Annotated in this window: 48 protein-coding genes and 3 pseudogenes; 25 read left to right on the top strand and 26 right to left on the bottom strand. The window is 70.7% G+C overall.

Translation table 11 applies throughout. The annotated features are described in order from the left end of the window. Positions 1–110: 110 nt before the first annotated feature. On the bottom strand, positions 111–263 hold the full coding sequence (locus AC5P1B_RS27285; RefSeq protein WP_493890441.1) for a hypothetical protein: 153 nt from the start codon (positions 261–263) through the stop codon (positions 111–113). Between the two features lie 352 nt (positions 264–615). On the opposite strand from AC5P1B_RS27285, the pseudogene AC5P1B_RS27280 reads away from it, so the two are divergent. Beyond that, positions 616–1,023: pseudogene (locus AC5P1B_RS27280) on the top strand (class I SAM-dependent methyltransferase); the annotation flags it as partial. Positions 1,024–1,154: 131 nt separating this feature from the next. On the opposite strand, the gene AC5P1B_RS27275 reads toward AC5P1B_RS27280, so the two are convergent. Genes AC5P1B_RS27275 through AC5P1B_RS27265 form a run of 3 tightly spaced genes read right to left on the bottom strand, consistent with a single transcriptional unit; the run spans position 1,155 to position 2,944 of the window. After that, positions 1,155–2,198, bottom strand: a complete 1,044-nt coding sequence (locus AC5P1B_RS27275; RefSeq protein ID WP_493890439.1) for an SDR family NAD(P)-dependent oxidoreductase — start codon at positions 2,196–2,198, stop codon at positions 1,155–1,157. Continuing rightward, positions 2,195–2,488 (bottom strand): hypothetical protein, encoded by a 294-nt coding sequence (locus AC5P1B_RS27270; protein ID WP_493890438.1) that lies wholly within the window; start codon positions 2,486–2,488, stop codon positions 2,195–2,197. Before AC5P1B_RS27270 ends, AC5P1B_RS27275 begins: the two co-directional genes overlap by 4 nt. 48 nt (positions 2,489–2,536) lie before the next feature. Further along, positions 2,537–2,944: a cytochrome P450 gene (locus AC5P1B_RS27265; RefSeq protein ID WP_493890437.1), complete on the bottom strand. Its 408-nt coding sequence runs from the start codon at positions 2,942–2,944 to the stop codon at positions 2,537–2,539. Positions 2,945–3,379: 435 nt separating this feature from the next. On the opposite strand from AC5P1B_RS27265, the gene AC5P1B_RS27260 reads away from it, so the two are divergent. Continuing rightward, positions 3,380–3,580 carry a hypothetical protein gene (locus AC5P1B_RS27260; protein WP_493890435.1) on the top strand — a complete coding sequence of 67 codons (201 nt, stop codon included), beginning with the start codon at positions 3,380–3,382 and terminating at the stop codon, positions 3,578–3,580. A 244-nt stretch (positions 3,581–3,824) separates the two neighbouring features. On the opposite strand, the gene AC5P1B_RS27255 is transcribed toward AC5P1B_RS27260, so the two are convergent. Continuing rightward, the gene (locus tag AC5P1B_RS27255; protein WP_493890434.1) at positions 3,825–5,153 is read right to left on the bottom strand and encodes a hypothetical protein; all 1,329 of its coding nucleotides are present in this window, start codon (positions 5,151–5,153) and stop codon (positions 3,825–3,827) included. A 338-nt stretch (positions 5,154–5,491) separates the two neighbouring features. Here AC5P1B_RS27255 and AC5P1B_RS27250 point away from each other — a divergent pair, with 338 nt between their 5' ends. Continuing rightward, complete coding sequence (locus AC5P1B_RS27250; RefSeq protein ID WP_493890433.1) at positions 5,492–7,294, top strand: hydroxysqualene dehydroxylase; 1,803 nt, start codon at positions 5,492–5,494, stop codon at positions 7,292–7,294. A 99-nt stretch (positions 7,295–7,393) separates the two neighbouring features. Next, positions 7,394–7,531 (top strand): annotated as a pseudogene (locus tag AC5P1B_RS27245) (DUF6086 family protein); the annotation flags it as partial. Between the two features lie 104 nt (positions 7,532–7,635). Here AC5P1B_RS27245 and AC5P1B_RS27240 read toward each other — a convergent pair. Beyond that, positions 7,636–8,364, bottom strand: coding sequence for an MgtC/SapB family protein (locus AC5P1B_RS27240; protein WP_493890431.1), 729 nt, complete (start codon positions 8,362–8,364; stop codon positions 7,636–7,638). An 822-nt stretch (positions 8,365–9,186) separates the two neighbouring features. Between AC5P1B_RS27240 and AC5P1B_RS27235 the strand changes: the two genes are divergently transcribed. Further along, a complete protein-coding gene (locus AC5P1B_RS27235) occupies positions 9,187–10,704 on the top strand; it encodes an FAD-dependent oxidoreductase (RefSeq protein WP_493890430.1) in 1,518 nt (505 codons plus the stop codon). 692 nt (positions 10,705–11,396) lie between these two features. After that, complete coding sequence (locus AC5P1B_RS27230; protein WP_493890428.1) at positions 11,397–11,759, top strand: peptidase inhibitor family I36 protein; 363 nt, start codon at positions 11,397–11,399, stop codon at positions 11,757–11,759. Between the two features lie 334 nt (positions 11,760–12,093). Here the strand turns inward: AC5P1B_RS27230 and AC5P1B_RS27225 are convergent, their stop codons facing one another. From AC5P1B_RS27225 to AC5P1B_RS27205, 5 genes are all read right to left on the bottom strand, one after another. Further along, positions 12,094–13,302, bottom strand: coding sequence for a phosphatidylserine decarboxylase (locus AC5P1B_RS27225; protein WP_493890427.1), 1,209 nt, complete (start codon positions 13,300–13,302; stop codon positions 12,094–12,096). A gap of 308 nt (positions 13,303–13,610) precedes the next feature. Further along, complete coding sequence (locus AC5P1B_RS27220; protein ID WP_493890425.1) at positions 13,611–15,137, bottom strand: MFS transporter; 1,527 nt, start codon at positions 15,135–15,137, stop codon at positions 13,611–13,613. A gap of 1,109 nt (positions 15,138–16,246) precedes the next feature. Next, complete coding sequence (locus AC5P1B_RS27215) at positions 16,247–16,711, bottom strand: maleylpyruvate isomerase N-terminal domain-containing protein (RefSeq protein WP_493890424.1); 465 nt, start codon at positions 16,709–16,711, stop codon at positions 16,247–16,249. Between the two features lie 61 nt (positions 16,712–16,772). Further along, a complete protein-coding gene (locus AC5P1B_RS27210; protein ID WP_493890422.1) occupies positions 16,773–17,057 on the bottom strand; it encodes a hypothetical protein in 285 nt (94 codons plus the stop codon). Next, on the bottom strand, positions 17,054–18,076 hold the full coding sequence (locus tag AC5P1B_RS27205; RefSeq protein ID WP_493890421.1) for a helix-turn-helix transcriptional regulator: 1,023 nt from the start codon (positions 18,074–18,076) through the stop codon (positions 17,054–17,056). Before AC5P1B_RS27205 ends, AC5P1B_RS27210 begins: the two co-directional genes overlap by 4 nt. A 62-nt stretch (positions 18,077–18,138) precedes the next feature. On the opposite strand from AC5P1B_RS27205, the gene AC5P1B_RS27200 reads away from it, so the two are divergent. Next, positions 18,139–18,726, top strand: coding sequence for a DinB family protein (locus AC5P1B_RS27200; protein ID WP_493890419.1), 588 nt, complete (start codon positions 18,139–18,141; stop codon positions 18,724–18,726). Continuing rightward, positions 18,723–19,223: a VOC family protein gene (locus AC5P1B_RS27195; RefSeq protein ID WP_493890418.1), complete on the top strand. Its 501-nt coding sequence runs from the start codon at positions 18,723–18,725 to the stop codon at positions 19,221–19,223. The genes AC5P1B_RS27200 and AC5P1B_RS27195 overlap by 4 nt, the downstream gene beginning before the upstream one ends. Positions 19,224–19,463: 240 nt before the next feature. On the opposite strand, the gene AC5P1B_RS27190 is transcribed toward AC5P1B_RS27195, so the two are convergent. Continuing rightward, positions 19,464–20,231, bottom strand: coding sequence for an IclR family transcriptional regulator (locus AC5P1B_RS27190; protein WP_493890417.1), 768 nt, complete (start codon positions 20,229–20,231; stop codon positions 19,464–19,466). 450 nt (positions 20,232–20,681) lie between these two features. Between AC5P1B_RS27190 and AC5P1B_RS27185 the strand changes: the two genes are divergently transcribed. The 6 genes from AC5P1B_RS27185 to AC5P1B_RS27160 are packed head-to-tail and all read left to right on the top strand — an operon-like array spanning position 20,682 to position 27,013. Further along, complete coding sequence (locus tag AC5P1B_RS27185) at positions 20,682–21,473, top strand: 2-keto-4-pentenoate hydratase (RefSeq protein ID WP_493890416.1); 792 nt, start codon at positions 20,682–20,684, stop codon at positions 21,471–21,473. Next, positions 21,470–22,951 (top strand): aldehyde dehydrogenase, encoded by a 1,482-nt coding sequence (locus AC5P1B_RS27180; RefSeq protein ID WP_493890414.1) that lies wholly within the window; start codon positions 21,470–21,472, stop codon positions 22,949–22,951. The genes AC5P1B_RS27185 and AC5P1B_RS27180 overlap by 4 nt, the downstream gene beginning before the upstream one ends. Beyond that, positions 22,948–23,256, top strand: a complete 309-nt coding sequence (locus tag AC5P1B_RS27175) for a hypothetical protein (protein ID WP_493890413.1) — start codon at positions 22,948–22,950, stop codon at positions 23,254–23,256. Before AC5P1B_RS27180 ends, AC5P1B_RS27175 begins: the two co-directional genes overlap by 4 nt. Then, complete coding sequence (locus tag AC5P1B_RS27170) at positions 23,241–24,083, top strand: DODA-type extradiol aromatic ring-opening family dioxygenase (protein WP_493890412.1); 843 nt, start codon at positions 23,241–23,243, stop codon at positions 24,081–24,083. The genes AC5P1B_RS27175 and AC5P1B_RS27170 overlap by 16 nt, the downstream gene beginning before the upstream one ends. Further along, positions 24,080–26,143: an amidohydrolase family protein gene (locus AC5P1B_RS27165; RefSeq protein WP_493890411.1), complete on the top strand. Its 2,064-nt coding sequence runs from the start codon at positions 24,080–24,082 to the stop codon at positions 26,141–26,143. The genes AC5P1B_RS27170 and AC5P1B_RS27165 overlap by 4 nt, the downstream gene beginning before the upstream one ends. Before the next feature lie 6 nt (positions 26,144–26,149). Then, a complete protein-coding gene (locus AC5P1B_RS27160) occupies positions 26,150–27,013 on the top strand; it encodes a sugar phosphate isomerase/epimerase family protein (RefSeq protein WP_493890410.1) in 864 nt (287 codons plus the stop codon). A 75-nt stretch (positions 27,014–27,088) separates the two neighbouring features. Here AC5P1B_RS27160 and AC5P1B_RS27155 read toward each other — a convergent pair whose 3' ends face one another. From AC5P1B_RS27155 to leuD, 3 genes are all read right to left on the bottom strand, one after another. Further along, the gene (locus tag AC5P1B_RS27155) at positions 27,089–27,646 is read right to left on the bottom strand and encodes an Lrp/AsnC family transcriptional regulator (RefSeq protein WP_493890409.1); all 558 of its coding nucleotides are present in this window, start codon (positions 27,644–27,646) and stop codon (positions 27,089–27,091) included. A gap of 45 nt (positions 27,647–27,691) precedes the next feature. Next, the gene (locus tag AC5P1B_RS27150) at positions 27,692–28,732 is read right to left on the bottom strand and encodes a DMT family transporter (protein ID WP_493890407.1); all 1,041 of its coding nucleotides are present in this window, start codon (positions 28,730–28,732) and stop codon (positions 27,692–27,694) included. 226 nt (positions 28,733–28,958) lie between these two features. After that, a complete protein-coding gene (gene leuD, locus AC5P1B_RS27145; protein WP_493890406.1) occupies positions 28,959–29,546 on the bottom strand; it encodes a 3-isopropylmalate dehydratase small subunit in 588 nt (195 codons plus the stop codon). A gap of 197 nt (positions 29,547–29,743) precedes the next feature. Here leuD and AC5P1B_RS27140 point away from each other — a divergent pair, with 197 nt between their 5' ends. The 4 genes from AC5P1B_RS27140 (at position 29,744) to AC5P1B_RS27125 (ending at position 34,210) form a co-directional block, all read left to right on the top strand. Beyond that, complete coding sequence (locus AC5P1B_RS27140) at positions 29,744–29,998, top strand: tautomerase family protein (protein ID WP_493890405.1); 255 nt, start codon at positions 29,744–29,746, stop codon at positions 29,996–29,998. Next, positions 29,995–31,578, top strand: a complete 1,584-nt coding sequence (gene leuA / locus AC5P1B_RS27135; RefSeq protein ID WP_493890403.1) for a 2-isopropylmalate synthase — start codon at positions 29,995–29,997, stop codon at positions 31,576–31,578. Before AC5P1B_RS27140 ends, leuA begins: the two co-directional genes overlap by 4 nt. Before the next feature lie 281 nt (positions 31,579–31,859). Then, positions 31,860–32,897 carry a HesA/MoeB/ThiF family protein gene (locus AC5P1B_RS27130; protein WP_493890402.1) on the top strand — a complete coding sequence of 346 codons (1,038 nt, stop codon included), beginning with the start codon at positions 31,860–31,862 and terminating at the stop codon, positions 32,895–32,897. Continuing rightward, entirely contained in the window at positions 32,894–34,210 is a 1,317-nt protein-coding gene (locus AC5P1B_RS27125) for a hypothetical protein (protein WP_493890401.1), read from the top strand. Before AC5P1B_RS27130 ends, AC5P1B_RS27125 begins: the two co-directional genes overlap by 4 nt. An 86-nt stretch (positions 34,211–34,296) precedes the next feature. Here the strand turns inward: AC5P1B_RS27125 and AC5P1B_RS27120 are convergent. The 6 genes and pseudogenes from AC5P1B_RS27120 to AC5P1B_RS27095 all read right to left on the bottom strand — a co-directional run. Continuing rightward, a pseudogene (locus AC5P1B_RS27120) lies at positions 34,297–35,262 on the bottom strand (aldehyde dehydrogenase family protein); the annotation flags it as partial. 49 nt (positions 35,263–35,311) lie between these two features. Continuing rightward, positions 35,312–36,313 carry a proline racemase family protein gene (locus AC5P1B_RS27115; protein ID WP_493890400.1) on the bottom strand — a complete coding sequence of 334 codons (1,002 nt, stop codon included), beginning with the start codon at positions 36,311–36,313 and terminating at the stop codon, positions 35,312–35,314. 19 nt (positions 36,314–36,332) lie between these two features. Then, positions 36,333–37,241: a dihydrodipicolinate synthase family protein gene (locus AC5P1B_RS27110; protein ID WP_493890399.1), complete on the bottom strand. Its 909-nt coding sequence runs from the start codon at positions 37,239–37,241 to the stop codon at positions 36,333–36,335. Positions 37,242–37,328: 87 nt separating this feature from the next. After that, on the bottom strand, positions 37,329–38,792 hold the full coding sequence (locus AC5P1B_RS27105) for an FAD-dependent oxidoreductase (protein WP_493890398.1): 1,464 nt from the start codon (positions 38,790–38,792) through the stop codon (positions 37,329–37,331). Then, positions 38,773–39,087 carry a (2Fe-2S)-binding protein gene (locus tag AC5P1B_RS27100; RefSeq protein WP_493890397.1) on the bottom strand — a complete coding sequence of 105 codons (315 nt, stop codon included), beginning with the start codon at positions 39,085–39,087 and terminating at the stop codon, positions 38,773–38,775. The genes AC5P1B_RS27105 and AC5P1B_RS27100 overlap by 20 nt, the downstream gene beginning before the upstream one ends. A gap of 42 nt (positions 39,088–39,129) precedes the next feature. Beyond that, positions 39,130–40,284, bottom strand: coding sequence for an NAD(P)/FAD-dependent oxidoreductase (locus AC5P1B_RS27095; RefSeq protein ID WP_493890396.1), 1,155 nt, complete (start codon positions 40,282–40,284; stop codon positions 39,130–39,132). A gap of 527 nt (positions 40,285–40,811) precedes the next feature. Between AC5P1B_RS27095 and AC5P1B_RS27090 the strand changes: the two genes are divergently transcribed. From AC5P1B_RS27090 to AC5P1B_RS27075, 4 genes are read left to right on the top strand one after another with little or no spacing between them, the layout of a single operon-like run. Next, a complete protein-coding gene (locus AC5P1B_RS27090) occupies positions 40,812–46,496 on the top strand; it encodes a non-ribosomal peptide synthetase (RefSeq protein ID WP_493890394.1) in 5,685 nt (1,894 codons plus the stop codon). Further along, positions 46,493–47,665: an FAD-dependent monooxygenase gene (locus AC5P1B_RS27085; RefSeq protein WP_493890392.1), complete on the top strand. Its 1,173-nt coding sequence runs from the start codon at positions 46,493–46,495 to the stop codon at positions 47,663–47,665. The genes AC5P1B_RS27090 and AC5P1B_RS27085 overlap by 4 nt, the downstream gene beginning before the upstream one ends. 27 nt (positions 47,666–47,692) lie before the next feature. Continuing rightward, positions 47,693–49,489: an amino acid adenylation domain-containing protein gene (locus AC5P1B_RS27080; RefSeq protein WP_493890391.1), complete on the top strand. Its 1,797-nt coding sequence runs from the start codon at positions 47,693–47,695 to the stop codon at positions 49,487–49,489. Between the two features lie 56 nt (positions 49,490–49,545). Then, positions 49,546–50,253, top strand: coding sequence for a thioesterase II family protein (locus AC5P1B_RS27075; protein WP_493890389.1), 708 nt, complete (start codon positions 49,546–49,548; stop codon positions 50,251–50,253). Positions 50,254–50,365: 112 nt separating this feature from the next. On the opposite strand, the gene AC5P1B_RS27070 is transcribed toward AC5P1B_RS27075, so the two are convergent. Together AC5P1B_RS27070 and AC5P1B_RS27065 are read right to left on the bottom strand one after the other, a co-directional pair. After that, positions 50,366–51,478 carry a hypothetical protein gene (locus AC5P1B_RS27070; protein WP_493890388.1) on the bottom strand — a complete coding sequence of 371 codons (1,113 nt, stop codon included), beginning with the start codon at positions 51,476–51,478 and terminating at the stop codon, positions 50,366–50,368. Between the two features lie 2 nt (positions 51,479–51,480). Beyond that, positions 51,481–52,536, bottom strand: coding sequence for a hypothetical protein (locus tag AC5P1B_RS27065; protein ID WP_493890387.1), 1,056 nt, complete (start codon positions 52,534–52,536; stop codon positions 51,481–51,483). Between the two features lie 156 nt (positions 52,537–52,692). On the opposite strand from AC5P1B_RS27065, the gene AC5P1B_RS27060 reads away from it, so the two are divergent. Further along, positions 52,693–53,085 carry a VOC family protein gene (locus AC5P1B_RS27060; RefSeq protein ID WP_493890385.1) on the top strand — a complete coding sequence of 131 codons (393 nt, stop codon included), beginning with the start codon at positions 52,693–52,695 and terminating at the stop codon, positions 53,083–53,085. Positions 53,086–53,240: 155 nt separating this feature from the next. Here the strand turns inward: AC5P1B_RS27060 and AC5P1B_RS27055 are convergent, their stop codons facing one another. The 3 genes from AC5P1B_RS27055 to AC5P1B_RS27045 all read right to left on the bottom strand — a co-directional run bounded on the left by AC5P1B_RS27055 (position 53,241) and on the right by AC5P1B_RS27045 (position 55,485). Further along, the gene (locus AC5P1B_RS27055) at positions 53,241–53,768 is read right to left on the bottom strand and encodes a hypothetical protein (protein WP_493890384.1); all 528 of its coding nucleotides are present in this window, start codon (positions 53,766–53,768) and stop codon (positions 53,241–53,243) included. A gap of 267 nt (positions 53,769–54,035) precedes the next feature. Beyond that, positions 54,036–54,632 carry a dihydrofolate reductase family protein gene (locus tag AC5P1B_RS27050; RefSeq protein ID WP_493890383.1) on the bottom strand — a complete coding sequence of 199 codons (597 nt, stop codon included), beginning with the start codon at positions 54,630–54,632 and terminating at the stop codon, positions 54,036–54,038. A 79-nt stretch (positions 54,633–54,711) separates the two neighbouring features. Further along, positions 54,712–55,485 (bottom strand): alpha/beta fold hydrolase, encoded by a 774-nt coding sequence (locus tag AC5P1B_RS27045; protein WP_493890381.1) that lies wholly within the window; start codon positions 55,483–55,485, stop codon positions 54,712–54,714. 161 nt (positions 55,486–55,646) lie between these two features. Here AC5P1B_RS27045 and AC5P1B_RS27040 point away from each other — a divergent pair, with 161 nt between their 5' ends. Then, positions 55,647–56,288 (top strand): TetR/AcrR family transcriptional regulator, encoded by a 642-nt coding sequence (locus tag AC5P1B_RS27040; RefSeq protein ID WP_493890380.1) that lies wholly within the window; start codon positions 55,647–55,649, stop codon positions 56,286–56,288. Positions 56,289–56,430: 142 nt separating this feature from the next. Next, on the top strand, positions 56,431–57,258 hold the full coding sequence (locus tag AC5P1B_RS27035; protein WP_493890378.1) for a PhzF family phenazine biosynthesis protein: 828 nt from the start codon (positions 56,431–56,433) through the stop codon (positions 57,256–57,258). The last annotated feature ends 71 nt before the right edge of the window (positions 57,259–57,329 follow it).

Here is a 57,329-nt window from a genome sequence, read left to right as displayed (position 1 = left end):
ACCCGCGGCAGTCTGCGGACTTACCCGCGGAGGCAGAAGTCCGTTCGCGCTGCCGCTCCTTCTTCTCGTTCTTCGCGCCCGTCGCCGGACGGCAGAATTGCGGACAGCCCTTAGTCGGCGACGTCGTAGATGTCCTCCGCATAGATGTACGCGTAGGCGTGGTAAGCGCCACCGACTTTCAGCTCGCTGGAATCGATCACTTCCAGTTCGTCGAGTTCGGCGAATTCCTCCTCGACGCGCCCTTCGGGATACACAGCGGTCATGGTCCCTCCCTTGATCGGAAATGGCAGATTGCGGAGAAGAGATCGGTGTCGCACCGATCCGCGTCGCGCCGCCGCAGTGGGGGGCCTCACACGCTAGATGCGTGCTGCCAGGCGCCACAACGGCGGAGGTATCGCGAATTTGAGACATTGTTCGAGATCAGCTCGCCAGCCGGGCTATGAAGATTTGTTTCGCCAGGGTGCGAGGTGGCGGCTGTGGCCTGGCAGCGAGCGGTTCGTGATTCCCTTTTGCGCGCGGTAGGCACCGGCTGGTTCCCCGGTCTGCACAGCGCGGACTTCACCGGATAGCTTCTGACGGGAAGGGAAGGCGGACGACGGAGGAGGGCCACGTTGCATGAAGCCCATGACGGCGCGAGAATGGGATCTGACCTACCTTTTCGGTGATCCGGTCTGGGACGAGCCGCCCACCGGTCACCTCGCCGGCCTGTTCGCCCGGCACGCACCACCGCCCGTTGAAATACTGGACGTGGGATGTGGTCTTGGCGCCACCTCACGCTGGCTCGCCGAGCACGCCTACCAGGTCACCGGATGCGATTTCTCGCCGCGGGCGATCGAATCGGCACGCGCCAGGACACCGGATTCGCTGAACGCCCGGTTCACGGTGGCCGATATCACCGAGGTGCCGCCACCACTTCCGCCTTTTCCGGTGGTTCTGGAGCGCGGGGTGTTGCACGCCCTACCAGATGCGGCAGACCGGCGTTCCCTCGTCGGGGCTCTCGCGCGTGTCTGCCTCCCGGAGGGACTCTGGTTCCATGTGGGGGCCAGCGCGGCCACCCTGGACAAGGAAGTCCGCACGGTGCGAGGTCCTTCCCGCATGGCGGAGGAGACGTTTTTGACCCTGGTCGACCCTCTCTTCACCGTCCTGGAGATGGGTTATGCCCCGATCGGCAATCGTTCCGCCAGGTGGCAGGCCCGGCATGCCGTGCTGCGTCGCCGTGAGACGCGAGACGAAGACGCGCTGCCATGCCGGTCAGCCGAGGCCCGCCCAGAGGCGAACGGCCGTGAGGCGAGCGGGGCGCCCCGGTCAGGACCGTCCTCGTCGAGACGGGTGAGACGGCGGTCGCCAGCCCAGCATGGGGGCAGGAACCCGCAGCCGTCGTATGAGCGGGAGCACTCGTACGGGATGCGCCTGCCGGGGCCCCGTTGTTTCGCCAGATAGCCCCCGTCGACGACGTGGTCGCTGCCGGTGAGGCACGAGGCTTCGTCGGAGGCAAGGAAGGCGATCAGGTCGGCGACCTCGGCCGGTCGTGCCGTTCGCCGCAACGGGACGGAGGCCAGCAGTGCGTCGGTCGCACCGGGTGGCAAGGCCGCGACCATCAGGGGGTCCACGACGCCTGGCGAGACGGAGAGCGCCCGGATGCCGGAGTCCGCGTACTCCCGGGCGGCTGTGCGGGTCAGCGCCAGCACCCCCTGTTTGGCCGCGGCACAGGCGGCGTGGCCGCGGAAGCCCGAGTGGGCCGCCACGGAGGAGATGTTGACGACGACTCCGCCGCCCGCGGCGGCCATGGCGGGGAGCTGGCGCCGCATCGAGTGGAAGACGCCGTACAGATTCACCCGCGTCACGGCGTCGAACTCGTCGAGCGGGAACTCCCCCAGCGGCAGCAGGGCACCGTTGACGCCCGCGCTGTTGACGGCGATCCGCAGCCCGTCCCCGAGGCCGGACGCCTCGTGCACCGCCCGTTCGACCGAGGCCGCGTCGGTGACGGTCCACCCGCCGGGCCAGGGCCCGGCCGCCCGCGGCAGTGATCTGTCCGGCGATCCGGTCGGCGCCGCCCTCGTCGAGTTCGGCGACCAGGACCACGGCGCCCTCGGCGGCCAGCCGGCGCGCACAGGCCGCCCCGAGGACGCGCTGACGGTCCTGGTACCGGCCAGGAAGAGGGTGATCAGCTCGTCGACGACCTCCTCGTCGTCGCTCATCGCGCCGTCCGGCCCCTCCGCGAGCAGAGCATCGACAGCAGGTCGCCGCGGTCCCTTCCGTCGGACCGGTACTCGTCGATGATCCGGCGCTGGACCGCGAGCAACCGATCCAGCGGGCCTGCGTCCGGTGGCCGCCATTCCGGCAGCGCGGGGACACGCTCCGCCCACGCCTGGAGGGGGGACAGGGCCAGGCGCGTCGAGCGGTACTTGACGCCGAGCCAGCCCTTGACGGCGGCGCGCAGCTCCGGGCCCGGGTCGTCCGCGAAGAGCGTCCGCAGGAGGATGTCCATGGTGAGCCGGTTGATCTCCGGTACCAGGTCGAAGGCGGTGGCGGGCTTTCAGGAGGCCGCCCGTGCCACGGACCGCTCGGACATGATGTCCGTGTAACGGGCGATGCGCTCGGCGTGGAAGCCCGGCTGCATGAGCCGGCGCTGGCGGCGGTGGAAGTCGCCGGAGGCGGTGATCAGCCCGTTGCCCAGCGGTCGGCGCAGGGCGTCGACCATCGCTCCCTTGTCGAATCCCCGGGCCTGGACTGCCAGCACCTCCCTGATCATCTCCGGGGAGTTCACCACGTACACCGGTCGCGGACCGATGAAGATCTTCACCACGGGCCCGTACCGCCGAAGCCCTCGAACGAAGTCCAGGGCGTCGCGGTCGAGCCGCAGGGCGTGGCCGACCAGCGGCAGCCGGCCCCGAGCGGTGGGCGCCGCGGGCGCCTCACGTGCTGCCCTCGCGGCAACCTCCATGAGCGGCTACGCCCGGCGCGCACCGCCCGCAGCGTGTGGCGGCCCGCGCCCTGGCCTGGGCGGGCGTCCCCCGGAGGGGCCCGGCCCGGGCGGGCGTCACCCGGACGGACTGCTGCGGGCCGCGGCCAGCTCGGCCTCGCCCGCGCCACCCGGTCCAGCGCGGCACGGTGCTTTCGGATCAGGGGTCGCTGGATGGCCGTCGATTCGACGGCGAACCACTCGCGGACCAGACCGGTCCGCTTCTTGCACTCGACATCGGCCGTCGCGGTCGCGCGCTCCAGGCCTGACGCGTCGCGGCCACCCTCAAACCGCGGATCGGCCGGTGGATCGAGCGGGCCGGTGTAGTGGCGCTCTCCTGGTCACAGGGACCGCCTTCTTGCTGTTGGCCCCCGGATACCCCTGGTACACCCTGCTGCTGGCCGCGCTGGACGGCCGATGGGATGGATCGGCGTGGCCATCGCGGGCGCCGCCAAGTACGTCACCGGCCGGGCCGTCACCGACGCCGCCGGACTGGGCACGTGGGCCTACGCGTTCGCCGCGGTGCTCGTCGTGGTGGGCTGGCTGCTGCGCCGCACGGCGAGGGACCGGCCATGGCTGCCCTCCGCAGGCCGCACTTGCGCAGAGCGGCCTTTGTGAGGCCCCGCTTTCGTCAGCGTGCCCGGTGTCCTGCGCCTGTGGTGACTTCCTGGTTGGCCGTGACGGCGTCCCCGTGCTGGCTGCTGGTCGAGGGGGCGGTTCTGAGGAGCGGGCGGGAGGCTTGCCCTACAGGAGGACCGCTGGCGTCGACCATGTGGCCGGGCTTCTCATCACCGACGCCTTTACCTCGCCCGCCCGCTCGTACGCAAGAGAACTGAGGCCCGGGGCCTGGGTTTCGGGTGACCTACTTCCGCGGCGTGACCTCTGGTACGGCCGCCCCGCGGGCCGCTCCGACCTCGAACGTCACATGCGTCAGGCCGGTCGGTGCCTCCGCTCCCACCCGTAGCGGCGCCCACAGAGTCGCGAACTCGCCGGGGTTGAGATCCAGAGGAATCCGGGCCGTCAGTGTGGCCCTGTCCACCGACAGCTCACCCACGGTCCACCAGTTCTGCGGCAGCCCGTTGCGCCCCCAGTACAGCTTGGGCTCGGTGAACGCCATCCCTTGCGGCGCGCGGACGGTGACGGTCTGTGTGCCGACGCGCTCCACGCCGGTGTTCTTCACCGTCACGCTCGGCCAGAAGCTCTCCTCACCCTGCGCCACCATCTGCGGGCTGCGCCGGTCGGTAACGGTGAGCGAGACCCGGGCCCACTCCGGCAGGTAGCCCTGGCACCGGAAGTAGATGCTGCCGACCTGGAAGGCGTCCTCGGGCTTGCTCGGGTCCCAGCCGTACTGGTGGCTGAAGGTGTCCTGGCCCTCGGCCGCCTGCGGCCACACCAGGAAACGGTAGTAGCCGGGCTTGTCGCCAAGTTCGCCCATGTGGAAGGCGGGCAGGTCCACCCAGTCCGACTTGGCGCTGTCATTGCGCGCCCGCAGGTACTGCTTCTTCGGCAGCGGGGTGAGGCGCGAGGGCTCGCCGTCCTCGTGGACCAGCTGGTAGTAGACGTAGCCGTCGGCCTCGTCGGGCAGGCGCGGGTTGACCAGGTTGATGAAGAGCGTCCGGTCGTGCACGAGGCCGCTGTCGGTGACGTAGCCGAAGCCGGCCTGGCTCTGGCCCTTCTGGTCCGGGTAGCGGTCCCAGTTGCTGTCGTAGGGCAGCCGGACGAACGGGCGGCCGGTGCCCTCGGGGTAGCTCTTGTCCCAGTTCGGGTTCAGCGCCTCGACGCGGGGAGCGACCGTGCGCACGCCGCCGTTGTCCAGCGTGACCTCGATCTTGATCGGGTAGGTCTGGACGTTCTCACCGCGGACCGTCTTGTCGACGTTCAGGTCGCCGCGGAGGGTGAAGGTGATCAGGTCCCGGTCGCCGACCGTGACGGTGTCGACGACCTCGTACTCCTGGCCCGTGCCGCCCTCGCCGCGCTCCTTCTTGCCGGCGTCGCTGTCGACCGTCCCCTCGCCGTCCCAGTCGTACTTGATTCCCTTGATCTTCACGCCCTTGGGTGCCGATAACCGGCCGTCGTAGCGGAACTCGCTGTCCCAGGTCGCGAAGCGGTTGGCGTATCCGAGGGTGCGGATCTCCGGACCACCGGCGTTGTCGCCGGCCGCAAACTGCTGCGCGTTGTCGGTGGCGCTCATTGCTCTCCTCTTCCGTCGAGGCCCATCTGCACTGTCCGTGGGCCGGTCCGCCATCCGAGGGGAACGACGGCCGCGGCCCGACCGTGATCGGCACTTCGGACGGTAGTGCTGCCGTCACAGAGACGTAACTTTCTTTCACGCCAACCAAGCCCCCCGGCCCCACGGCTTCCGCGGCTCCCGTCAGCCCGGTCGGCAGGCCCTCCTCACACCCGTCATTTCTCCGGGGTGAACGACCTTCTCCTCTGACGCGCCCGTCACTACTCTTGCCGCCGCTAGTTCCCTCTGTAGTTCCTCTTGTAGTTCCTCTTGCGGAAGCGGCAATTGAAGGAGTGACAGAAGTGACAGAGACGAGCGACGCCGGCTGCCCATCGGCCCAGGGTCCGCCGCGCAGGAGTGTCCTGCGGTACGGGGCGGCCACCGCCGGCGCCCTGGGTCTTGGCTTCGGCGGGCCCGGGTGGGCGACAGCGGCGGGCGGGGCGGCCGGGCGGCGCGTGGCGGTGCTCGGCGCGGGCCCCGCCGGGCTGACCGCGGCGCACGAGCTCGCCGAGCGGGGCTTCGAGGTGACGGTGTACGAGCGGCGCCCCGTACTCGGAGGCAAGGCCCGCAGCATCCCGGTGGCGGGCACCGCCAGTGGCGGCCGTCGTGATCTCCCGGGCGAGCACGGCCACCGTGGAGTCTTCGGCTTCTACCATAATCTGCCCGACACCCTGCGGCGGATTCCGGTGCCTGGCAACGCCCATGGCGTACACGACAATCTCATCCAGGTCCCCTGGATCTGTTTCGCCCGCTCAGCCGGGCGTGAGGACCTCCCGCTGCCCACCACGCCGTTCGGCCCCGACACCCTCGATATCGGCGCTCTGCAACGACTGATCGTCGGGGTCGTACAGCAGATCGTCCGGCTGCCGCCGCATGAGGCCGCGTTCTTCGCCCGACAGACGGCGATCCTGATGACGAGCAGCGACGCCCGCCGCTACGGCCAGTGGGAGCACACCAAGTGGCTGGACTTCCTCAAGGCGAAAGGCAAGTCCGAGGACTACCGGAAACTGTTCGGCGGCGGGGCGCAAGTCATCCAGGCGCTCAAGCCGGAGGACGCCAGCACCCGCACCTGCGGTCAGGGCCTTGAGGCGATCGTGTTCGATCTGCTCCAACGGGGCAGCGACGGCCCCGCCGACCGCATCTTCCGCGCGCCCACCAGCGAGGCATGGATCGATCCGTGGGGCCGCCATCTGCGGGACCTCGGGGTCAACTTCGCGATGGAGCACGCCGTCGAGTCCCTGGAGTACGACCGGGGCCGGATCGTCGCGGCGAAGGCGCGTACGGCGAACGGCATGGTGCGAATCGAGGCCGACTGGTTCGTGGTGGCGGTGCCGGTCGAGCGGGCCGTGCCGCTGTGGAACGAGGCGATCCTCGCGGCCGAGCCCCGGCTGGCGGCCATGCGGCGGCTGAGGACCACCTGGTCGCATGGCATCCAGTACTTCCTGCGTGAGCCAGTGCCCGTCGTCAAGGGTCATGTGGCCTACCTCGACTCCCCCTGGGCACTGGTGTCCATCAGCCAGTCGCAGTTCTGGCGCTCACCCTTCGCGGACACCTGGGGCGACGGCGAGGCCCGCGACTCGTTCTCCGTCGTCATCTCCAACTGGGAAGAACCGGGCCTCGTCCACGGAAAGCCCGCCAAGCGATGCTCGCGTAAGGAGGTCGCCGAGGAGGTATGGGCCCAGTTGAAGGCCGCGCTGGAGGACACCGGGCGGCGCTATCTGCCCGACGACATCCTGCATTCCTGGTTCCTGGACCCGGCGATCACCGAGTCCGGTGACGGCCTCGTCAACGACGAGCCGTATCTGCTCAACGACGTCGGCTCCTGGGACCACCGCCCCGAGGCGGCCACCTCCATCCCCAATCTCTTCCTGGCCGCCGACTACGTCCGTACGTACAGCAACGTGGACTTCACGTCCATGGAGACCGCCAACGAGGCGGGCCGCCGGGCGGCGAACGCCCTGCTGGACGCGGCCGACTCCGGCGCGTCCCGGGCCCGTCTCTTCGAGGGATACCGGCCGCCGGAGTTCCAGGCCGCCAGGCGCCTGGACGCCACGCGCTACCGGCTCGGGCTGCCGCATCTGCTGGACATCGGGAGTCCGTTGTGAGGCAGTGAGGCTCTGGCTCACCTTCCGTCGACGGTGACCGAACGTAAGGGGTCAGGGGCTCACTACGCTGCGCCCTACGACCAGCAGGAAGAGGCCGCGGTGAGCCAGTACTACGACATGGGCGACCAGACCCTGTGGAACCCGTCCAACGGGGTCTCCCGGCTGTTCATGAGCCAGGTACACGTCTACGAAGCCGAACTGGATATGCCGTCCGGCATCGGGCCTATGCAGGCTGACACCAGGGGCCGTTCGCTGCCAGCGGGGTGAGGTGACCCCGCCACCGCCGCTGGCAGCAGGCGCGGGCGGGCGACCGTGTGATCAGACGGAGCGGAGGAGGCCGTTCATGCCACGACCTCCCGTTCGGCGTCGAGAGGGACCGTGTCCAGGTGCCAGTGCAGGTCGCGGATGCCGGGCTCCAGGGACAGCCGCGCGATGAGCTGTTCCAGGGCGCGGGTGGGGTCTCCGGTGACGGCGGCGACGGTCTGCAGTCCGGTCGTGTCGTCGCCCTCTCGCCGCACTCGCAGGCCGATGGGGGTGAGCTCGCCGCCTGCCAGGGACTGCAGCAGAAGGGCGCGGATGTGTGTCTCCTCGGTGCGGTCGCACACCAGATGGATGGTGGCGCGTACGCCTTCGGTATCCGGGTCATCCTGCGGCACGCGGTCGATCAGCCGCCCGGCGGGACGCAGGAGGAGATGGACGGCGAGGACCGCGATGGTGCCGATGAGGGCGAGATCCAGGCGGCCCGAGGCCGCGAGTACGCCGACGGCGGCCGAGCACCACAGGGTGGCCGCGGTGTTGAGGCCGTGTACGGAGGCGCCGTCGCGCAGGATGACGCCGCCGCCGAGGAAGCCGATGCCGGAGACGACGTACGAGGCGACTCGCGTGGGGCTGCTGGCGTCGCCGACCGCCTCGCTGTAGAGGACGAAGAGGGTCGCACCGGCGGCGACGAGGGCGTTGGTGCGCAGCCCGGCCATGCGGGCGCGCCACTGCCGCTCGACGCCGATCAGTGCGCCGCAGCCGACGCCGGTGGCGAGCCGGAGTGCGAAGTCGAAGGTGGTCAGGTCGGCCATGGGGGCCTCCTCTCGCCCTGCGCGGGGCAGGGCGGCCGAGGACGCGGCGCAAGGAGGTGAGGTGGGGTGGCTACCGCGTGCCGGAAGGGTGCGTGGACATGGGGATGCGGGACCGGTGACGGCCCGGCCTACTGTGACTGCGATCCATGTCTCTCGCCTCCTTCCCGGCTTCCCGGCTTCCCGGCTTCCCGGCTTCCCGGCTTCCCGTGACGATCTCCCGGAGTCTAACGTCGCATTTGCACATCGGTGCAACTATTTGACGCAACCTTGACTGGTGCCTTTCTCCCTACGAGCTGCCCCTGCACACGGTCGCGGAAAGTGAGGAGAATCGATCGCCCACCACGCCCAAGGAGTCATCAACGTGACAACCCAGCCCGGCCTGCTCCCGGAGCCACCGCCCACCGACACCGCGCAACGCGAGAACAGGCGCCCCGATCTCGTCAAGGTGGTGATGGTCCAGCCATCGATTCGCCTCCGGGTCACCCGGCAGGAGCTCTTCTTCGGGTTGACGTTCGGATCGTTCCGCCTCGACATCGACGTTTCACCGCTCGTAGGGCGTGTGAGCAGGCATCTCCGACGTTCAGCCCAGGGCTCTGACCTGCCTACAAGGCCATAAGGAGGCCGATCCGCCGTTCAGTGGGCCGGGCCGCGCCGCACTTCAGGGCCGACGCCCGCCGGAGGTCGGCGGCTACCCCGTCGGGGCGGAAGCGCCGTCTTCCCCGGTCGCTGGAATGGACTGCCAGATCGGGCAGGAGCACGGGCCGCGGGCCAGCATGGAGCGCGCTCCACTGTTGTCTGACGCCCGGAGCCCTTGGAGGAACCGTGCCGGCTAGTCCCCTGGCGGATGTCGTTGTCGTGGGCAATGGGGTGCTGGGCCTGTCCGTCGCCGTTGAGGTGGCCCGGCGCGACGCGACGCTTCGCGTCACCGTGGTGGGGCCATCCGGGAGGGATGGGGCGGCGTCGGCCGCGGCCGGGGCGATGCTCAACTGCTTCGGCGAGGTCACCTCGTATACCAGCCGCCATCCAGCCGCCGAGGCCAAGTTCGCGATCGCCCGGGAGGCCCTCGACGCCTGGCCCGCACGGCTGGAGGAGCTCGCCGAGACGGCGGGACCGCAGGCCGAGGCGCTTCGCGCCTGCCACGTGCCGGGGACGTCCGTGCTCCTGGGAGGGCAATCCGGACGGGTCGCCGCCCGGAACTACGACGCGATCCGCGCCGCCCTGATCGCCCACGGCGAGCCGTACGACGAAGTCGACCCGACAGGCATCGAGGGCCTGTCGCCCGTGCCGGCCGCGCGCCCCTTCCGCGCGCTGCACCTGCACCGGGAAGGAGCCGTCGATGCCCGCCTCGTCCTCGCCGCACTGGAGGCGGCCGCCCGCCACCACGGTGTCACGACCGTTGCCGCCACGGTCACTTCGCTGACCACAGCGGGGAGCCGCGTACGCGGTGTCCAGCTGGCCGACGGCACCGAACTGGCCGCAGGCGCCGTCGTCCTGGCGGCGGGCAGCGCGAGCGGCGCCCTCGCCGCCGACGTGCTGCCTCTGGGTGCCGTCCCACCTCTGCTGCACGGCACCGGCCTGGCCCTGCTGACCGAACCCGCCGCACCGGACCTCCGCCACGTCATCCGCACCCCCAACCGCGCGGCGACGTGCGGCATCCACACGGTCCCCCTGCCCGCGACGCGGCAGCAGTACGTCGGCGCCACCACCGTCATCACCAGCACCCCTGCCCGGGGGCCCGAGTTCGGCGCCAGTCAGGCGCTGATGCGCCTGGTGTGCGAGCAACTCGACCGCCGTATCGTCGCGGCGCCCATCACCGGCTGGCTGCTGGGCGTGCGGCCCATCACGCTGGACTGCTTCCCCCTCATCGGCCCCTGTGGCGTCGACGGCCTGATCTTCGCGACCGGCACCTACCGGGACGGCTTCCACTGCTCCCCCGTCATCTCCCGGCACGTCGCCGACCTGCTGCTGGACCCCGCCGGCGCGGCAGACGACGCCCGTTTCGCATGGTTCGCTCCCGAGCGGCTCCCCATCGAGATCCTGTCCGTGGCGGAATCCCTGGCCGAGACCGCCGTCCACAGTGTCGACTCCGCGCACGAATACGGCCTCTCGATGCCCTGGTTCCTCGACGACGACTTGGTCGCCGCCCATGACGGGCGGCGAATCGAGCGGGTCTACGAGGAGCTGGACCATCCCATCGCGTTCACACCGGAGATCACTCTCTCCCTACGGGACCTCACCGACACCCCGCACCTGGCCAGCCTGAAGACATACCTACGAGCGGCCCGCAGCCACCACGGCGCCGACCGACCCGACCAACCCGTGCAGGCCACAGCAAACTAGTAGCGCCGCCGCACAGCGACGGCCGGAGCAACGGCCAGAGCGAGGAGTGCTGCGGCAGTCGTGCCGATCGCAGTCAGCCACTCCGCGGGAGTAGTGGCTTTTGTAGCAGGTGCCCATTCCCTGGCATACACATGGACGCAGCATGAACCAGGTTCCGGAGCGCCTTGTCGCTCAGCGCCAGAACGCTCCCGCGTCGACGGGCGAGCCCGATAAGACACCAACCATGTGCCGAATGTGCCAGAAGTAGTTCGACCATGTCTGAGCTGCGAAGAAAAGTCGGCCACTCCGGATAACCCTCACACCCAGCGCCAGCGCTACCCGTTGATGTCACATCAGCATCCTCGTTGCGTAGGACACACACCACCTGGGCTTGGAGAACAGGAAGGAACTTGGCTGGATTGCTGCGCACCGCCCGCGGGTTAACGAGGAGTGATTGACTGCGTACACCCGGGTGTGGTGATATTCCAGCGAACGGTTAGTTGCCCTCGCCACGCAGTGGGCCGCAGTGCCAGCAGTGAGGCAGGCGCAAGACAGGCCAGCCGGGAACTGCTGCCCGCCACACCCGAATCACTCAGCTACCGCTCCGAAAGTCGAAGTCAACGCCGACATGAAACAGCACCATTTTCTGTGCTCGCGAGACAGAAGTTTCGCTGACATGTGGTACGGAGACCGACGAAAGAAGGTAGAAAGACGTGAAAAGAACTCTGCTTGCTGGCGTTGTCGCGGCGGCATGCGTGACGGCGACCACGATTGTTTCGGGAGCGACGCAGGCCAGCGCCAATCCCAACGACTGCCCCAACGGTTACGTATGCGTTTGGGGTGACAGCAATTACGAAGGGCGTTTCCTCTTCGTACCTGGAACCAACCGTTCCAACGTCGGAAATCACTTGAACGATCTGACCACGTCCCTCTGGAACCGCACTGGTTCCCGGGTCTGTTTCTACGACCACGCAGACTACCGTGGGTCCGTTCTGGCGATAGTGAGTCCAGGCGAGTCGCGAGGCAACATCGGATCGACAGCCAACGACAGAATCTCCTCCTGGCGAGCCTGCTAGGCCCCAACAGTAAAGCCGGCCCACCTGGGTTCGGCTGATGATCGGAATTCCGCCGCCTGCTTTCATGAAAACTGCTTTCATGAAAACTGAAGCTACGGCGAGCGGAAGCAGGCCGAGCGGAGATCTAGCCGGTTGTCCGCTCGGCCTGCCCACGACTTCCTGACGCACCCCCGCACCGGACCGCACTACGCCACCCCGCGCACCTTGTGCCGCTGCGGAGAGCACACCCTGCGGCGCCGCGGAGCTGGCGCCACCCACGCCCACCCCCGTCCGTGTGCCGGGGCCGTTGCCGGACAGCTCGGACAGGCGTGGCGCATCGCATCGGACGGCGGGATCAGGGGGTCAGGGCGCGCCGCCGGGACTGTGTGTGATACGCGCCGGTGAACAGCCCGGCCATGCGTTTCAGCTGCTCCAGGACCCCGATGCGCTGCCCTTGGAGCAGTTGCAGCGCGGGGAACCGGCCGGGTTCGAAGAGGAGGATGTTCAGTGACCCGCCGTACTTGAAGTTCCCGATCCTCTCTCCCTTCTCCACCGGGATCGGAATCCCGTGCGGGGCCTTGAACTTGTCCAGGAAGTTCACGGAGGCGATCGAGTTGAGGCCGACGGGCACCAGTCCGACGTACCCTTCGCCATCCGGTTCTCCCGAGGAATCCAGGTACTCCGTCTTGATGATGACGCATCCCCGGCGGAAGTTGTCGAACATCTGGTAGTCGTAGCCGTAGCCGACGTTCCCCTTGTTCAGCAGTTCGGGGAAGTCCCGCATCCCGTAGTAGACACCGCTGATGTCATCGCGGGCTTCTACCACCTCACCTCCTACCGGGCTGTGATACCAGTGGTAGCTGTCCGGCATCAGGATGCACGACACCGCCGTGCCGCCGATGAAGTTGTCGGCGTATCCGGAATCGTAGAGCAATTGCCTGACGTTCATGGTCACCGTTTTGACCGGGATCGGAGTGGTCTCGGTCAGCTCATCAACGATCATGTTGATGACGCAGTCGGCCGGGGCGACCACCACACTGCCGTCGTCCTCGGCGTCGATCGGCCGCCTCCCCTCCTTGATCTCCCGGACGAAGAACTCATTGAAGTTCGGCCAGTCCTCGATCTTGTAGTCGGCCATACGCTTCGGTCCGAGCTCGTCGACCCATTTCTTGATAAGTTTCTTCGAGTCCGACGCGTCCATTTGCAGACCTTGCAGGTGTGTGAAGTCGGCAGTCATCTTGTACCCCGGGCCACACGTGACAAAGACCATGCCGTAGTCGTTCTCGTAGTTGATCCAGCTGAACTTCTCGATGTAGTCCAGCCCGTTATAGACCCCCGACTGCCATGCGTACCATTCCTTGAAGAAGTCGCACAGGAACTGGATGTCCTTGTTCTTCCAGTCGCAGCGCACGTTATCCGGCGTGTCAGCGGGGTAGGGCACCACGTTTTTGACCGCCGCGTCGTACATGGTCTTGAAACCCGCATGGTCGGTTTCATACCATCTTTTGATTCTCCCGAGAAACTCTTCGAGGTCCTTGGAATACCACCCGATGTCCTGCGTCACGTTCCTGTCGCCTTCCACGTGAGGGATGTTGCTCCCGCCATCCCTCACCAGGCGCAGTGGGTCTGGAGTCATTCGTCTCTTGGTGTTGCTCCGATGCGGTGGAAAACCATTCGCTTGGAGGCGCTGGTCCCCGCAAGGGCGACTTCACCGTGCCGAGCACACGCCCGGCTGGCCCGTCGCCAGCCTTCCGTGCGCAGGCGCGAGGACCGTGCGACCGGTATCCCAGTGCGGGCTCGGGGCCTGCCGTGGGCTGGTGACACGATCCTCGCGCCGTTCACGTTCGTCGTTCGCGCGGTTCGCGCACTGGGTCAGCCCATGTGGACGGGGGCAGCGCCTTCGGTGTGCTGCTGCTTCTTCGCATTGATGGCCAGGACCGTGACGACCAGGCCGGCCACGAACATGACACCGGCGGCGGCGAAAGCCATGGTGTAGCCGTGAGTCAGGGCCTCCGAGGCGCGCGCTATGAGGCCGGCGTCCCCGGTGGCCAGGCCCCCGTAGAGGGCTTTGGCCGCGTGGGGCAGCTCATCGTTGGCTGCCGAGGTGGAGATCGTGGACAGGACCGCCAGACCCAGCGCTCCGCCGATCTGCTGAGCGGTGTTCAGCAACGCTGAGGCGATGCCGGTCTCCTGGTGACGGACCCCACTGACCGCGCCCAGGGTCATCGGCACGAAGCTCATGCCCAGGCCGAGGGCGGTGGCGAACATGGCCGGCATCAGGTGCCCGGCGTAGGAGGAGTCCGGCTCCAGTGTGGCGAACCAGAACATGCCCGCGGCCGCCAAAGCCAGTCCAGGGCCCGCGATGACTCGGGGCGCGATGTGGGTCACCAGCTTGGAGCTGATGGCGGCAGCGATGCCCATGCCAATACTGAAGGGCAGGTAGGCGAGGCCGGTCTTGACCGGGCTGTAGTGCAGGATCAGCTGCATGTAGAGGGTGAGGAAGTAGAAGGTGGCCATCATGCCGGAGCCGATGAACAGCATGGTGGCGTAACTGCCCCACCGGTTGCGGTCCTTGAGCAGCCCGAGCGGCAGCATGGGGTGCGTCGTGCGGGTCTGGACGAGCAGAAACGCGACCAGCAGGACGGCCGCGGTGGCGAAGGAGGCCAGGGTGAAGCTGTCGGTCCAGCCGTGTTCGCCGCCGCGCGTGATGCCGTAGACCAGGGCTATCAGCCCGCCGGTGCCGGTGATCGCGCCGGGGATGTCCAGGCGGCCGGGGTGACGCTCGGCCTCGACAAGGGTCCGGGTTCCGACCAGGACGGCCAGGCCGATGGGAATGTTGACGAAGAACACCCAGCGCCAGTCCAGGGCGTCGGTGAGCAGACCGCCCAGCAGCAGGCCCACCGTGGCGCCGATCCCGGCCATGGCCGCGTAGACGCCCATCGCCTTGTTACGCGGCTTGCCCTCCGGGAACGTCGTGGCGATCAGGGACAGGGCGCTGGGCGCGGCGATGGCCGCGCCGACGCCCTGCAGGATGCGCGCACCGATCAGCAGGCCCTCGTTCGGGGCCAGTCCGCCCAGCAGTGAGGCCAGTGTGAACAGGGCGATGCCCACCTGGAACATCCGCCGCCGCCCGAACAGGTCACCGGCCCGGCCACCGAGCAGCAGCAGCCCGCCGAAGGCGAGGGCGTAGGAGTTGACGATCCATGCCAGGTTCGCGTCGGACACGCTCAGGGCGGTCTGGATGCTCGGCAGGGCGATGTTCGTGATGGTGCCGTCGAGGACCACCATCAGCTGAGCCGCTGCGATCACGAACAAGGCCAGACCGAGATGTCGGCTCTTGGGTGACGCGCCGGATGTGTCCGGCGCTGGGGCAGTCGCCGTCGTGGCCTCAACAGGCATCGAAGAACTCCAGGGAGTGGTTTGGATCATCATTCGCCGGACCACGGAAAAGACGTTTCAGGGTCGGCTCCACCTACCGGAGGTGAAGCGAGGGTGAACCACTGAAAGGAGCGGTAGGCCGGCCTGCAATCCGAGCGCAGCGCACCAGTACGGCACACGTACTGAACTCGGGACGGAAGAAAACCGTACCATCCGATCGCCCCGATTGCGGAATCCCTGGATATGGTCGCCCGCACGCTTGACATTCCCGCCAGAGGTGTGTGCACAGGTCTGCGGAAACACCCTGGAAAGGATTTGCGTTCCCGGTGAAAGTATGGACAAGACGGAGGAGGCATTTCATTGCCCAGACTTTTCCGGGAAATGCAAATCTGACACTGGGCGTGTCACTCAGACCGGCCGCGCACGCACGAACGAGTCCCTTCACATGCCGCTGTGCCCAAGCGCCTGGCGGCCGTGCGGGGCGGCGCTGGTGACGCGGAGCGCCGGGTTTGCGAGCCCCACCGCGACCTCGCGCAGCGGTCCCGGCAAGACGGGAGCGCTGCCGGCGAGCGTTGAGACGCCGACCGGAATATGGGCGACAGAATGAGACCGAGCAGGGGCCAGGCCACGGCGATCCCCGTTGCTTACGTCATACACCTACCGCGGACACACATGCCCGGCCATTACGTCGTTACGGCCTTCGCAGGCAGGCCGCTTATGCCCCGGGGATGGTCCGAGCCGTTAGGCCAGGTGAAACAGGCGCGACTTACGACGGCGCTGATTGCTTTACGGAAGACCGGCCCCGCCTTGGCCCGACCCGGCCCTACCTCGGCTCGGCCAATGAGCGGCAACAGTCCGGTTCGCGGGCCGTCCACCCTGGTCCGATGCGCAGGGTTCGCCGGATTCCCTCAGGCGCCGGTGAGGGGGCGTCCATGCGTTCGCTGGCCACCCCACCGGTGGCGGCGCCGGCCCATCGCGGACCGTGGACGCGCATGGCGCCGACGGCACCAGAACGGCTGAGGTGCCGGGAGCTGTACGTGCGGCTGCGGGGGCACTGCGGCACGTACAGCGGGTAGGTGCCGGGGTAGCTCACCGCCCACCGTGTGCCCGCGCCGAAGAGTCCCGTCCAGCTAGACGGTCATCCGAGGACGAGCGGGAGTTGCCCGGCCAGCTCGCCCAGTTCGGCCTTCTCCGCGTCGGTCGGGGCACGCCGTCCGGTGCCGACCAGCAGCGCGTCCTTGTCGGAGAACGACGCGGGGAATCCGGTCCCGGCGATCTTCTCCAGCATCTCGCGGGACCGGGCAAGCCCCTCCGCGGGCGGTTCCGCCGCGTCCGGGAGGTGCGACGTCCCAGTACGTCACCGCGTCGCGGGTCGGTTCCGTTTCGGCGGGGGTCACGAGGGTGATCAGGACGTCCTGAGCGTCGATGACCAGATGACACACCAGGTCCCGCACGAGCCAGCCGGTACAGCCGGACGGCTGTGCGAAGTCCTCGTCCGGGAGCTCGGCGACCGCCGTGCGCAACGCCGTCCAAGAGCGTGAGAAGAGATCCACATCGGCAAGGTAATGCGGTGCCGCAATGGCGGACAACCGCATTTCGGCGGTCCGCTCGCGCGCCCGGACAGTCGGTTTCGCGTACCCAGACGGTCGGTTCGTGTCAGAGGCGGAGGAGGAAACGGGGGAGGAGGAGGTGGGTGAGGAGGTGCTGTCTGCGGCGTCGTCGGCCTGGTCGGCCTGGTCGGCCCGGCGTATGGCGAAGCGAGAGAATCGGCTCGGCGTGCTCGGCGTGCTCGGCGTGCTCGACGTGCTCGACGTGCTCGACGTGGGAGACGTGGGAGACGTGGGAGACGTGGGAGACGTGGGAGACGTGGGAGACGTGGGAGACGTGGGAGACGTGGGAGAAGCGGAGGTGCGTCTCGGCCCCGGCGTGGTCGCGGCTCATGTCTTCTCTATGTCCGGCACCGATGAGATCGTTGCACCGGCCGCCAGAAGTTTCTCCGCCAGCACGCGACAGCGCTTCCCGAGCCCGGGAGGGTCGAGTACCTCGAAGTCGTGCCCCAGCAGGAGCACGTGCATGAGCACGAAGTCGAGGTTGCCGGCGCCACTGAGCACCTCGCAGAGCTCGCTCCCCCGCCGTCGTACGACGGCCGCCGACGCCGGGATCTGCGCGCGCACCGTGTCGGCAGACGCGTGCACGAGGAAGTGCGCCTGGTGGGCGTAGACCCGGCTCGCCACGCCCTCTTGTACGTACGTCGCCGCGTCGGGCGCCGCGCGCGGGCGGAAACGCCAGGTCCGTGCGGACACCTCGGTCATCCGGTCGACGCGGAAGTTGCGCCAGTCGTCGCGATCGAGGTCGTAGGCGAGGAGGTACCAGCGCCGGTCGGAGGCGACCAGGCGGTAGGGCTCGACCCGCCGCCGTACCCCGCTCCCTGGGGGCACCTGCCGGTCGACGTCTCGGGGAGCGTAGTCGAAGCCGGCCTCGACCTCGTCGCGGCAGGCTCTGGCCAGCGTCATGAGCACTTCGGGGTCGACCGGGGTACGGCCGCCGCCGAAGAACTCCACCGAGCCGGAGAGGGCGCGCACCTCGTGCCGCAACCGGATGGGCAGCACCTGGTCGAGCTTGGTCAGCGCCCGGAGTGCGGCGTCGCCGGCGCTGGCGACCGCGCCGCCCGCGCCGGCGAGCAGCGAGACCGCGGTCGCGATCGCCTCCTCGTCGTCGAGAAGCAACGGCGGCAGGTCCTGCCCCGGGCCGAGCTGGTAGCCGCCGCCGACACCCTGGCTGGCATGCACCGGATAGCCGAGCGTGCGCAGCCGCTCGACGTCGCGCCGTACCGTGCGCGGTGTGACCCCGAGCCGGTCTGCGAGCTCGGGGCCGGTCCAGATCTGGCGCTGCTGCAGCAGCCCGAGCAGGGTGAGCACCCGCTCCGTCGTACCCCGCTCGGCACCGATTGCCTCATCCATGTCGCCCACCCTGCCAGAAATAGCGGACCGATCCTGTCCGCTAGGGGTGCCAGGGTGGCTCCATGGACGCAGACGAACTCGACTGGAACCGGACGCTGCGCGAGCAGTGGGAGTTCCACTGGAACCATCAGCTCCGAGCCCGACTCGACGGCCTCACCGACGACGAGTACTTCTGGTCGCCGGTGCCGGACGCCTGGAGCGTGCGGCCGCGCGGCAGCTCGACGGTGCCCGGGCGGTTCGGTGCCGGGGACTTCACGGTGGACTACACCTTCCCGGAGCCGGTCCCCGCCGCCTTCACCACGATCGCCTGGCGGCTCGCTCACGTCATCGTCGGCGTGCTCGCCACGCGTAACGCGGCGCACTTCGGCGCGCCGGCGGCGTCGTACGAGACGTGGGAGTACACCGGCAGCGCGGCCACCGCACTCGACCAGCTCAACGCCCAGCTCGACGCCTGGCTGGCCGGGGTGCGCGGCCTCAGCGACGCTGAACTCCGGGCCCCGGTCGGCGCGACGGAGCCCTTCCCCGAGGTGTCCATGGCCGAACTGGTGCTGCACATCCACCGCGAGCTGATCCACCACTTGTCCGAGGTCTGCCTGCTGCGCGACCTCTACGCGCACAGGAAACCCGCTACGAACGGAGCAATCCGATGAGCCGCCACATCCAGGTCACCTTCGACGCCCACGACCCGCGGGCGCTGTCGTCCTTCTGGCGCGACGTACTGGGCTACGTCCACCCTGGTCCGCCCGGAGTCGACCTGCCCGAGGGCGCCGACCCATCCCCAAGTTCTCGGCTTCGCTCGAACAGGGCAGACCCCTTTGCCGCGTGGGACGACTTTTTGGCGCGAATCGGCGTACCGGAGGAGCAGCGCAACACGAAGTCGGCCATCGAGGACCCGGACGGGCACGGCCCACGCCTGTTCTTCCAGCAGGTGCCGGAGGACAAGGTCGCCAAGAACCGCGTCCACCTCGACGTCCGCGCGGCTCCCGGACTGGAGGGAGAGGAGCGGATGGCGGCCCTGGAGACCGAGTGCGACCGGCTTCTCGCGCTGGGAGCGACGCGGGTACGTCGCGATGAGCCCGCTCCCCCGATGAGCGCCGGCTACATCGTGATGGCCGACCCTGAGGGCAACGAGTTCTGCCTGGACTGACGCGGCTCCGCTGTGGTCGCGGAAAGCCGCGGCCGGTCGCAGCCGGTCGCGCGGCCGAGGCAGCCGGCTGCGACGCGGTGCTCCAGCAGGGGGGGCGGGCGCGAGGCCCTGAACCGCTCGGTGGCCTGCCGGAGGCGGCGTAAGGATCAACGGAGGACGCCGCCCTCGTCAGGCGTCAGCGTCAGGCGTCAGGCGTCAGGCGTGGAGCATCACGCGGACGAGGATCGCGGGCAGCCCCCTTCAGACAGCTTCGCTTCCCGATCGGGCGGCTTCGTCGTCGGCTCGGCCCAGCAGCATGCGTTGCATCCCCGAGGCGGCGGACAGCAAAGGCTCGCGCCAGCGTTCCACCCGTTGGGGAGCCCGCGCGGAGACGCCCAGGGCCGCGACCGCGTAGCCGTTCCCGCCGAGTACCGGCGCGGCGATGGACGTCACCTCCCAGCTGCCGGGCTCGGGCAGTACGGCGCATCCCTGGCGCCGTACTTTGCGCAGCGTTTCGTCCAGCGTCCCGGCAGTTGCGCGGCCCGCGTGCCGGTGGTGCTCGTTCTCCCGGTAGGCCAGCAGCGCGAGGCCCGCGGCCGACTGGTCCATGGGCTGCCGCATGGGAGGGCGCGGGCCCCTCTCGCCCCTGGGCAGGGACGGCGACACGAACCGCTCCACGTACACCGCGTCACCGTCGTCCGCGACCGCCACGAACACATCGGCCCGCGTCGCCTGGTACAAAGCGTGCAGGTAAGGGAGCGCGACCTCCCGCAGCCGCGTGCGGGCGGCGGTCAGGCTTCCCAGCTCCCAGATGCGCAGCCCTATGCGGTAGCGGCCGTCGGACCCGCGTTCCACGGCTCGCCATTTCTCCAGTTCGGACAGCAGCCGGTGGACCGTGGCGATGGGAATCCCGGCCCGGCGCGCGATCTCCGTAAGGGACAGATTCTGATGCCACGCATCGAACGTCCCCAGTACCGCCAGCACCCGACTGGTGACCGACTCTCCGACCTGTTGAGCATTGCCCGCCATCCCCCTGGCCTTTCTCCCGAGCATCTGGACGCTCAGGGGCGGGTGCGGTTCGCACAGCCGAGCCCCCGTCAAAGCCGATACGTCCACGAGGGAACAGCCCCCTGGGAGCGAACGTAAGAGGCGTCGGCGCGCGTTGGCCACCGTCATTGAACGGATGCGTTTCGGCTTCCTCTCGCGCCTCCCATTCGTTCGGCCCGGTGCGGTCGGTACTCGTACCGCTCTGAACGATGTGCGTTCCCTCCCGTCACCGCTCCGCGTCCTGTGAGGCGGCGCCTGTCCTCACGGGCGACGTGAGGGTGCGGCATGCAAGGCGTCCGGCGGGAGGCGGCGCCCGCTCAGTGGAACCGCGCGAACCGGGTTTTCGATGAGTGGAAGTCCCCGGCCGGAAGGCCTGCCGCCGTTGCTGATGATGTCCGGGTCCTGTCAGGCCCGTAGGTGGAGGTGCGCCCTGTGGCAACCGATGTGGTGGAGGCGGCGCGGCTGCTGCTCGACGCGGAGGATTCCGCGACCGCGCTGGCGCCGCTGACCGCGAAATGGCCGGAGTTGGACGTGGAGTCGGCGTATCTGGTGCAGGACGCGGCGCTGCGGGTGCGGCTGGCTCGCGGAGAGCGGCTGGTGGGGGTGAAGCTCGGATTGACCTCCCGGGCCAAGCAGCGGCGGATGGGGGTGTCGGAGCCGCTGGTCGCCTGGCTCACCGATCGGATGGTGCGGCCGAGCGGCGCGGCCGTCCCCGTAGGGGGGTTGATCCATCCCCGCGTGGAGCCGGAGATCGCGTACGAGATGGCGGCGCCCCTGGACGGGACGGCGGACGAGGCGCGTGCCCGGCGGGCGATCGGCGGGGTACGGGCCGGTCTGGAGGTCATCGACAGCCGGTTCCTCGACTACCGGTTCACGCTCCCGGACGTGGTCGCGGACAACGGGTCCAGCGCCTTCTACGCCCTCGGTGACGGGGGCGGTGAGCCGGACGCCAGTCGCGACCTGCGGGAGGAGAGCTGCCGGATCGAGGTCGACGGCGGTGTGGCGGGCAGCGGGGCCGGGGCCGATGTGCTCGGCGATCCGGTGCGCGCGCTGGTGTTCGCCGCGCGGGTGCTGGCCCGCCGCGGGCTGCGGATCGAGCCGGGATGGACGGTGCTGACCGGCGGTGTGACCGACGCCGCGCCCTTCGCGGCCGGTTCGACGGCCACCGCGGTCTTCTCCTCGCTCGGGTCGGTCTCGCTGACCGCCACGGGAGATCGCTCATGAGCGGGGAGCTCTTCGGGCACGTCATCGACGGGAAGGAAACCGAGGCGAGCGACGGGCGGCGCTTCGACTCGGTCGATCCGTGGCGGTGCGCCGCCTGGGCGGACGTGGCGGAGGGCGGGCGCGAGGACGCGGACCGGGCCGTGTCCGCGGCCAGGCAGGCCTTCGACTCCGGGGAGTGGCCGCGCATGGGCCACGCGGTCCGGGGCCGGATACTGCACCGGTTGGCCGACCTGATCGAGGAGCGCGCCGGAGAACTGGCGGCCGCCGACAGCCGGGACATGGGACGGCCCCTGGCGCAGGCGCGGTCCAAGGACGTGCCACGAGCCGCGGCCAACTTCCGGTTCTTCGCTGACCACGCGCGGCTGACGGCCTCCGAGGCACTGCCGGCCGACAACGGGACGCACATCTACACCCGGTACGAGCCAGCGGGCGTGGTCGCGGCCGTCGCGCCGTGGAACTTCCCGCTGATGCTGGAGAGTTGGAAGGTCGCACCGGCGCTCGCGTACGGCAACACCGTGGTCCTCAAGCCCGCCGAGCAGAGCCCCGCCTCCGCGACCGTACTCGCCCGGCTCGCCCTGGAGGCGGGGATGCCGCCGGGGGTGCTCAACGTGCTGCATGGGCACGGGCCCGCGGGGGCCGGGGAGTTCCTGGTGTCGCACCCGGGCGTCGACCGGATCACCTTCACCGGCGAGTCCGCCACCGGGCGCGCCATCGCCCGGGCGGCCGCGGACCGGTTGACGCCGCTCAGCCTGGAGCTCGGCGGCAAGGCCGCGAACCTGGTCTTCGCCGACTGCGACCTGGACCGGGCGGTGTCCTGGTCGGTGTCCGCCGCCTACATGAACGCCGGGCAGGTGTGTCTGGCGGGCAGCCGGATCTACGTGCAACGCGCGGTTCACGAGGAGTTCCTGGCACGATTCGCCGCTGCCGCGGATGCGCTGCGCGTGGGCGACCCGGCGCAGGCCGACACCGACATCGGGCCCCTCGCGTCGGCGGAGCACCAGACGAAGGTACGAGGATTCCTGGGCCGCCTCGACGGAGGCCCCGAGGGGCGGCTCCTGGTGGGCGGCCCCGACCCGGACGACGCACGGCTGATCCGGCCGGCCGTGGTCGTTGACGCCGCCGCCGAAGCCGCCGTCCTCCAGCGGGAGATCTTCGGTCCGGTGGCCGTGGTCACCCCCTTCGACACGGAGGAAGAGGCCATTCGCCTGGCGAACACCACCCCGTACGGGCTCAACGCCATGGTGTTCACCGAGGACCTGCGGCGGGCCCACCGGACGGCGGCGGCGCTGCGCGGCGGAACCGTCTGGGTGAACTGCTACTTCATACGGGACCTGCGCGCGCCGTTCGGTGGCGTCGGGGAGTCCGGCATCGGGCGTGAAGGGGGCGCCCACAGCCGGGAGTTCTTCACCGAGCCGAAGGCCGTGGTGATGGACATCGACGGGACGGTCAGCCCGGCGGCGACGGGGGCGGCGCGATGAGCGCGGCGCGGCGGTACGAGGCCGGCGCCCTGGACAGCTACGCGTTGCAGCGAGCCGTCTTCGACCGGATACGGCGGGGAGCGTCGGCTGTGGTCCCGCCCGACCTGCCGGAGTCCGATACGGCGCTGCTCCAGGCCGGGGATCTGCGCGGACTGGCGGACCGGGGTGTGCACCCGGTGCTCATCAACGCGCTCGCGCGCTCGCTGGGCATCACCCGCGACGGCTACCGGCGGATGCTGGCCACGGGCCGCCACGGGAGCTCCGCGCGGGGCGCACAGGGGGTGACGCCATGGCGCGCGTCGTAGCGGCGTTCGCCGCCTCCCACGCGCCGATGATGCTGGCGGCCGCCGACTCCGCGCCGCGCGGGCAGGCCGAGCGGTTCACCGGGGCGCTGGAGCGGGCCGCCTGGCGGGCGCGCGAGGCGGGGGCGGAGGCCGTGGTGATGCTCTCCAACGAGCACTTCACCAACTTCTTCCTGGAGAACTTCCCCCAGTGCTGCATCGGCCTGTCCGAGCAGCACTCCGGCCCCGCCGAGCCGTGGCTGCCGATCCCGCGGGGGGAGGTGCCCGGACACGGTGCCCTGGCCCGCTCCGTGGCCGACGGGCTGCTCGGGCAGGGCTGGATGACCTCCTTCTCGGAGCGCCTCGACCTTGACCACGGCGTCATGACGATCTACCACGCTCTCGCTCCGACGGGTGAGCTGCCGCTCGTGCCGGTCCTGCAGAACTGCGCGGTCGCGCCGATGCTGCCCCTGCGTGCCTGGTACGACTTCGGGCGTGCGCTGGGCCTCGCCATCGAGAACTGCGCGGCCGTCGACCGGGTGGCCGTGGTGGCCGCCGGGGGGCTGTCGCACTGGATCGGCACCGAGCGCACCGGGGACATCGACGAGGGCTTCGACCGCTGGTTCCTGGAACGGCTGGAACGCGGCGCCCTGGACGAGGTGTGGAGCCTGCGCGACGCCGAGCTGGAGCAGGCGGGCAACGGGGCGCACGAGATCCGCAGCTGGCTCGCGCTGGCGGGCGCGGTGGCCGGTCCGGTCACGGTGACGGCGTACGAGCCGATCCACGCGTGGGTGACCGGGATGGCGGTCGCCGAGTGGAGTGTGGCGCCGGCGCCGGAGGCCGGACGGTGAGCGGCGCGGGCCGGGCGGTGCGCGCCGAGAACCCTACCGCGCGCGGCCACTACGACATCCACTCCCACGCCATGCCGCTGCCCATCCTGCGCTTCCTGGCCGACCGGCGCCTCGCCGACCTCTCCCGGCTGGCCTCCGGCGTGGTCCAGTTGGACCGCCGGGTGTCCGGGCTGGGGCAAGATGACGTACCCGTCCCCTGCCCGCCGGAGCAGTACGACGTGGCGGCGCGGTTGGCCCGTATGGACGAGGCAGGCGTGCACCGACAGGCGGTCTCGCTGCCGCCGTTCCTGACCTGCTCGACGGCCCTGCACGAGGTGTTCGTACGGGAGATCATCGCCGAGGGGAACGACGCGCTGGCCGGATTCTGTGCGTCGGCCCCGGAGCGGCTGACACCTTTGGGGACGGTGCCGATCGGGTCCAGGGCCGCGGCCACCGAGGCGGATCGGTGTCTGCGGGAGCTGGGCATGCCGGGCCTGGCGTGCGGCACCCGGGGGCTCGGCCGCGAGTGCGACGACCCGGTCAACGACCGTCTGTGGGAACTGCTCGGGCGGACCAGGGTCTTCACCCTGCTGCATCCGTCCACCGCCCCGGCACTGGAGCGGCTGGACCGCTACTGGCTGCCGCAACTGGTGGGCTATCCGATGGAGACGGCACTGGCCGTGTCCCGCCTGCTGCTGGGCGGCACCCTGGAGCGCCACGAGCCCGTGCTGTGCCTGGCGCACGGAGGGGGCTGTCTGCCCGCACTGCGCGGCCGACTCGACCTGGGCTGGCGCACCAAGCCCGCGGCGCGCCGCACCCTGCGGCCGCCGAGCTGGACACTCGACCGCCTCTACTACGACACCGCTGTGTTCTCCTCCGCCCAACTGGCCGCCCTGGTCGCCGAGGTGGGCGCCGGGCAGGTGCTGCTCGGCACCGACGCGCCGTTCGACCTCAGCGACCGGGAACCGATGCGCACGGTCGCCGCGCTGGGCTTGGGCCCCGACGAGTCCGCCCTGATCCTCCACCGCAACGCGACCCGGCTGCTGCGTCCGCAGCGGCCGGACGCCCCTCCGCACCCCAACACCCACAAGGAGTCACCCGTGACCAGCCGTACCGCCGCCGGACGCCCCGCCTTCGACCTGATCCGGGGCCACGTCCTGACCTCGACCTTCGCCGCGCTCGACATGACCGGCTCCCTCACCCGGCTCGCCGAGCGGGGACTGACCGCGGCGGAGGCCGGCGCGAACCGGTTCCTGTCCGAGGGACTGTTCCGCTACCTGTCGCAGCGCGGTGTGCTGCGTCTGGACGGCGACCGCTATCACCTGACCGAGCTGGGCCGGAGCCTGTACGAGGACCGGGGCTATCTGGTGTGGCTGGCGGGCGGCTACAGCGAGCCCCTGCGCCGCTTCGGCGACCTGCTGACCAACGCGGCCACCTACCGCGAGGAGGTGCTGCGGGACGGCAAGTGGGTGGCGGTCGGCTCGGCGCTGCTCGGCAAGCAGGACGTGCAGCCCGAGGTGGTCAAGCTGCTCAGCGGGCTGGAGTTCGACCGGGTCGCCGACATCGGCTGCGGGAACGCGCACTTCCTGATCACGCTGCACGACCAGCTCGGCTGCCGGGGACTGGGCGTGGACATCAGCCCGGAGGCGGTGGCCGAGGCCCGGCGCGAGATCGAGGCGGCGGGCAAGGGCGCGGTCATCGACGTCATCGAGGCCGACGGCAGCGACGTCGCGTCGATCCGGGGGCTGGAGGACGTCCAGCTGGCGGTCACCTTCTTCTTCCTGCACGAGGTCTACGAGAAGGGCTTCGACGCGCTCGTGGCCTACCTGCGGGAGCTGACCGACCGCCTGCCCGTGGGCGCCCATGTGCTGGCGGCCGAGGTCACCGCCGCGCCCAGCTCCAAGGCCACCGACGACGTCTTCGGCCCCGAGTTCGCCCTGGTGCACGCCGTGATGGGCCAGTACCTGCTGGACGAGGGCGGCTGGAGCCGGGCCTTCACCGAGGCGGGCCTGACGGTGAAGGGCCTGGTCCGCCCGGCCATGCCCGACGGCCTCCTGATCCTCGCGCAGAAGAGGACCTGACCCGAAGTGGCCAGCACCGAGGTGCGAAGTGCGCCGTCCGAGGGGCGGCGCACGCGGGTCGGGTCCGTCCTCAGCGCGATGACACTGCGCTCCGCCGAGCTTGAGGACAGAGTGCGGGCGGCTGCCGCCGCCGGATTCGACGGGATCGGACTGCGGGTCGACGACTACGTCCGGGCCCGCTCCCGGGGCTGGTCCGACGAGACCGTACGGGAGCTGCTGACTCGTCACCGGCTCCAGGTGTGCGAAGTGGAGCTGCTGCGCTCATGGGCCAGGCCGGGCAGCGTGGCGGCGCGGGAAGAGGAGGACACGGTCTTCCACATGGCCGAAGCGTTCGGCGCCCGCGCCGTCAACGCCGGTCTGCCCGACACGGAGGCCGAGGAGGTGGACCTGGCACCCGAGTACGCCCGCCTGTGCCGACGGGCCGAGGAGTCGGAGCTGGTCGTACCGCTGGAGTTCATGCCGTACGGGGGTGTCCCCTCCCTGCGCCGGGCACTGGAGATCGTCGAACGCTCCGACCGGCCCAACGGCGGGCTGCTGATCGACACCTGGCACTGCGAGCGGACAGGAGTCGGGGCCGAGGACATCGCGGCGCTGGCCACCGACGCGGTGCTCTCCGTGCAGATCTGCGACACGCGTCCCGATCCCCACCCGGACCCACGCCACGAGGCCAGGCACCTGCGGCTGCTGCCGGGCGAGGGGACCGCCGACATCCACGGCGTCCTGAGGGCGCTGCTGCTCTCGCGGCGGGTGACGTCGATCGCCGTCGAGGTGATGTCCGACGAACTGGACGCCATGGACTGCGCGGTAGTGGCACGCCTGGCGCGGGCGTCCCTGAGCAGGGCGCTGGCCGGGGGTGGTTGGGCGGTCTAGCGGGGTACGCCGTCTGCCGCAGGTTCCGCTGTACGGTCCGTACAGCGGAACCCTCGTGCGTACAGCGGACCCTCGTCAGGCCCAGTCGGGCTTGCCGGGGCGGGGCCTTCGGGGCTCACCGCCCGGGTGCCGGCTCCGGTCCGTCTTCCGGGGGCCGAGGGGCAGGAGGATGCGGGACTCCAGGCGTTCGTAGACGATGGAGGTACGGACGTCGGCGACTTCCCGCCGCTCCGTCAGCTCGTCGATGACGAAGTCGTACAGGTAGTCGGTGTCGGGCACCGCCATGTGGATCAGGAAGTCGTCGCTGCCGGTGGTCACGAATATGCCCACCACCTCCGGGCGCATCCGCACCCACTCGCGGAACCCCTCCAGGACCTTGCGGGACGGTGGCCGGATTCGCACGGAGATCAGGGCCTGGATCGGGCGGCCGATGGCTTCGAGGTCCACCTCGGCGGTGAAGCCCTTGAGGACCCCGCGGCGCTGGAGGGAGCGCAGGCGTTCCAGTGAGGTGGACGGCGCCACACCGGCGGTGGCGGCCAGGTCCCGATTGGTCTGGCGACCGTCCCGCTGTATCTCGCGCAGCAGCAGGCAGTCGAGGTCGTCCAGTTCCACCCGTTCCCCCCGGAACTCCACACAGCACGGCATCTCAGAGGCAGGATGCCCCAGCGTGGGATGAGTTCATATCTGTTTGTCAAGAGTGACCGGATTCAGGTCACGGTCGTGCGGCGGGGAGGACGCGCCGGATGCGGGCCCGTCGAAGACGCCCGGAGGATCGCTTGGCGTACTCACGGACGACCATCGCATCCAAAGCCACAGGCGGCGCGGGGCGCCGGGTGGCACGCTCACTGATACCAGCCCTACGAGCAGCAGGGCCATCCCTGTTCCGGCCAGTGCGGACAGCCGTTCGCCCAGCACCAGCAGACCGAGTACGGCGGCCACGAGCGGCTCCGCCAGGCTGAGCGTGCCCGCCGTGCCGGCGGTCACCCGGCGCAGCCCGTTCACGAAGAGCATGTACGCGGCGGCGGTGGCGGCCACCCCCAGCCAGACCAGGAGCAGCGGGCCGGAGCCGGTCGCGAGCCCGTCGCTGTCCCGTACGACGGCCGGCAGCAGGACGACGCCCCCGGCCAGCAGGGTCAAGGAGACGGCGGCCGGCATGTTGGCCCCGCGATCGGAGAGCCGCTTCGCGGCCACCGTGTACAGGCCGTAGCAGATACCGGAGACAACGCCGAGGACCACACCGGCGACGGCCACCTGTGAGCTGCCCGGACCGAGCAGCAGGGCGCATCCGACGATCGCCGAGGCGGTGCCGATCGTCCAGGCCGTAGTGATCCGTTCACCGGTGACCACCCGGGAGCAGAGCCCGGTGGCGACGGGGGCGACCCCGAGGGCCACGGCCGTGGCCAGGGCGGCACCGGTCCGGCTGACGGCGAACATGAATCCGGCTTGGTAGACGGCGGTCGCGAGGGCGGCGAGCGCGATCCACGGCCACACCGGCCGGGTCAGCAGCAACCGCAGCCCCGCGCTCCAGCCGGGCGTGAGCAGCGCCGCCAGGGCAAGCACCAGACCGCCGATGAGCAGCCGTAACGCCCCCAGGGCCACCGGGTCGGCGCCGGAATCGGCCCAGACCTGCGCGGGCCCGACAGTTCCCCAGAGACAGGCCGCGGCGAGGACGGGCAGAGTTCCCCCGTAGAGGCGAGCGCGAGCGTGAGATTCGGTCATGGACGGGGATGCTAGGTATCCATACCGCGGGCGTCCACGCGTACCGAACTTCGTTCGTCGGTCGGGGAGTTCGGCCGCCGAGCTTCGAATGGCGGGGCGCCGAGCGGGCCGTACGGGGCACTGAAGTACGGCTTGACGCACGCCTTGACGCACGGCCTGTCGCGCGCCCGGCGACGGCCCACCGCGTACGTGGCATCCGCGGCCCGCTGGGCGCCCCGCACGCGGCTCACCGGGTGCGGGGCAGCCAGCCCGGCCGGCGCCGCTCGTACGCTTCGATCGCCTCGTCGTGCAGGAGCGTGGCCCCGATCTCGTCGAGCCCGTTGAGGAGCCGGTACTTGTTGTACTCGTCCAGGGCGAAAGGGACGCGGACACCGACCGCGCCCGCCCGGCACTGTTCGAGGTCGACGGTGAAGACGGTGGTGGGGTCCGCTTCCACGAGCGCCCAGAACCGCTCGGTCGCCGCCTGCGTGATCCGGACCGGGAGCAGCCCGTTGCCGATGGCGTTGCCCCAGAAGATGTCGCTGAACGACGGTGCCAGGACGGCCCGGAACCCGTGATCCATCAGGGCCCATACGGCGTGCTCCCGGGAGGAGCCGATCCCGAAGCCCGCTCCGGCGATCAGCACGCTCCCCCGCGCGTACTCGGGCCGGGCCAGGAGATAGCCGGGGTCATCCCGCCACTCGGCGAAGAGCGCGTCGGCGTACCCGGTGCGCCCGATGCGTTTGCAGTACTCGCCCGGGATGATCTGGTCGGTGTCGACATTGGTACGGCGCAACGGCACCGCCGTCCCCTGGTGCACGGTGAACTTCCGCATCTCTTCCGCTCCTTGTCGCCGGTCCGCGGAACGACCGTAGAAACGGATCAGTGCGTACGGCGGAAGCTCTTGCACTGAGTGGAAACCCCACGCCACCGCCCCGATGCCGTGTGCTCGAATGCGGTGGCCGGGGGCGAGTCCCCCGTCCTCGTCTTCCCCTTTCCCTTTCCCTTTCCGGTCGACCGTGGAGCACCGACATGCCGCTGATCGAGGTGACCGTGGCCGAGGGCCGCCCCGCGGAGCAGTTGCGCGGGCTGATGGCCGCCGTGCACCGCGTGGTGCGCGACTCCCTGGGGGTGACGGACGGACAGATCCGGGTCCTGGTCCGTGAGGTCCCCGCGCGACTGTGGTCGGCGGGTGGTGTGACGCTCGCCGAGCGTGCCGCGTCAGGCCACACCACTGAGGAGCAGCCCACATCAGCAGTCGACCAGAAGGGTGGATGCCCCGCATGAGGGATGTCGCGATCCAGCAGCCCAGCGGTATGCCCGTCTCCCGTTACCGGGCTTATCCGCCGATCGACCTTCCGGACCGCAGCTGGCCGGACACCGTCATCACCCGGGCCCCGCAGTGGTGCTCGGTCGACCTGCGGGACGGCAACCAGGCATTGGCCGACCCGATGGACCCGGCACGCAAACTGCGCATGTTCCGCCTCCTGGTGGCCCTGGGCTACAAGGAGATCGAGATCGGCTACCCCACCGCGAGCCAGGCGGACTTCGATTTCGCCCGCACCCTCGTCGAGGAGGACCTGATCCCCGAGGACGTCATCGTCCAGGTGGTCACACCGTCGCGGGAGGACTTCATCGAGCGCACCTTCGAGGCCCTGGGCGGGGCACGGAACGCCGTCATCAACCTGTACAACTCGACCTCCACGCTCCAGCGCAGGGTCGTGTTCCAGCTCGACCGGGCCGGGGTGCGGGACCTGGCGGTGGCGGGCGCGCGGCAGTGTGTGAAGCAGGCCGACGCCATGCCGGGGACCGAGTTCACGTTCCAGTACTCGGTGGAGTCGTACACCGGCACCGAACTGGACTTCGCCCTGGAGATCTGCAACTCCGTCAACGAGGTCTGGCAGCCGGCGCCGGACCATCCCACCATCATGAACCTGCCCGCGACGGTGGAGACGTCCACGCCCAATGTGTACGCGGACTCGATCGAGTGGATGCACCGGAACCTCGACAACCGCGGGTCGGTGGTGCTGTCGCTGCATCCGCACAACGACCGGGGCACGGGCATCGCGGCGGCCGAACTGGGATACATGGCGGGAGCCGACCGCATCGAGGGCTGCCTCTTCGGCAACGGCGAGCGCACCGGCAACGTCTGCCTGGTGACCCTGGCACTGAACCTGCTCACCCAGGGCGTCGACCCGATGATCGACCTCTCCGACATCGACGCGGTCAAGCGGGAGGTGGAGGAGTGCAACCGGCTGCCGGTCCACCCGCGCCACCCCTACGGCGGGGAACTGGTGTACACCGCGTTCTCCGGGACCCACCAGGATGCCATCAAGAAGGGCATGGAGGCGCTCGCGCGCGACGCCCGCGCGGCGGGGGTCCCGCTCGGCGCGTACCCGTGGGCCGTGCCGTATCTGCCGCTGGACCCGAAGGACGTCGGGCGTACCTATGAAGCGGTGGTGCGGGTCAACTCCCAGTCCGGCAAGGCCGGACCGGCCTATGTGCTCCAGCAGATCCACGGTTTCGACCTGCCCCGCGGGTTGCAGATCGAGTTCGGGCGGCTGGTGCAGCGGCGGATCGACGAGGTGGGCGGTGAGGTCACCGCCGACAAGCTGCTGGAGCTGTTCGAGGAGGAGTACCTGACCCCGGTGCCCGCCGTCCGCCCCGAGCGGCCCGGGGTGCCCGTCACCGTGCTGGAGTCGCACACCCGGCCCCGGACGACCGGGACCGCCGAGCGGACCATCGCCTACGCCCGGTGCGAGGTCGAGGGCCGCGAACTGTGGAGCGTCGGCCTCGGAGACGGCCCCGAACAGGCCATGGCCGCCGCCCGCGAGCGGGCACTCGGCGTCGCGACCGGTGAGCGATGAGGGCACCCCCACAGAGTTCGTACCGGCCGTAGCGGACGACTCCCTTCGGCAAGGCGCGAGCAACCCAACCCCAACACCGACGACCCGAAAGGAAGGAGGAATGCCATGAGGATCGAGCCCGTGCACGAGGAGGGCCTCGTCAAGGAGTGGCACACCAACGTCATCTGACGAGCCGCCCGTACTGAGGACCGTGGCGGGGAGCCGGCCGGCAGGCTCCCCGCCACGGTCCGCCCCCCATCACCACCCACCACCACCGCGCCACTCACCTAAGGAGAAGCTGGATGCGGCGCCCCCGGATCAAGGAATTCCTGCGGATCTACCACGTCGAAGGCGAGCCCCACCTGTACATAGGGATCGGACCGGAGAAGTTCCGGATCACCGATCCGACCGAGGAGATGGTCTCCTTCGTCCTGGCGCTCGACGGCTCCCGCACCCTCGACGACCTCCGCGAGCGCTACCCGGAGACCGACGACTGGCTGGCGGCCCTCGACTCCCAGGGCGTCCTGGACGACGCGGCGGTCACCCCGCCGCTCGACGCGGACGACCTGCGGCGCTGGAGCCGGCAGATCAACCACCTGCGGCTGTACGACCGTGACGACTGGGACGGCTACACGGGCATGCGCCGACTGCGCGACGCCCGGATCGTGATCATCGGCACGGGAGCGGGCGGCACCACTCTCCTGCGGCTGCTGAACGCGGCGGGCATCGGCACGCTGGAGGCGGTCGACTTCGACACCTTCGCCGAGGAGAATCTGCCCACCCACCCCACCTTCGACGAGCAGGACGTCGGCGTACCGAAGCTGAAGGCGCTGGAGCGTCACCTGGCCCTGCAGAACTCCCGGTCGCGCTTCCTCCCCCATCACACGCGCGTCGAGTCCGCCGACGACATCGTCAAGCTGGTCGACGGAGCCGACTTCTTCTTCAACGCCTACGACCGCCCCCGCAACAAGGCCATCCGCTGGTCCAACGAAGCCAGCCTGCGCACCGGGGTGCCCTTCGGGCAGATCGGCATCACCAACAAGGGCGCCCGGGTCGGCCCGACCATGATCCCGGGCCGGACTCCGTGCATGGAATGTGTCGGCATCCGCGACCTCGACGTCCTGCGCCCGGAGACGTCGGGCAGCCTCACCGGGACGCTGGTGTCGATGGTCGCGGGCATCGCCGTGAACGAGGTCATCGGCCTGGTGTCCGGGGCCAAGGACACCTCCCGCACCGCCGGACAGAGCCTGTACGTCAACGCGGAGACCCTGACCTTCGACTTCACCCCGTTCGCGTTCCGTGACGGCTGCCCGTGCCGGGAAGGCCGACCGCCGAGGTGACCGCCACTCAGGGGAACGCGCCAGGCGCCTCCGAGTGGGCCGGGGTACGGCTCCTGGCTCGCTCGTGGGTGCCGACCGCGCTCGGCTCGTCCATGCTGGCCTGGGAGATCCCCCTGGTCGTGGCGATCACGGCGCGGATGCCCGACGGAGCGTCCGCACTGGCGGCGCTGGGCGCCGGACTGTCCGTGCTCTTCGTCGTCAACTCCCCCGCCCTGGCACTGGCGCCCCTGGTCGTGGCGGAGCTGTCCGCCCACGGGACGCGCACCTTGCTGCGTCGGTCCTTCGGCACCGGGCTCGCGGGGTGCGTGGCCATGCTGGCGCTCGCCGCCGTACCAGGTCTCTCGTCGGGATTCCCCGATCTCCTGGGCCTGCCCGCGAACCTCCACGACGCCTTCCGGACCTGCCTTCTCTGCTTCACGACAGCTCCGCTGGCGGTGGCGCTGCGCCGCTACCTCCACGGCCGCCTGATCGACCGTGACACCACCCGCCCCATCGCGACGGCGACCGGTGTGCGCATCGCGGCGACCACCCTCATCGGCCTGGCCGCCTGGCAGACCGGCCTCCCCGCGGCCGCGACGGGCGGCGTAGCCCTGTCCGGGGGCGCCTGGGCGGAAGCCGCCTGCCTGGGCCTGGCAGCCCGCGGGCTGCCCGCCGCGCCCGGCGGCGGCGCCTCGGTCGGTCGGCTCCTCGTCCAGCACGCCCGGATCACCTCGACGGTGCTGCTCAACATGAGCCCCGCGCTGATCACCACGGTCGTCCTGACCCGTTCCGCCTCGGCGGCGGACTCGCTGACCGTGTGGCCGGCGCTCTACGGTCTTGCCTCCCTGGGCATGGTGCCACTGTCGGACCTGGACACGGTGGGGGCGGCGTTCCTACGACGCTCAGGGCGCCCGGAAACACTGCTCCGCTTCACCGTCCTCCTGGCGGCGGCCTTGCTCGCCCTGTCCTTCCTCGTGGCACTGACCCCGCTGGCCCGCCTGTACCTGGCCGACTTCAGCAACGTGCCCAGCGGTCCGACCGACCTCGGCCTGCGCTGGATCGCCGTACTGGCCATAGTCCCCGCCCTGTGGGCCGTACGCGGCAGATTGCGGGCCCTGGCCATCGCCGGAAAAGCCACCCGCGCACTCCCCCGAGCCGCCCTCACCCACTTACTGGGCCTGGTGGGCTGCGGCCTGCTGCTGTCCCGGACCACCCTGCCCGGCGTTGCCTGCGTCTCGCTGGCTCTCGCCGGCGCCGTGGTGCTGGAGATCCTGGCGCTGAAGAGCTTGGCGCGCCGCTCGCTCTCTTCCGCTTCCGCTTCCGCTTCCGGGTGAAGGGAAACGGCCTGCGGCCAGGATCATCACGCCCCTTCGGGGCGGGCTCAGTTCCCTTCGTACCGCCGCGGAACGCTTGTACGAGGTCACCTTGCTTTGGCTGGTGACAGTGTGTAGGTGCGGCTCGCGGTGTAGAAGTCCAGTGCGGCGACCCTTTGTTCGCGCGGGCCGTGGCTGGAGGACTTGGCGCCGCCGAACGGCAGGTGGAAGTCGACACCGCTGGACGGCGCGTTGACGCGGATCATGCCGGTGTCGAGCTGGTCGAGTCCGTACAGCGCCGTGTCCAGGTCCTCCGTGTGCACCGAGGTGACCAGGCCGTACGGGACGGAGTTGGCGACGCGTACCGCGTGGGCCAGGTCGTCGGCCGACAGCAGGGCCGCGACAGGGCCGAAGACCTCCTCACGCAGCAGCCGGTGGCCGGTCGGCACCTGCTCGGCCAGGGTGGGGGTCGCGTACCAGCCGGAGACATCGGGGACGGTGCCGCCGGTGAGCACGGACACGCCGCCCCAGGCGTCGCTGACCTGCCTGCGGGCGTGCTCGGAGATGAGCGGTCCGCACACCGTGGCGGGGTCGGCCGGGTCGCCCACGGGCACGGTCCGCAGCGCTTCCGCGAGCGCTTCGCGCAGCGGCCCAAGGGCGGCGCCGACGGCGATGACCCGGCTGGTCGCGGTGCACTTCTGTCCCGCGTATCCGGCGATCGCGGCGGCGATGTGCGCGGCGGCCCGCTCGGCGTCAGCGTCCGGCAGGACGATCGCCGCGTTGAGGCCGCCCATCTCCGTCTGGACGGGGACGCCTCGGGCGGTGGCCGTTCGGACGACCGTCTGGCCGACCGCGGTCGAGCCGGTGAAGGAGACGACATCGGCGGCCGAGACGACGGCGTCGCCTTCGGCGGCTCCGCCGGGGACGACCGTGCACACCCTGGCGGGCAGGGCCCGCTGGAGGATCTCGGCGAGGCGCTGGGCGCATGCCGTGGCCTCGGGTGCGGGCTTGAGCACGACCGTGTTGCCGACCGCGAGCGCCGGGGCGGCCTTCCAGCTGGGGATGGCGAAGGGTCGGCGGGGTCGGCCGGATCGCGGGAGACAACCGGGGACAGGGTGGTGGTCACAGCAGGAAACCCCCGGGAAAGGGGTCGTCCGGGTCGAGGAGGTACTGGGCGGTCCCGGTGATCCAGGCGCGCCCGCTGATGGTGGGGACGACGGCCGGCACCCCGCCGACCCGCGTCTCCCCGACGAGCCGGCCGGTGAAGCGCGTACCGATGAAGGACTCGTTGACGAAGTCGCTGTGCAGCGCCAGCTCGCCGCGGGCGTGCAGCTGCGCCATGCGCGCCGAGGTGCCGGTGCCGCAGGGCGAACGGTCGAACCAGCCGGGGTGGATGGCCATGGCGTGCCGGGAGCGCACGGCGTCGGAGCCCGGGGCGGCGAGATACACGTGTTTGACGCCGCCGATCTCGGGGCTTTCGGGGTGGACGGGCCGGTCGGTGCCGTTGATGGCGTCCATGATGGCGAGTCCGGCGGCCAGCAGTTCGTCCTTGCGGGCGCGGTCGAACGGCAGGCCCAGCGCGGCGAGTTCGACGAAGGCGTAGAAGTTGCCGCCGAAGGCGAGGTCGTACGTCACCGTGCCGTGGCCGGGAACGCCCACCTTCCGGTCCAGGCCCGCGCAGAACGCGGGCACATTGGTCAGTGTCACCGACGTCGCGGCCCCGTCGTGGATCGTCACGTCGACGGAGACCAGGCCCGCCGGGGTGTCGAGGCGGACGGTGGTGACCGGTTCGGTGACGGGCACCATCCCGGTCTCGACCAGCACGGTCGCCACGCCGATCGTGCCGTGCCCGCACATCGGCAGCAGCCCGGACACCTCGATGAACAGCACACCGTAGTCGGCGTCGGGGCGGAGGGGCGGCTGGAGGATCGCGCCGCTCATCGCGGAGTGGCCGCGCGGCTCGTACATCAGCAGCGTACGGAGGTGGTCCAGGTGCTCGATGAAGTGCAGCCTGCGCTCGGCCATCGTGGCGCCGGGGATCACCCCGACACCACCGGTGATCACGCGGGTGGGCATGCCTTCGGTATGCGAGTCGACGGCGTGGAAGACATGACGAGTACGCACGGGGGGTTCCTTTCGGCGGTCAGCGGTGGCCGTCGGCGACGGCCTTCTCGGTCGCGGTCCGCACCGCGGCCTCCGCCTCCCCGGCGAGCGGCGCGCGCGGCGGCCGGACCGGGCCGCCATGGCGCCCGACCATGTCCATGGACAACTTGATCGACTGGACGAACTCGGTCTTGGAGTCCCAGCGCAGCAGCGAGTGCAGCGACCTGTACAGGGGCAGCGCCGTGGCCAGATCACCGGCGACGGCGGCGTGGTACAGCTCGGCGCAGGTGGCGGGGAAGGCGTTCGGGTATCCGGCGACCCAGCCGACGGCCCCGGCCACGGCGAGTTCGAGCAGGACGTCGTCGGCACCGATCAGCAGGTCGAGATCGGGGGCGAGTTCGGCGAGCTGGTACGCGCGGCGGACGTCGCCGCTGAACTCCTTCACGGCCACGATGTGCCCGTCACCGTGCAGCCGGGCGAGGAGGGCGGGGGTGAGGTCGACCCTGGTGTCGAGGGGGTTGTTGTACGCGACGACGGGCACCCCGGCCCTGGCCACCTCGGCGTAGTGGGCGCGTACGGACTCCGCGTCGGCGCGGTAGGCGTTCGGTGGCAGGAGGAGGACCGAGCCGCATCCGGCCTCGCCCGCCTGTTCGGCCCAGCGGCGGGCCTCGGCGCTTCCGTACGCGGCGACTCCGGGCATCACCCGGGTCCCGTCGCCCGCTGCCTCGACGGCGATACGGACCACCCGGGCGCGCTCGTCGTCGGTGAGGGTCTGGTACTCACCGAGCGAGCCGTTGGGGACCACGCCGTCGCAACCGTTCCCGATCAGCCAGCGGACGTGCTCGGCGTAGGCGTCCTCGTCGACGGAGAGGTCCGCGCGGAGGGGGAGCGCGGTGGCGACCATGATGCCGCGCCAGGGTCGGGTGGTGTTCCAGGTGGTGGCGGTCATGCCGGTAAGCCCTTCTGACGTGTGACTCTTGCTTGGAGCCAGGGGGTGGGGGACTACGGGGTCCCATGGGGCGTGAGTGAAAGGTGATCAGCAGTCGGCTTCGGCCGATTCCGTGAGCGAGCCGAGTACCCCGAGCGGAACGGGGACGGCCAGCGGGCGGCGCTCGTCCGACGGCGGTACCGCACCGTCGCCTCCGGTCGCCAGGCAGCCCACGGCCGCACCGCACACGCGGCCCTGACACCACCCCATCCCGGCCCGGGTGAGGAGCTTGACGGTCCGCGCGTCGCGGGCTCCGAAGTCGGTGACCGCCTCACGGACCTGCCCGGCGGTCACCTCCTCGCAGCGGCACACCTCGGTGTCGTCGGCCAGCCACTCCCTCCAGCCCGGGCCGGGTGCGTGGGCCACCGCCATGGCGCCCGCGAAGGAGCGCAGGCGATCCCGGCCGCGGCGCAGTCGCGCCATGCGCGCGGGCTCGGCGAGCGCGGGCCGCCCGGTCAGCCGGGCGGCGACGGCGATCCCCGCCAGTTCGCCCTCCGCCCGGGCCAGTCGCGCGCCGCCGACCCCGCCGGTCTCCCCCGCCGCCCACACGCCGGGCACCGAGGTCTCCTGGACGCCGTCCAGGACGAGGGCGGAGGTTCCGTCCGCGGTACGGCGGGTCGCGCACCCGAGGCCGACGGCGAGTTCGATCTGCGGGGCCAGGCCGTGCCCCACGGCCAGCGCGTCGCACGCGATCCGGCGGCCCGTCCCCCGCACGGGCCGCCAGTCGCGGTCGAGCCGGGAGACGGTGACCGCCTCCACCCGCTCACCGCCGTGCACCTCGGTGACCGCGCTGCGGGTCCGCAGCCGCACCCCGTGGCGCAGCAGCGCCGATCCGTGGACCACCGCCTCGGCGAGCTTGTGCGGATTGGTGGCCAGGACCCGCGGGAAGCGGGCGTATCTCAGGTAGCCGGACGCCTCCACCACGGCGGGGACGCGCGCCCCGGCGGTGGCGAGCGAGGAGGCCACAGCGAGCAGCAGCGGCCCGCTGCCCGCGACGACGACCCGTCTGCCGGGCAGCACCAGCCCCGACTTGAGCATCGCCTGGGCGCCCCCGGCGCCCACGACCCCCGGCAGGGTCCAGCCGGGGAAGGGCAGGTGGCGCTCGTACGCCCCGGTCGCGATGAGGATCGCCCGCGCGGTGACGCACACCGGCCGCCCGCCCGTCCCATCCGCGCCGGTGACGGCATGCACCGCCCACAGGTCACCCCTCAGGTCACTTCTGTGCCGCGTCACCGTCCACACGTGGTGTGCGGCAAGGTGGGTGATACCGCTGCTCGCCCTCTGGCGCCGCCGCAGATCCGCGAAGGCCGCCCAGTCGTGGTGCAGGGCCTCGGGCCGGGCCGCTCCGAGAGCGGACTCCGGAGTGCGGTAGAACTGGCCTCCGACGGAGCCGGACGCGTCCAGTACGGCGACCGACAGCCCGTGGTCGGCGGCGGTGACGGCGCCGGACAGGCCGGCGGAGCCCGCGCCGATCACCGCGAGGTCGTACGGTTCAGACACCGAGTCCGGCACGGCCGTGTCCTTCCTGGGTGGTGACGGCGTCCCCCGGCCGGGCCGGCACCAGGCAGGCCCGGCGGTTGGGCTCATCGTTGATGGTGGCGAGGCAGTCGTAGCACTGGCCGATGCCGCAGAACGCGCCCCTGGGGCGGCCGCCGTTCCGCGTGGTGCGCCAGGCGACGATGCCGGCGCTCCACAGTGCGGCGGCGACGGACTGCCCTGGCAGGGCGGTCACCGTACGGCCGTCCATGGTGATCTCGAACGGCGGATCGGGGTGTGCCCCGACCAGGTCGGCGGGGGTACGGGCCACGGTGGCCCTCCTCTCGTCGCAGACGGGCTCAGGTGGGCGGGCTCAGGTGGCGGAGGCGAAGCGCTCCGGCCTGAACGGGTTGATGTCGAGCGGCGGCGCTTCGCCGGTCAGTGACCGGGCGACGATCAGTCCGGTCGCCGGCGCAAGCCCGATCCCCGCACCCTCGTGGCCGCAGGCATGCAGCAGGCCGGGGACGCGCGGGTCGGGGCCGATGGCGGGCAGGTGGTCCGGCGTATAGGGGCGGAAGCCCGCGTACGTACGCGTCGCCCGCACCCCGGCCAGGACCGGGAACAGCGCCGTGGCCTGGGCCGCGAGGCGCCGCAGCACCTCGACCGACAGCGTCCGGTCGAACCCGACGCGTTCGCGGCTGGCACCGATCAGGATTGGACCCGCCGGGGTGCCTTCGACCACGGCCGAGGTCTGCAACGCGGCGGACCCACTGGCCACATCGGCGACGTAGTCGGCCGCGTACACCTTGTGGCGCACCACGCGGGGCAGCGGCTCGGTGACCAGGACGAATCCCCGGCGGGGCAGAACGGGCAGGTCGACGTCCGCGAGGCGGGCGAGTTCACCGCCCCAGGTGCCGGCGGCGTTGACCACGTACGGAGCGTGCACCGCCCCGGCCGCCGTCCGCACCCCTTGTATCTCGCCGGCCGACCCGGTGAGCAGGCCGGTGACCTCCTCGCCGAGTCGCAGCCGGACCCGGTCACCGCCGGCGCGCAGCAGGTGCGCGGCGGCCAGCGCCGGCATGACCTGGGCGTCCTGCGGATAGTGGAAGCCGCCCGCCAGGCCGTCGGCGAGGTGGGGCTCCAGGTCGCGCAGGCGGTCGGCCGGGACCTCGTCCGCCGTGACGCCGGCCTTCCGCTGCCGGAGCGCGAAGTCCCGCAGGGCGGCCATCGCGGTCCGGTCGGAGGCGACGACCAGTCCCCCCTTGGGTTCGAACTCGATCCCCGCCGGTAGCACTTCGGCCAGCTCCTGCCACATCCGGTTGGACAGCAGGGCGAGTTCGAGCTCGGGCCCCGGTTCCTTGTCGGAGACCAGCAGGTTGCCCTCACCGGCCCCCGTGGTACCGCCCGCCACGGGACCCCGGTCGAGCACGGTGACACGGAGGCCGGACTGGGCGGCGTAATAGGCGCAGGCCGCACCGACGACACCGGCCCCGATGACGATGACGTCCGAGGAGTTTCTCGTGAGCACGACAGTAATATTTCACATTGCACTTGCCGTGCCAAGGGTGCGCGCGAGCCCCGCCGCCGCGAATCTCCGGGCCGGGCGAGACACGGCAATGGCCTGCCACGTTCCCGAGATGCCCGAACGCGGCGGCGCCCTGGACCCCCGGACACCCGTCTGCCCGGCTCTCACGGCATGGCGACGCGGACCGTCTCGCCGTAGCTGTCAGCGCTCGGCGGTCCGCTCGCCGCGCACGGAGACGAGATCCCGCGCAGCGTCAGCGCCGGCAATCCGGACACCCGCGCCGACAGCCCGGCGGTCAGCCTCCCAGCGAAAGCGGCACCCCCGCTTCGCCCAACTGGCGGACGCCTGACCGGAATCCGGCCTCTCATCTAGGTCTGCTGGGCACGATCGGAGATCGTTTAAGGCCACTCCGGGGAGTCCTTTCAGCCAAGCCGAAAGCCATGGGAACATCCGTGCGCTTTCCTCGTTCTGTCCTTGTGAAGATCCATTCGCTATGTGCCGCTGGTTCGACACAGCTGAGGAAGAGCTCCATGACTGATCGTGTACGGCTCCCGCTCACCGCGTACCAGCGGGACGTCTGGTTCGCGGACGCCCTCTCGCCGGAATCGCCGCAGTTCTCGATCGTGCTGCGGGAGCGGTTCTCCGGGGACGTCGACCTGGAGGCGCTGCGGGCCGCCGTACGGCACGTCCTGGCGCACAACGACGCGCTACGGCTCCGGTTCGGGAGCGACGACGGCCGCCCCTACCAGTGGCTGGAGCCCGAGGAGCCGCAGCTGTCGGTGCTGGACTTCCGCGCCGAGACCGATGCCGAGGCCGCCTGCCTGGCCTGGGCCGACGCCAGCAGGTCGGTCCGGCTGCCGGTCCTGGGCGGACGGGTGTACGAGGCGGCGCTGTTGCGGGCGAGCGACACCATCGTGCACTTCCAGCTCACGGCGCACCACCTGATCATGGACGGCTGGTCGCTGAGCCAATTCCGCGAGCAACTCCTGGACCGCTATGCGGTGCTCACGGGGGCGCGGAGCGAGGAGGCCGGAGCCTCCGCCGCACCGTCGTTCCTGGACTTCATCGACGAAGACGTCCGCTACCGGGAGTCGGAGACCTTCGCCCGGGACCACCGGTTCCTCCACACCGCGCTCTCAGGAACCCGACCGCGGCTGTTCGCCAGGAAGAGCGACGCGCCCGCGCGCGGGCGCACCTCCTTCGTCGTCGAAGGCGAGCTCGTCGCCCGCGTTCTGGCGGGCGGCAACTCGCCGTTCTCCGTCATCGCGGCGGCGTTCGGAGCCTGTCTGGCGAGCCTGCACCAGGCCGACGAGGCGATACTCGGCGTCCCCCTGCTGAACCGGCACACGCCCCAGCAGCGCCAGGTGCTCGGCCCCTTCACCAACATGCTGCCGCTGCGCGTCAGGACCGACGGCAGCCCGTCGATGTCCGAACTGACCAAGCAGGTGCGGGCCTCGGTCCGCGGGCTCCAGGAGCACCAGCGGATCACGCTCACGGACGTGCTGCGCGAGCACTCCGCCGCGGGCTCCGGCCAGCTGTTCGACGTGACGCTCACCTACGTGCGCGCCCCCATGCCGCCGAGCGTTCCAGGGCTGTCGGTGGACACCGGCATGGCGCAGGAACTCCTTGAGGCCAACGTACTGGCGATCAGCCTCCACGCCTACGACGGGGGCAGCGAGGTCCGGGTCGACCTCGTGTACGCCGCCGATGTCTTCGACGAGGACCTGCCCATCACCGAGGTCGTCGCGGCGGTCCGGGCACTGATCGAGCAGGCGGTCGAGCAGCCGGATATCCCCGTGGGCACGGTGCCCGTACCGGCCGCCGCCCGTACCGGTTCCGGCGTGACCGCCGGGCTGCCCAGCGCCCGGCCGCGGCCCGCGGACGCCCTGCCGGACTCCGATGGAGGCGGCCCCCGCACCGAGATCGAGGCCGAACTGGCCGCGATCTGGGCGGAGGTGCTGGACGTGCCCTCGGTCGGCATCCACGACAACTACTTCGTCCTCGGCGGCGACTCGATCACGATGCTGCGCATCCGCGCCGGGGGTGAGCGGCGCGGAATCCACTTCTCCGTCACCGACATCATCAAGGGCCCCACGGTGGCGGAGCTGGCCCAGCGGGCGGTCCGGCGCTCCGCGAAGGAGCCCACGGAGACCGCGGTGGCCCCGTTCGAGCTGGTCCCGGCCGTGGACCGGGGGCGGCTCACCGCCTTCGAGGACGCTTTCCCGCTCACCCGTGTACAGCTCGGGTTGCTCTACCACAGCCGCCGCCACGAGAACTCGGCCGTCTACAACGACGTCTTCCAGTACTCCCTCGCCGTGGACTGGCACGAGAACGCGTTCCGGACGGCCTTCGCCAGGCTGGTCCAGCGCCACCCCGTGCTGCGCTCCTCCTTCGACCTGGCCTCCTACTCGCAGCCGCTCCAGCTCATACACCACCAGGTGGAGGGCGCGCTGAACATCGTGGACCTGCGCGACCGGCCGACGAGCGAGGCCGCCGCCGCGATCCGCTCGCACGTCGAGGAACGGCGCTTCACCCGGTACGAGTTCGAGCGGGCGCCGCTCCACCTGTTCCAGGCGCACGTGTGCGCCGACTCCGTCGAGCTGGTGCTCAGCTTCCACCACGCGATCCTGGACGGGGGCAGCGTGGCGAACATGATCGCCGAACTCTTCCAGGACTACGCGCACACCATCGGCGCGGACGTGGCGGCGGTCCCAGGCGGCGAACTGCCCTCACCGGCCAACCACGTCCGCGAGGAACTGCGCGCCCTGGACTCGGCGGACAGCCGCGAGTACTGGCGCGGCACGCTGAGCGGCGCGCCCCTGCCGCAGCTGGACGGCTTCCGCGCGTCCGTGGCGCCCAGCCGTCCGGAACTGGTCGTACACGACGCGGAGCTGCCCGAGGCCCTTCAGGCAGCGGTCCGCGCTTTCGCCCGGGAGCACGAACTGCCGGTGAAGTCCGTGCTGTTCGCCGCCCACTGCCTCACCATGGGAGCACAGTTCTCGGCTCAGGACCTGGTCACCGGGCTGGTCACCCACGGAAGGCCCGAGCTGCCCGACGCGGAGCGCATCCTCGGCCTGTTCCTGAACACCGTGCCGGTCCGGGCCAACCTGACGGGACTGACCTGGCTGGAGACGGTACGTACGCTCTTCGCCCAGGAGCAGGACAGCCACCCGCACCGGCGTTATCCGCTGAGCGCCATCCAGAGCGACGACGGCGACGGATTCGTCCTGGAGTCCGCGTTCAACTACGTGCATTTCCATGTGCTGGCCACGGTGCTGCGGCTGCCCGACGTGCGGCTGCTGGACTTCCGTACGTGGGAGGAGACCAACTTCAAGATCCTGGTCAACGCCTACGTCGACCCGCTCGACGAGAGCATCCGGCTGCGTACCGACTTCGACGGGACCGTCTTCACCACCGATCACGCCGAGCTGTTCGTCAGCACGTACATCCAGGTGCTGGGTCGGATGACCGCCCGTCCAGGCGAGACGGTGGACTTCGGTTTCCTGGCGCCGGAACCCACCGCCGTCGTGCCCCCGGCCGCCGAGGTGCTGCCGGACGTGGTGGCCCTCTTCGCCAAGCAGGCCGAGCGGACCCCGGACGCCGTCGCGGTGGCCTTCGACGGCGGCCGGTGGACCTATCGGGAGCTGCGACATGCCGCCGACCGGGTCGCCGGGCACCTGCGCGCCGCCGGGACCACGACCGGTGACCGGGTGGCCATCGCGCTGGACAGGTCGCCGGAGCTGATCGCGGTGGTTCTGGGCATCGCCAAGGCGGGTGCGGCCAGTGTTCCGCTGGACACCGGCTATCCGGTGGAGCGGCTGCGCATGATGCTGGAGCAGGCCCGGCCCGTCCGCGTCATCAGCGACGACGAGCACGCCCACCTCGTCGACGACCCGCGGACACTGCTGCCGGTGGAGACCGCCACCGGTCAGGACCACCACGGCGGTCAGGACATGGCAGCGGCGGCCGTCTCCGCCGCTGCCATCTCCCCTGAGGACATCGCGTACATCCTGTTCACCTCCGGCTCCACCGGTGTGCCGAAGGGGGTGCGGATGCCGCACCGCTCACTGGCGAACCTGGTCGCCTGGCAGAACAGCGCGCCCAGCGGCGCACCCGGCGGCACGACCTTGCAGTTCGCGCCGCTGAGCTTCGACGTCGCCTTCCAGGAGATCTTCTCCACACTGACCTCCGGCGGTGCGCTCCAGCTGATCTCCGAGGACCAGCGGCGGGACGCCCGTGCCCTGCTCGAACTGCTCGACACAGCCCGGGTGGAGCGGGTGTTCCTGCCCTACGTCGCGCTCCAGCAGCTCGCCGAGACCTCCCACGCGCTCGGCCTGGTCCCGGGCCACCTGCGGGTCGTGGTCTCCTCGGGCGAGCAGCTCCGGGTGACCGAGGAGATCCGGCGGCTGTGCGCGGCGCTGCCCGGCGTGCTGCTGGAGAACCAGTACGGCCCGACCGAGACGCATGTGGTCACCAGCTTCACCATGACCGGAGCGGCCAGCGCGTTCCCCTCGCTGCCGCCCATCGGCTCGCCGATCGCGGGCACCGCGGCGCACGTGCTGGACGAGCGGCTACGGCCGGTGCCCGTCGGAGGCCGGGGCGAGATCCACCTGGACGGCGCGTGCCTGGCCGAGGGGTACCTCGGCCAGCCGGAGCTGACCGCCGAGCGGTTCGTGCCGCATCCGTTCACCGGGCAGGGTTCGCTGTACCGCACCGGTGACCTCGGCCGCGTACTGCCCGGCGGTGACATCGTCTTCCTCGGCCGCGCCGACTCGCAGCTGAAGGTGCGGGGCTTCCGGGTGGAGCCCGCCGAGGTGGAACTCGCGATCACCGACCACCCCGACCGCTTCCCCGGCATCCGCGAGGTCGCGGTGGTCGCTCGCCAGCGGGAGGGTACGGACACCTTCCTCGCCGCCTTCCTGGTAGCCGACGACGCCGCGGCCGTCGACCTGGACCAGGTGCGCGCGGGTCTGCGCAGGACACTGCCCGAGCACATGGTGCCCTCCCACACGCAGTGGCTGCCGAGCCTGCCGCTGACCCCGAGCGGGAAACGCGACGACGCGGCGCTGCGCCGCGTGCCCTTGCGGACCGGTACGTCCGACGAGGCCGCCGCACCCCGCGACGAATACGAGCGGACCCTCGCGGAGATCCTGGCCGAGCTGCTCCAACTGCCCGCCGTGGGCGTGCACAGCGACTTCTTCGACCTGGGCGGCACCTCGCTGACCGCGATGCGCCTGGTCGTGCTGATCAAGCAGCGCTACGGGGTGGACATCCCCATGGCGCGGTTCGTCACCACGCCCACGGTCAGCGGTCTGGCCGAGCTCCTGCGCTCCGGTGCCGCGCGCTCCACGTTCAACCCGCTGGTGCCGTTCCGGACCGAAGGCGACCGGCCGCCGATGTTCTTCGTACACCCGGCGGGCGGCAACGTGCTGTGCTTCGCCCAGCTGGTCCGGCATCTCCCGGCCGACCAGCCGTTCTACGGACTCCAAGCCGCCGGGACCGAACTGGGCAGCGAGCCGCTGCGCTCGGTGGAGGAGCTGGCGGCCAGCTACCTGAAGGCGATCCAGGAGGTGCAGCCGAAGGGTCCTTACACGCTGGGCGGGTGGTCCTTCGGGGGCTTCGTGGCGCTGGAGATGGCCCGGCAGCTCCAACAGGCAGGTGAGCGGACCGCCCACGTGATTCTGCTGGACACGGTCGCGCTGGAGCCCGGCAAGCTCATCAGCATCGACGAGGACGCCCTGCTGACCTGGTTCTTCTGGGAGCTGCTCTTCCTGGAGCTGGGGGGTGAGTCGCCGAAGGCGCTCATCCCCCAGCATCTGGACACCCTGTCGGAGAAGTTCGAGTTCATCGCGGAGCGGGGCGCGGAGCTGGGCGTACTGCCGCCCGGCAGCTCGGCGGCGATCGTGCGCCGGCTGTTCCGGCTGTACGCGGCGAACTGGCAGGCGGCCCTGGACTACCGGCGACGGACGTTCGACCTGGACTTCACGTTGATGCGCGCCACGCAGCCGCTGCCGCAGGTGCTGCTGGACATGCACACCACCGCGGGCACCCTGCACCGGGACCCGCACAACGGCTGGCGGGACCGCACGACCGGCGAACTCACCGTGGTCGAAGTGCCCGGCGACCACCTGCTGATCATGGAGGAACCGTACGTGCCGGTGATGGCAGCGAAGATCATGCGGATGGTCGACGAAGCGTCCGGGGGTGCCCGGTGAACCAGCGCCCACGCAAGGCCATCGTCATCGGAGCGGGCATCGGCGGCCTGACCGCCGCCATCGCCCTGCGCCGGGTCGGTCTCGAAGTCGAGGTGTACGAGCGGGCCGATGAGCTGCGGGCTGCCGGCTCCGCCCTGTCGGTGATGACCAACGCGGTCACCGCGCTGGCGAGCCTCGGCATCGACCTGCGTCTGGAGAAGTACGGCCAGTCGGTGGAGCTGCTCCAGATCAGGACCGGCCGGGGCCGCCTGATCAGAACGATGCCGCTCCCCGACGTCTGCCGTGACCTGGGCGCGCCCAGCTTCTGCGTCAGCCGCCCCGACCTGCAGCAGGCGCTGCTGGCCCAAGCCGGTGACTGCCGGATCGAGCTGGGCGCGGTGGCGACCGGTTTCCGCCATTCCGACAGCGGAGCCGAGGTGACGTTCGAGGACGGGCGGGTGGCCCGCGGGGATGTGCTGATCGGCGCGGACGGCTTCAACTCCGCCGTCCGGCGGCAGCTGGCCGGGCTCGACGACGCCCGCGACGGCGGCTACGTCTGCTGGCTGGGCATCGTCCCCTTCCAGCACAGGCGATTCACCACCGGTTACGTCGGCCACTACTGGGGCAGCGGCCAGCGGTTCGGCCTGATCGACATCGGCCACGGACGGGCGTACTGGTGGGGCACCCGCAACATGGCCGCCGAGGCGTCGCACAACTGGCGCGGCGGCAAGGAGGAGATCCTGCGCACCTACTCCGGCTGGGCCGACGAGGTGCGGGAGGTCATCCGGATCACGCCGGAGCAGGACATCATCGCGGTGCCGGCGCAGGACCGGCCGTTCCTGGAACGCTGGGGCGAGGGACCGGTGACGCTGCTCGGCGACGCCGCCCACCCGATGCTGACCAGCCTCGGCCAGGGCGCGGCCGTGGCGATGGAGGACGCCGTCGTACTGGCCGAGTGTCTCAAGGCGGCCGCCGACCCCGCCCAGGGCCTGCGCCGGTACGAGGATCTGCGCCGCGACCGGACCCGGCAGCTGGTGGTGGCCTCCCGCATGGCCAGCGACGCCCAGCACCTGGAGAACCCGCTGCGCCGCACCGTCCGCGACCTCCGGCTCCGCCGCGTCCCGCGCCAGGCGCTGGTGGACCAGGACACCGCCATGCTCACCTTCCCGCCGGTCCCGGCCGCACCCTGACGACCTCGACCTCAGAAAGGGCTGGACGTGCCCCCTGGGACAGCAGCCGCCTCCGCCGCCGCCGACGCCACGATCCCCGACCTGTTCCGGCAGCAGGCGCGGCGCACCCCCGACCGGCCCGCGGTGACCTGCGGCGACCGGACGATCAGCTATGCCGAGCTGGACACCAGGTCGGCCGGCCTCGCCGCCGCACTGAGGGAGCGCGGCGTCCGCCCGGGCGACCGGGTCGGCGTGTGCCTCGAACGCGGCATCGACCTGGTCGTCGCCCTGCTCGCGGTGGTCAGGGCGGGCGGCGCCTACGTGCCGCTCGACCCCGGCTACCCGCAGGAGCGGCTGGCGTTCGTGGCCGAGGACACCGGTCTGGTCATGGCCGTCACGGAGACCCACTTCCCCGGCCTGAAGTCGGTCCCGGTGACCGCCACCGCCGCCGTCCCGGCCGGCCCGCTGCCGTCGCCGGCACCCGACGCGGTCGCGTACGTGATCCACACCTCGGGTTCGACCGGACAGCCCAAGGGCGTGCTGGTGCCGCACCGGAACGTGGCCGCCCTGCTCTCGGCCACGGCGGCGGAGTTCGCCTTCGGCCCGGAGGACGTGTGGACCCTCTTCCACTCCTTCGCCTTCGACTTCTCGGTGTGGGAGCTGTGGGGCTGCCTGCTCACCGGCGGACGGCTGGTCGTGGTGCCGCACTGGACCGCACGTGATCCGCAGGAGTTCCGCACACTGCTGGCGGCCGAGCGGGTGACGGTGCTGAACCAGACACCGTCGGCCTTCACCTCGCTGACGCGCACCGCGGGCTTCGGCAGGGATGAACTCCACGTGCGGCTGCTGGTCTTCGGCGGCGAGCCGCTCGACACCCGCACCCTGGCGCCCTGGTTCGCGCACTACCCGCACACGCGGGTGGAGAACATGTACGGAATCACCGAGACGACGGTGCACTGCACCCGTCGCACCCTCACCCAGCGGGACGCCCGTGAGGGCGTCCGCTCGGTCGGTCGCGCGCTGCCCGGCTGGCGGCTGTATGTCCTGGACGAGCACGGACGGCCGGCCGGCCCGGGAGTACCGGGTGAGATCCATGTGGGCGGGGCGGGCGTGGCCGACGGCTACCTCAACCGGCCGGAACTGACCGCGGAGCGGTTCCTCCCCGACCACATCTCCGGTGGTGGCGGCAGGCTGTACCGCAGCGGCGACCGCGGGCGCGTCCTGGCCAACGGTGAGTTGGAGCACCTGGGCCGACTCGACGACCAGGTCAAGATCCGTGGCCACCGGATCGAGCTCGGCGAGATCCGCGCGGCGCTGCTGGAGGACCCGGATGTCCAGGCCGCCGCCGTGGTGGCGACCACCGCCGATCCGGCCGACGCCCGGATGGACGCCTACGTGGTGACCACCCGGCCCGATGCCGCACCCCACCTCCGGGAACGGCTGGCCCGGCGCCTCCCGGCCTATATGGTGCCCGCCACCATCACCCGGCTGGAGGAGTTTCCGCTCACTCCCAACGGCAAGACCGACACCGGTCGGCTTCCGGCCCTCCGCGCACGCGAGGCCACCGCGGCGCCCGGCACGGGGGTGGCGCCGGACACCGGGGCAGCCGATCCGGTGACCGCGCGGCTGGCCGGGATCTGGGAACGGCTGCTGGAAGAACCCGTCGGCCCCCAGGACAACTTCTTCGAACTCGGCGGGAATTCACTACTGGTCGCACGCCTCGCCGGCGAGCTCCGCGAGGAGGGCCTGGCCGAGGTGTCCCTGCGCGACCTCTACCTCCATTCCACCCTGTCGGACATGGCCAGGCTCATCCGTACCCTCCGCGAGGAAACCCCGCCGCGCTGACGCCAGGAGGCCTCAGCGACGCACCGTTCCCACCCGAACCCGAAAGGCAGAACCCCATGACCGTCGCACTCCTGTGCGTTCCGCACGCCGGGGCCGGCGCAAGTCTGTTCCGCCAGTGGAAACGCCACGCCTTCCAGCAGGTCGACGTGGTTCCCGTCCAGCTCCCCGGCCGCGAGGAGCTGTTCGCGGAGGAGGCCGCCACCACGATGACCGAGGTCGTGGGCCGATGTGCCGACCGGGTACGGGAGATCGCCGACGACACCCCGTTCGCACTGTTCGGGCACAGCTTCGGCGCGCTCGTCGCCTACGAGACGGCGCGACGCCTGGCCGCCGACGGAACGCGGCTCCCCGAACGCCTGGTCGTGAGCGGCGTGGGCGCGCCCTGGCTGCCCAGGCCCGTGGTGGGCGGAGACGCGCTGACCGACGCCCAGTTCGTGGCACGGGTCCGCGAGGTCGTCGGCCACGACCATCCCGCGCTCCACGACCCCGAACTGCGCGGGCTGCTGCTGCCCTCGCTCCGGGCGGACCTGGGCATCAGCGACCGCTACTCCCCCAGCTCCACCGATCCGCTGCCGGTTCCGATCACGGTACTGCGCGGGACCGATGACCAGTTGGTGTCGCAGCAGGACGCGGGGCTGTGGTCGAAGGTCAGCTCGTCGTCCACCGAGGTGATCGAGGTGTCCGGCGACCACATGTACTTCTCTCTGGACCCGAAGCCGCTACTCGCCGAGCTCGACGCGGTGTTCGCCCGTACCGCCGGCTGAGCGGCCGTGGCCCCGGCCCCCGCAGCGAGAGCCGGCCGCCACTGCTGCGCGGCTGAGGTCCCCCACGCGAGACGGGGCTCCGTCCACTTCGGACGGAGCCCCGTTCGTCATCTCAGCCGAACCGCAGGATGCGCGGGGCGAAGGTGCTCTCGGGACCGCCGGCCCTGCCGACGGACCACACCGTCGCCGTGCCCGGCACCGGCGCCAGCCACATCCCCCGGGAGTCACCCTCACCGGCCACCGCCGGTTCGCTGTACCCGGTGAACGACTGTCCGTTCCAGGCGAGGAAGTCCGGCCCGGGGACCAGCGGCGGATAGCTCCCCGGCGGGCCCCACTTCAGCGAGCGGGCCACCGAGACCCAGCCCAGCGCGCCGGACGTGGTGGGCGCCAAGGAGGTGATACCGCCGAAGTCGGTGGGCATGGTCACCCGGCTCCACGCCTGTCCGTCGAAGCGGACCAGCAGTGGCGGAATCGGCTTGCCCGCCGGGCCGCCGATGAACCCGCCCGTGCCACCCGCCCACACCTCCGTCGGCGAGACCGCCAGCACACTGCCGACGGCCGCCCGCGGGAACCCGTCCACGATCGTCTGCTGCCAATCCTGCCCGTCCCAGTGCGACACGGCCGCACCCGAGCCGGTGGCGCCCGCGGCCCAGACATCGTCGGCCGCCAGGATGTGCAGGCCGTACACGGACCCCGGCGGCACCGGCACATCCCGCCAGCCACGCCCGTCCCAGCGCAGCAATACCTGCGCGCCCTCCCGCGAACCGATCAGCCAGGTCTCACCACCGCCGGCGACGACTTTGGTCAGCTCGACACCGCGCGGCGGCCGCCTCTCGGACCAGGCGGTGCCGTCGAAGCGGAGCAGGTGGGCGCCGCCCGCCGAGTCGCGGCCGACCGCCCAGACCGCGGTCGGTGAGGTCGCGGCGATGGACAGCAGCTCTCCCTGCCAGCCGACCCCGGGCAGGCTCTGGCGCTGCCACGCGGTGCCGTCCCAGCGCAGCACCAGCGGGAAGCCCGGCGCCTCGCGACCGACGGCGTCGGCACCCACCGCCCACGCCCGGTCAGGACCGAACGCCACGGCCTCGTTCAGCCCGGCCTGCGGGCGTACCTGTGCCGGGACCGGAACGTGTTGCCAGGATGACCGGGTTTCCGCCGTGGCCGAGCTCATGACGGCCACGATGGTCATGGCGACTGTGAGGGCCGCGACGAGAAGTCGGCGTGCCATGGTCAGCCTCCCAGCCGCTCGCTCATCAGGTGTGGTTTCGAGCCGTAGATCTCGACGGTCCCGAAGGACAGCAGTGAGAACCCGGCCTTCGCCAGTGCACGCGGTTTGACGTCGATCGCGTCTCTGCGCTCCGGACCGTAGGAGAAGGTGGTGCGCGGGCCGTCCACCCGTGCGTACTTCGACTGGAACGCGCGGTCGCTGCGGACCGGCAGCCACAGCGCGCCGTCCGGGCCGCGCACCATGGCCCCGGTGTAGGTGTCGCCCAGCGGTGGGTAGGTGGTGCGCCAGGCGTGCCCGTTCCAGGTCATCAGGTAGGTGCGGTTTCCGCTGTCGGTGTACTGGCTGCCACCGATCGTGACCCGGCCGGACGGTTCGGGCAGGATCGTGTGCACGTTGCTCTTCGGCGGCAGCGGCACCTTCGCGTCCCGCCACGCCGTGCCGTCCCAGCGCAGGACGGCGGTCCCAGTGCTGGTGCTGGTGTCCCCCCAGGCCCAAGCGTCGGTGGCAGTACGCGCGGTGATCCCCATCAGGTACAGCACACCGTCCGGGGTGGTCTGTGTGGTCCAGCGGGAACCGTCGTAGTGCAACACCTTCGGCCCGGTGTCGTCCTCACCGACCACCCACGCGGCACCCGGTACCGCGGTGAAGTCCTGGTAGATCCGCAGGGTCTGCGGCAGCGGGACGACACTCCACTCGCCCGCCGACCGGCGCAGGATCTCCCGCGCCCCCTCGCGGTTGCGGAAGATCCACACTTCCTTGCCGACGAACCGCGCCTCGCGGAGCGATCCCGGTTCACCGGCGCCGGGGAAGCTGGTGTCCCGGCTCCACGCCGTGCCGTCCCACCGGTGCAGCGTCGGCCGCACTCCATCGGCGGCGTGCTCGTACCCGGTCGCCCACACCTCGCCCGGCCCGCGGGCGGCGAGATCGGACACGGTTACCGGCGGGGCCGCCGCCGGTACCGGCAGCGCCGACCAGCTCGGCGTCACAGCCGCGGCAGGCGATACCACCGCGGCACATGCGATGACAAGGCAGACAATGACCCTACGGAGACCGTTCACGAGCCCCCCTGGAACGCGAAGGTCGCTCAGCCTATGGGCGTTCACGCACCCGTGAACAGGCGGCATTCGGCCGATCACGGTCCTCCCATGAGCCCTTGCCAGAACCACTCAGCTCTCATTATCTTGATGTCAAGATAGCGTGGAAGGGGAGAAGTTGTGGCTCAGGGAACGCCTGGATACGCCTTGGACGGTCTGCATCATGTGCAGCTTGCGATCCCTCCAGGTGCGGAAGAACTCTGCCGTGAGTTCTGGGGAGGCGTTCTCGGCATGACAGAGCTGGAGAAGCCTCCAGAGCTGGCGGCTCGCGGTGGGTGCTGGTTCCGAAGTGGTCGCCTGGAGGTCCACCTGGGAGTTGAAGAGGACTTCCACCCGAACAGAAAGGCGCATCCGGGCATCCTTGTGACCTCGCTCCCAGCGCTCGCCAAGCGGTTGGAAGCCAACGGAGTGAGCGTCACCTGGGATGACAACTTCCCTGGGCACGATCGCTTCTACGCGTTCGACGAGCTGGGCAACCGGCTTGAGTTCCTTGAACCTGTCTGCGGCTGCTGACGTCAGCATGGCCAGGACGTCTTCTTCCTTCAGTCATCGGTGTGGGGGGCAGCGCCGGGTCATCGGGTGGCACTTCGGCGTCCTGACGAATTGGCGTCCTGCCGGATCGACTGGCCGGCCCGAGCAGAGCCGCCGCCCACCGAGCGCCGGACCGACTACCGCGAGCGCTCAGGTGTCTCCCACGGCTCGATCTCCAGGTGATGCCGGCCGCCTGGGCCCCGGACCTCCAGGGCCACGAATCCCCACCGGCGCAGGGCAGCCGCGCAGGTGCGCAGTCGCTCCTGCTCCTGGTAGCGCGCTCCGCTCCCCCGCGGCCCCAGCCACCGCACCAGCACCTGCCCGGCCCGCTCCCCCTGCTCGGCGCAGTATCCGGCCCGCACCCGCTGGCCGGACTCGTCGACGGCTGACGGCGGCAGTCCCTCAGCCTCCAGCAGCAAACTGACCGCGCGCAGTAGCTGCCGCCGCTCCCACTCCGCCGGCACCGCCAACGGCTCCGGTACACCCCGGTTGGCCACGCCCCGGATCGACCGCAAGCCCTCCACCGCCGCCCGCAGAGCAGCCGCGCGCTCTTCCTGGTCCCCCGTAGCGGGCAGCTCCGCGCCCGTACACACCTCGAACACCCCGCCACCTTCACCGCTCTGCTCGCCCACCGCGCTCGCCTGCGTCCGAGTGTGCTCCCCCACCGACGCGAATGCCCACACCGCCACACAACCCCGCCGGACGGCGCCCTGCCGCGAGAGAGCTGGGCAGCGGCGCGCCGCGAGAGCACCAGGCGGGCACAGGGCGGACAGGTGGTTCCGGGCAACCCGACGCGTCCCGGTGAGGGAACGAACGGCCGCGTCGAGAGGCTGACGCGGTACCAGTGGACCCGGTCGCACCCCGCGCGGTTCTCCCACGCCCCGGTGACCCGGTGCGCACGCCCGGCACCGCCTCGGGCGAGCCGAGACGACCTACCCCTTGGCGACCGGCTGGTAGGTGCACACGAGCACACCCGTACCGCTGGTGACGGTCGAGACGAGTTCGAGCGTACGCAGCCCACCGTCGTCCGGGAAGATCGTCTTCCCGCCGCCAAGGAGCACTGGCATGACCATGAGCCGGAGCTCGTCGACCAGGCCCTCGCTCAGCAGGGTGCGCACGAGCGTGGGACTCCCCATGACCAACAGGTCGCCGCCGTCGTCCTCGCGCAGTTCCCGGACGCGGGCGACGGCCTCGTCACCTGGGATGCGTGTGGTGTTGTCCCACGTCAGGTCGTCGTCGCCCAGCGTCTGGGACACGACGTACTTCGGGATGGCGTTCATCCGGTCGGCGAACGGGTCGCCGGCTCGCTCGGGCCACGCCCCGGCCATGGTCTGCCACGTGCGGCGCCCGAACAGCAGTGCCTCGGCCTTGGACAGCGCGCTGTCGAAGGCGCCGCCCACCACCTCCGGGTCGAAGAACGGGTGCGTCCAGCCTCCGTGGGCGAAGCCGCCGTCGTTGTCCTCGTCGGGTCCGCCCGGCGCCTGCACGATGCCGTCCAGGCTGATGAACTCACTGATCACGATGCGCATGGTGACTCTCTTCTCTTCTTCGGGGGTGAGTGGTTGAGGGGCAGGAAGCAGCAACCAGAACGTCAGAAGGAGGCTGACGTCAGGAGGAGGGAGCGCGGCGGATGGCGGCGATGGTCGGTACCGGTTCCCGGGTCAGGAAGTCGAGGACCAAGCGGTTGACCAGCTCGGGCTTCTCCTGGGTGAGGAAGTGGGAGGTGCCGGGGACGATGGCCAGTTCCGCGTTCGGCAGAGCCTCGAACATCTCGACCATGTGCGTGAGCGTCACCAGGTCGTCGTCGGCGAACATCACCAGGGTGCGCGCGGCGACCGCACTCAGCTGCGACGCCTGAAGGTCGGGCTCCTTCGCCGCCATCTCGCCGATCTTCGTGGCGACGACCTTGAAGTGCTCCTCACCGTCCGGCGACACCTCGCCGTAGGCCGGGCCGAGGAACTGGGCGATCGCGTCGACGTCCCACTCCATCCCCTCCGGTTCGGCCGAACCGGACTTGTTGAAGCCCCCGCTGATCAGCACCAGCCGTTTCACCAACTCCGGCCGCTGCATCGCGACCAGCATCGCGGTGAACGCCCCGTCGCTGTGCCCCACCAGGTCGGCCGGCTCGCCGACCACCCTCTCCAGGAAGGCGATCGTGTCGTCGGCCATCAACTGGTACGTGATCGGCCCCTCCACGTCCGGCGTGTGCCCGTGGCCGCGCCGCTCCGGCGTGTAGACGTGGAAGTGCTCGGCCAGCGGCCCGAGGTTCGGTTCGAAGAACCGCGCGTCCACCAGACCACCGTGCATCAGCACCAGCGGTTCGCCTTCACCTTCCTCGCCGTACCAGGTCTTCACGGCACCGAGCTGGACGTACTCACCCATCGTCGCATTCCCCTCGTCTGCTGTGCGGGCCGCTGAAGGCGGGCGCGCAGATGCACTTGTGTACGATGTCCACATCGGGAAGGCGTAATGATCCGCGCCCCCGATCGGTCTTGCAGCAGCCTAAACGAGCTAAGTGGATACTGTCCACATTGGAGTTGGCGATGACACCGGACGCCGGCAAACCGAAGCGGAGCACCTACCGCCACGGCGACCTCCGCAACGCCCTGATCAAGGCCGGTGTCGAACTGGCCCGCGAGGGCGGACCGGAGGCCGTGGTGCTGCGCGCCGCCACCCGCCACGCGGGCGTCGTACCCAATGCCGCCTACCGTCACTTCGCCGATCGTGGCGCCCTTCTGCACGCCGTATCCCAAGCCGCCATGGCCCAGGTCGCCCGCACCATGGAGGCCGAACAGGCCACCCTGCCGCCCGCCACGGACGAAAGGGCCGCCGCGCGGGCCCACTTCCGCGCGGTCGGCACCGGCTACCTGCGCTTCGCCCAGGAGGAACCCGGCCTGTTCCGCGCCGCCTTCCATGTCCCCGGCGATATGGCAGACGCCGCCGCCGACACCGCCGCCGGGGCAGGCGGCAAAACCCCCTTCGAACTCCTCAGCGCCGCCCTCGACGACCTCGTCGCGGCGGGCCTGCTGCCCGAGGACCGGCGCCCCGGCGCCGAGTTCCTTGCCTGGTCGGCCGTCCATGGCCTCGCCGTCCTCCTCATTGAAGGACCACTGCGCGGCCTCCACCCCACCCAGGCCCGTGACGCGGGCCAGCACCTCATCGACATGATCGAACGTGGCATCTGACCCTGAGCCAAGGACGTGTCCGGCCGATCATCCCGGACGCCGCCCGAGGGCGCCACGCGCACCGCGACCCCGACATCAAGTCAGTCCACTCGTTCCGGATTGGCCTTGGCGGGCCTTCTATTGGCATTGCTACGGTCCCGGCATGCGCATTCACGTTGTCGACGCTTTCACTGATCGGCCGTTCGCCGGGAACCCAGCGGGTGTGTGTCTCCTGCCTGCCGGGGAGTGGCCGGAACATGCCTGGATGCAGCAGGTGGCGGCCGAGATGAACCACTCAGAGACCGCGTTCGCCCTCCCGCTGCCCGTTGAGGCCGAGGCTGACTGGGCGATCCGTTGGTTCGCCCCGCTCGTCGAGACCAATCTGTGCGGCCATGCCACATTGGCCACGGCGCACGTGCTGCGCGTCGAGCGGGGACTCCTCGGTACCGTGCGGTTCAGCAGTCGGCAGAGCGGCATCCTCGTCACACACGCCGACAAGGAAGGCAGCATCACCCTGGACTTTCCCGCTGCGCCCGGCGCCGAAGTTCCCGTACCGGAAGGACTGTCCGAAGCGCTGGGGGTCGAGCCTGAGGCCACCTTCCGTACCGGCGCGCTCGGTGACCTGCTGACAGTCCTGCCCGACGAGGCCACCGTCCGGGCCGTGACTCCCGACCTGGACGCGGTAGCCGCCCTGACGCGCCGCGAGGGCCTGCGTGGCGTCATCATCACGGCCCCGGCGGCTGAGGCCGGCCTGGAGTACGACTTCGTCTCCCGCTTCTTCTCACCAGCCGAGGGCATCCTTGAGGACCCGGTCACAGGCAGCGCCCATACCGCGCTCGCCCCGTACTGGTCGGCGCGACTCGGCCGCGACGGGCTCACCGGCCTCCAGGCGTCCGTGCGCACTGGCCTGGTCCGTACTGCCGTGCACGGCGACCGCGTCCACCTCACAGGGAACGCCGTCACGATCATGGACGGCACCCTGCACGCCTAGTACTCCAGTCGCAGTTCGGTATCACCGCTGGTCAGGGCCGGGTTTCTGAGTGTACTCGGCTGATGTGCCGT

Source organism: Streptomyces sp. A01, from assembly GCF_059026195.1.
This window is presented reverse-complemented; position numbering and strand designations above follow the sequence as displayed.

Excerpts from the sequence above, each read along its gene's own strand:
- AC5P1B_RS27285 (WP_493890441.1), bottom strand. The coding sequence starts at position 263 with ATGACCGCTGTGTATCCCGAAGGGCGCGTCGAGGAGGAATTCGCCGAA.
- AC5P1B_RS27275 (WP_493890439.1), bottom strand. The coding sequence starts at position 2,198 with ATGAGCGACGACGAGGAGGTCGTCGACGAGCTGATCACCCTCTTCCTG.
- AC5P1B_RS27270 (WP_493890438.1), bottom strand. The coding sequence starts at position 2,488 with ATGGACATCCTCCTGCGGACGCTCTTCGCGGACGACCCGGGCCCGGAG.
- AC5P1B_RS27265 (WP_493890437.1), bottom strand. The coding sequence starts at position 2,944 with ATGGAGGTTGCCGCGAGGGCAGCACGTGAGGCGCCCGCGGCGCCCACC.
- AC5P1B_RS27260 (WP_493890435.1), top strand. The coding sequence starts at position 3,380 with ATGGGATGGATCGGCGTGGCCATCGCGGGCGCCGCCAAGTACGTCACC.
- AC5P1B_RS27255 (WP_493890434.1), bottom strand. The coding sequence starts at position 5,153 with ATGAGCGCCACCGACAACGCGCAGCAGTTTGCGGCCGGCGACAACGCC.
- AC5P1B_RS27240 (WP_493890431.1), bottom strand. The coding sequence starts at position 8,364 with ATGGCCGACCTGACCACCTTCGACTTCGCACTCCGGCTCGCCACCGGC.
- AC5P1B_RS27220 (WP_493890425.1), bottom strand. The coding sequence starts at position 15,137 with ATGCCTGTTGAGGCCACGACGGCGACTGCCCCAGCGCCGGACACATCC.
- AC5P1B_RS27215 (WP_493890424.1), bottom strand. The coding sequence starts at position 16,711 with ATGCGGTTGTCCGCCATTGCGGCACCGCATTACCTTGCCGATGTGGAT.
- AC5P1B_RS27210 (WP_493890422.1), bottom strand. The coding sequence starts at position 17,057 with ATGAGCCGCGACCACGCCGGGGCCGAGACGCACCTCCGCTTCTCCCAC.
- AC5P1B_RS27205 (WP_493890421.1), bottom strand. The coding sequence starts at position 18,076 with ATGGATGAGGCAATCGGTGCCGAGCGGGGTACGACGGAGCGGGTGCTC.
- AC5P1B_RS27200 (WP_493890419.1), top strand. The coding sequence starts at position 18,139 with ATGGACGCAGACGAACTCGACTGGAACCGGACGCTGCGCGAGCAGTGG.
- AC5P1B_RS27195 (WP_493890418.1), top strand. The coding sequence starts at position 18,723 with ATGAGCCGCCACATCCAGGTCACCTTCGACGCCCACGACCCGCGGGCG.
- AC5P1B_RS27190 (WP_493890417.1), bottom strand. The coding sequence starts at position 20,231 with ATGGCGGGCAATGCTCAACAGGTCGGAGAGTCGGTCACCAGTCGGGTG.
- AC5P1B_RS27180 (WP_493890414.1), top strand. The coding sequence starts at position 21,470 with ATGAGCGGGGAGCTCTTCGGGCACGTCATCGACGGGAAGGAAACCGAG.
- AC5P1B_RS27175 (WP_493890413.1), top strand. The coding sequence starts at position 22,948 with ATGAGCGCGGCGCGGCGGTACGAGGCCGGCGCCCTGGACAGCTACGCG.
- AC5P1B_RS27170 (WP_493890412.1), top strand. The coding sequence starts at position 23,241 with ATGGCGCGCGTCGTAGCGGCGTTCGCCGCCTCCCACGCGCCGATGATG.
- AC5P1B_RS27150 (WP_493890407.1), bottom strand. The coding sequence starts at position 28,732 with ATGACCGAATCTCACGCTCGCGCTCGCCTCTACGGGGGAACTCTGCCC.
- leuD (WP_493890406.1), bottom strand. The coding sequence starts at position 29,546 with ATGCGGAAGTTCACCGTGCACCAGGGGACGGCGGTGCCGTTGCGCCGT.
- AC5P1B_RS27140 (WP_493890405.1), top strand. The coding sequence starts at position 29,744 with ATGCCGCTGATCGAGGTGACCGTGGCCGAGGGCCGCCCCGCGGAGCAG.
- leuA (WP_493890403.1), top strand. The coding sequence starts at position 29,995 with ATGAGGGATGTCGCGATCCAGCAGCCCAGCGGTATGCCCGTCTCCCGT.
- AC5P1B_RS27130 (WP_493890402.1), top strand. The coding sequence starts at position 31,860 with ATGCGGCGCCCCCGGATCAAGGAATTCCTGCGGATCTACCACGTCGAA.
- AC5P1B_RS27110 (WP_493890399.1), bottom strand. The coding sequence starts at position 37,241 with ATGACCGCCACCACCTGGAACACCACCCGACCCTGGCGCGGCATCATG.
- AC5P1B_RS27090 (WP_493890394.1), top strand. The coding sequence starts at position 40,812 with ATGACTGATCGTGTACGGCTCCCGCTCACCGCGTACCAGCGGGACGTC.
- AC5P1B_RS27075 (WP_493890389.1), top strand. The coding sequence starts at position 49,546 with ATGACCGTCGCACTCCTGTGCGTTCCGCACGCCGGGGCCGGCGCAAGT.
- AC5P1B_RS27070 (WP_493890388.1), bottom strand. The coding sequence starts at position 51,478 with ATGGCACGCCGACTTCTCGTCGCGGCCCTCACAGTCGCCATGACCATC.
- AC5P1B_RS27050 (WP_493890383.1), bottom strand. The coding sequence starts at position 54,632 with ATGCGCATCGTGATCAGTGAGTTCATCAGCCTGGACGGCATCGTGCAG.
- AC5P1B_RS27045 (WP_493890381.1), bottom strand. The coding sequence starts at position 55,485 with ATGGGTGAGTACGTCCAGCTCGGTGCCGTGAAGACCTGGTACGGCGAG.
- AC5P1B_RS27040 (WP_493890380.1), top strand. The coding sequence starts at position 55,647 with ATGACACCGGACGCCGGCAAACCGAAGCGGAGCACCTACCGCCACGGC.
- AC5P1B_RS27035 (WP_493890378.1), top strand. The coding sequence starts at position 56,431 with ATGCGCATTCACGTTGTCGACGCTTTCACTGATCGGCCGTTCGCCGGG.